63 protein-coding genes (1 of these 63 running past the window's edge) are annotated in these 56,945 nt (G+C 38.7%); 35 read left to right on the top strand and 28 right to left on the bottom strand.

What is annotated here, in order from left to right; all coding sequences use genetic code 11:
- The 7 genes from J2S05_RS15270 to J2S05_RS15240 all read left to right on the top strand — a co-directional run.
- Window positions 1–1,009, top strand: the 3' portion of a protein-coding gene (locus tag J2S05_RS15270) for a catalase (protein WP_306984293.1). 455 nt of this gene lie to the left of the window's left edge; only the last 1,009 of its 1,464 coding nucleotides appear in the window; its start codon lies beyond the left edge, outside the window; its stop codon occupies window positions 1,007–1,009.
- A 143-nt stretch (window positions 1,010–1,152) separates the two neighbouring features.
- On the top strand, window positions 1,153–4,206 hold the full coding sequence (locus J2S05_RS15265; protein WP_306984291.1) for a GNAT family N-acetyltransferase: 3,054 nt from the start codon (window positions 1,153–1,155) through the stop codon (window positions 4,204–4,206).
- The gene (locus J2S05_RS15260) at window positions 4,193–5,047 is read left to right on the top strand and encodes an amidohydrolase family protein (RefSeq protein WP_306984289.1); all 855 of its coding nucleotides are present in this window, start codon (window positions 4,193–4,195) and stop codon (window positions 5,045–5,047) included. Before J2S05_RS15265 ends, J2S05_RS15260 begins: the two co-directional genes overlap by 14 nt.
- Window positions 5,048–5,169: 122 nt before the next feature.
- Entirely contained in the window at window positions 5,170–5,736 is a 567-nt protein-coding gene (locus tag J2S05_RS15255) for a chromate transporter (RefSeq protein WP_306984286.1), read from the top strand.
- 12 nt (window positions 5,737–5,748) lie between these two features.
- The gene (locus J2S05_RS15250) at window positions 5,749–6,279 is read left to right on the top strand and encodes a chromate transporter (protein ID WP_306984284.1); all 531 of its coding nucleotides are present in this window, start codon (window positions 5,749–5,751) and stop codon (window positions 6,277–6,279) included.
- Window positions 6,280–6,354: 75 nt separating this feature from the next.
- The gene (locus J2S05_RS15245; RefSeq protein WP_306984283.1) at window positions 6,355–8,130 is read left to right on the top strand and encodes a M3 family oligoendopeptidase; all 1,776 of its coding nucleotides are present in this window, start codon (window positions 6,355–6,357) and stop codon (window positions 8,128–8,130) included.
- Between the two features lie 486 nt (window positions 8,131–8,616).
- Window positions 8,617–9,588 carry a bile acid:sodium symporter family protein gene (locus tag J2S05_RS15240; RefSeq protein ID WP_306984280.1) on the top strand — a complete coding sequence of 324 codons (972 nt, stop codon included), beginning with the start codon at window positions 8,617–8,619 and terminating at the stop codon, window positions 9,586–9,588.
- Between the two features lie 228 nt (window positions 9,589–9,816).
- On the opposite strand, the gene J2S05_RS15235 is transcribed toward J2S05_RS15240, so the two are convergent.
- The 7 genes from J2S05_RS15235 to J2S05_RS15205 form a co-directional block, all read right to left on the bottom strand.
- Window positions 9,817–10,158: a hypothetical protein gene (locus J2S05_RS15235; RefSeq protein WP_306984279.1), complete on the bottom strand. Its 342-nt coding sequence runs from the start codon at window positions 10,156–10,158 to the stop codon at window positions 9,817–9,819.
- A 1,500-nt stretch (window positions 10,159–11,658) separates the two neighbouring features.
- Window positions 11,659–11,988 (bottom strand): hypothetical protein, encoded by a 330-nt coding sequence (locus J2S05_RS15230; protein WP_306984278.1) that lies wholly within the window; start codon window positions 11,986–11,988, stop codon window positions 11,659–11,661.
- A 636-nt stretch (window positions 11,989–12,624) separates the two neighbouring features.
- Window positions 12,625–13,002: a YwqH-like family protein gene (locus J2S05_RS15225; RefSeq protein WP_306984277.1), complete on the bottom strand. Its 378-nt coding sequence runs from the start codon at window positions 13,000–13,002 to the stop codon at window positions 12,625–12,627.
- Window positions 13,003–13,016: 14 nt separating this feature from the next.
- Complete coding sequence (locus J2S05_RS15220) at window positions 13,017–13,493, bottom strand: PH domain-containing protein (RefSeq protein ID WP_306984276.1); 477 nt, start codon at window positions 13,491–13,493, stop codon at window positions 13,017–13,019.
- A 14-nt stretch (window positions 13,494–13,507) separates the two neighbouring features.
- Window positions 13,508–14,317, bottom strand: coding sequence for a hypothetical protein (locus J2S05_RS15215; RefSeq protein WP_306984275.1), 810 nt, complete (start codon window positions 14,315–14,317; stop codon window positions 13,508–13,510).
- Window positions 14,318–14,783: 466 nt separating this feature from the next.
- The gene (locus J2S05_RS15210) at window positions 14,784–16,865 is read right to left on the bottom strand and encodes a T7SS effector LXG polymorphic toxin (protein ID WP_306984274.1); all 2,082 of its coding nucleotides are present in this window, start codon (window positions 16,863–16,865) and stop codon (window positions 14,784–14,786) included.
- Window positions 16,865–17,140: a TIGR04197 family type VII secretion effector gene (locus J2S05_RS15205; protein WP_306984272.1), complete on the bottom strand. Its 276-nt coding sequence runs from the start codon at window positions 17,138–17,140 to the stop codon at window positions 16,865–16,867. The genes J2S05_RS15210 and J2S05_RS15205 overlap by 1 nt, the downstream gene beginning before the upstream one ends.
- A gap of 906 nt (window positions 17,141–18,046) precedes the next feature.
- On the opposite strand from J2S05_RS15205, the gene J2S05_RS15200 reads away from it, so the two are divergent.
- The 3 genes from J2S05_RS15200 to J2S05_RS15190 all read left to right on the top strand — a co-directional run bounded on the left by J2S05_RS15200 (window position 18,047) and on the right by J2S05_RS15190 (window position 19,852).
- Window positions 18,047–18,244 (top strand): hypothetical protein, encoded by a 198-nt coding sequence (locus J2S05_RS15200; protein WP_306984271.1) that lies wholly within the window; start codon window positions 18,047–18,049, stop codon window positions 18,242–18,244.
- 1,034 nt (window positions 18,245–19,278) lie between these two features.
- Window positions 19,279–19,419, top strand: a complete 141-nt coding sequence (locus tag J2S05_RS15195; RefSeq protein ID WP_306984270.1) for a hypothetical protein — start codon at window positions 19,279–19,281, stop codon at window positions 19,417–19,419.
- Between the two features lie 205 nt (window positions 19,420–19,624).
- Entirely contained in the window at window positions 19,625–19,852 is a 228-nt protein-coding gene (locus J2S05_RS15190) for a hypothetical protein (RefSeq protein WP_306984268.1), read from the top strand.
- 172 nt (window positions 19,853–20,024) lie between these two features.
- Here the strand turns inward: J2S05_RS15190 and J2S05_RS15185 are convergent, their stop codons facing one another.
- From J2S05_RS15185 to J2S05_RS15175, 3 genes are all read right to left on the bottom strand, one after another.
- Complete coding sequence (locus tag J2S05_RS15185) at window positions 20,025–21,056, bottom strand: cytochrome d ubiquinol oxidase subunit II (RefSeq protein WP_306984266.1); 1,032 nt, start codon at window positions 21,054–21,056, stop codon at window positions 20,025–20,027.
- Between the two features lie 17 nt (window positions 21,057–21,073).
- On the bottom strand, window positions 21,074–22,426 hold the full coding sequence (locus J2S05_RS15180; RefSeq protein ID WP_306984264.1) for a cytochrome ubiquinol oxidase subunit I: 1,353 nt from the start codon (window positions 22,424–22,426) through the stop codon (window positions 21,074–21,076).
- A gap of 155 nt (window positions 22,427–22,581) precedes the next feature.
- The gene (locus J2S05_RS15175; RefSeq protein WP_306984262.1) at window positions 22,582–22,737 is read right to left on the bottom strand and encodes an FbpB family small basic protein; all 156 of its coding nucleotides are present in this window, start codon (window positions 22,735–22,737) and stop codon (window positions 22,582–22,584) included.
- 250 nt (window positions 22,738–22,987) lie between these two features.
- On the opposite strand from J2S05_RS15175, the gene J2S05_RS15170 reads away from it, so the two are divergent.
- Window positions 22,988–23,134 carry a hypothetical protein gene (locus J2S05_RS15170; protein WP_306984260.1) on the top strand — a complete coding sequence of 49 codons (147 nt, stop codon included), beginning with the start codon at window positions 22,988–22,990 and terminating at the stop codon, window positions 23,132–23,134.
- A 130-nt stretch (window positions 23,135–23,264) separates the two neighbouring features.
- Window positions 23,265–23,633 (top strand): hypothetical protein, encoded by a 369-nt coding sequence (locus J2S05_RS15165; RefSeq protein WP_306984259.1) that lies wholly within the window; start codon window positions 23,265–23,267, stop codon window positions 23,631–23,633.
- Between the two features lie 307 nt (window positions 23,634–23,940).
- On the opposite strand, the gene J2S05_RS15160 is transcribed toward J2S05_RS15165, so the two are convergent.
- On the bottom strand, window positions 23,941–25,113 hold the full coding sequence (locus J2S05_RS15160) for an MFS transporter (protein ID WP_306984257.1): 1,173 nt from the start codon (window positions 25,111–25,113) through the stop codon (window positions 23,941–23,943).
- A 103-nt stretch (window positions 25,114–25,216) separates the two neighbouring features.
- On the opposite strand from J2S05_RS15160, the gene J2S05_RS15155 reads away from it, so the two are divergent.
- Complete coding sequence (locus J2S05_RS15155) at window positions 25,217–26,014, top strand: YfkD famly protein (RefSeq protein ID WP_306984255.1); 798 nt, start codon at window positions 25,217–25,219, stop codon at window positions 26,012–26,014.
- Window positions 26,015–26,025: 11 nt separating this feature from the next.
- On the opposite strand, the gene yfkAB is transcribed toward J2S05_RS15155, so the two are convergent.
- The gene (gene yfkAB, locus J2S05_RS15150; protein WP_306984254.1) at window positions 26,026–27,147 is read right to left on the bottom strand and encodes a radical SAM/CxCxxxxC motif protein YfkAB; all 1,122 of its coding nucleotides are present in this window, start codon (window positions 27,145–27,147) and stop codon (window positions 26,026–26,028) included.
- 177 nt (window positions 27,148–27,324) lie between these two features.
- Here yfkAB and J2S05_RS15145 point away from each other — a divergent pair, with 177 nt between their 5' ends.
- Entirely contained in the window at window positions 27,325–27,528 is a 204-nt protein-coding gene (locus tag J2S05_RS15145) for an SE1561 family protein (RefSeq protein ID WP_306984252.1), read from the top strand.
- A complete protein-coding gene (locus tag J2S05_RS15140) occupies window positions 27,525–28,169 on the top strand; it encodes a histidine phosphatase family protein (RefSeq protein WP_306984250.1) in 645 nt (214 codons plus the stop codon). The genes J2S05_RS15145 and J2S05_RS15140 overlap by 4 nt, the downstream gene beginning before the upstream one ends.
- Window positions 28,170–28,529: 360 nt before the next feature.
- On the opposite strand, the gene J2S05_RS15135 is transcribed toward J2S05_RS15140, so the two are convergent.
- Window positions 28,530–29,873 (bottom strand): hemolysin family protein, encoded by a 1,344-nt coding sequence (locus J2S05_RS15135; protein WP_306984247.1) that lies wholly within the window; start codon window positions 29,871–29,873, stop codon window positions 28,530–28,532.
- A 350-nt stretch (window positions 29,874–30,223) separates the two neighbouring features.
- Window positions 30,224–31,030, bottom strand: coding sequence for a DUF368 domain-containing protein (locus J2S05_RS15130; protein WP_306984246.1), 807 nt, complete (start codon window positions 31,028–31,030; stop codon window positions 30,224–30,226).
- Window positions 31,031–31,224: 194 nt separating this feature from the next.
- On the opposite strand from J2S05_RS15130, the gene J2S05_RS15125 reads away from it, so the two are divergent.
- Window positions 31,225–31,599: a cupredoxin domain-containing protein gene (locus J2S05_RS15125; RefSeq protein ID WP_306984244.1), complete on the top strand. Its 375-nt coding sequence runs from the start codon at window positions 31,225–31,227 to the stop codon at window positions 31,597–31,599.
- A gap of 117 nt (window positions 31,600–31,716) precedes the next feature.
- Complete coding sequence (gene pdaA / locus J2S05_RS15120) at window positions 31,717–32,505, top strand: delta-lactam-biosynthetic de-N-acetylase (RefSeq protein ID WP_370873654.1); 789 nt, start codon at window positions 31,717–31,719, stop codon at window positions 32,503–32,505.
- 62 nt (window positions 32,506–32,567) lie between these two features.
- Here pdaA and J2S05_RS15115 read toward each other — a convergent pair whose 3' ends face one another.
- Window positions 32,568–32,936 (bottom strand): GAF domain-containing protein, encoded by a 369-nt coding sequence (locus J2S05_RS15115; protein ID WP_306984242.1) that lies wholly within the window; start codon window positions 32,934–32,936, stop codon window positions 32,568–32,570.
- Between the two features lie 128 nt (window positions 32,937–33,064).
- Here J2S05_RS15115 and rlmD point away from each other — a divergent pair, with 128 nt between their 5' ends.
- The 4 genes from rlmD to J2S05_RS15095 all read left to right on the top strand — a co-directional run bounded on the left by rlmD (window position 33,065) and on the right by J2S05_RS15095 (window position 37,932).
- The gene (rlmD, locus tag J2S05_RS15110; RefSeq protein WP_306984240.1) at window positions 33,065–34,489 is read left to right on the top strand and encodes a 23S rRNA (uracil(1939)-C(5))-methyltransferase RlmD; all 1,425 of its coding nucleotides are present in this window, start codon (window positions 33,065–33,067) and stop codon (window positions 34,487–34,489) included.
- A gap of 298 nt (window positions 34,490–34,787) precedes the next feature.
- Window positions 34,788–35,936: a galactonate dehydratase gene (dgoD, locus tag J2S05_RS15105; protein ID WP_306984238.1), complete on the top strand. Its 1,149-nt coding sequence runs from the start codon at window positions 34,788–34,790 to the stop codon at window positions 35,934–35,936.
- Between the two features lie 31 nt (window positions 35,937–35,967).
- Window positions 35,968–37,317 carry a GntP family permease gene (locus J2S05_RS15100; protein ID WP_306984236.1) on the top strand — a complete coding sequence of 450 codons (1,350 nt, stop codon included), beginning with the start codon at window positions 35,968–35,970 and terminating at the stop codon, window positions 37,315–37,317.
- Window positions 37,318–37,635: 318 nt separating this feature from the next.
- The gene (locus tag J2S05_RS15095) at window positions 37,636–37,932 is read left to right on the top strand and encodes a hypothetical protein (RefSeq protein WP_306984234.1); all 297 of its coding nucleotides are present in this window, start codon (window positions 37,636–37,638) and stop codon (window positions 37,930–37,932) included.
- Window positions 37,933–38,089: 157 nt separating this feature from the next.
- Here J2S05_RS15095 and J2S05_RS15090 read toward each other — a convergent pair whose 3' ends face one another.
- The 4 genes from J2S05_RS15090 to J2S05_RS15075 all read right to left on the bottom strand — a co-directional run bounded on the left by J2S05_RS15090 (window position 38,090) and on the right by J2S05_RS15075 (window position 41,502).
- A complete protein-coding gene (locus J2S05_RS15090; protein WP_306984233.1) occupies window positions 38,090–38,488 on the bottom strand; it encodes an ectoine synthase in 399 nt (132 codons plus the stop codon).
- Between the two features lie 23 nt (window positions 38,489–38,511).
- The gene (gene ectB / locus J2S05_RS15085; RefSeq protein WP_306984231.1) at window positions 38,512–39,801 is read right to left on the bottom strand and encodes a diaminobutyrate--2-oxoglutarate transaminase; all 1,290 of its coding nucleotides are present in this window, start codon (window positions 39,799–39,801) and stop codon (window positions 38,512–38,514) included.
- A 39-nt stretch (window positions 39,802–39,840) separates the two neighbouring features.
- Window positions 39,841–40,344: a diaminobutyrate acetyltransferase gene (ectA, locus tag J2S05_RS15080; protein ID WP_306984230.1), complete on the bottom strand. Its 504-nt coding sequence runs from the start codon at window positions 40,342–40,344 to the stop codon at window positions 39,841–39,843.
- Window positions 40,345–40,599: 255 nt separating this feature from the next.
- Complete coding sequence (locus J2S05_RS15075) at window positions 40,600–41,502, bottom strand: TIGR01777 family oxidoreductase (protein ID WP_306984228.1); 903 nt, start codon at window positions 41,500–41,502, stop codon at window positions 40,600–40,602.
- 94 nt (window positions 41,503–41,596) lie between these two features.
- On the opposite strand from J2S05_RS15075, the gene recX reads away from it, so the two are divergent.
- Window positions 41,597–42,418, top strand: a complete 822-nt coding sequence (gene recX / locus J2S05_RS15070; protein WP_306984226.1) for a recombination regulator RecX — start codon at window positions 41,597–41,599, stop codon at window positions 42,416–42,418.
- A complete protein-coding gene (locus J2S05_RS15065; protein ID WP_306984225.1) occupies window positions 42,415–42,723 on the top strand; it encodes a YfhH family protein in 309 nt (102 codons plus the stop codon). Before recX ends, J2S05_RS15065 begins: the two co-directional genes overlap by 4 nt.
- Before the next feature lie 67 nt (window positions 42,724–42,790).
- Here J2S05_RS15065 and J2S05_RS15060 read toward each other — a convergent pair whose 3' ends face one another.
- Together J2S05_RS15060 and sspK are read right to left on the bottom strand one after the other, a co-directional pair.
- Window positions 42,791–42,943 (bottom strand): YpzG family protein, encoded by a 153-nt coding sequence (locus tag J2S05_RS15060; RefSeq protein ID WP_306984223.1) that lies wholly within the window; start codon window positions 42,941–42,943, stop codon window positions 42,791–42,793.
- A gap of 20 nt (window positions 42,944–42,963) precedes the next feature.
- Window positions 42,964–43,119, bottom strand: a complete 156-nt coding sequence (sspK, locus tag J2S05_RS15055; protein WP_306984221.1) for a small, acid-soluble spore protein K — start codon at window positions 43,117–43,119, stop codon at window positions 42,964–42,966.
- Between the two features lie 89 nt (window positions 43,120–43,208).
- Between sspK and J2S05_RS15050 the strand changes: the two genes are divergently transcribed.
- Window positions 43,209–43,457: a YfhJ family protein gene (locus J2S05_RS15050; RefSeq protein WP_306984219.1), complete on the top strand. Its 249-nt coding sequence runs from the start codon at window positions 43,209–43,211 to the stop codon at window positions 43,455–43,457.
- A 50-nt stretch (window positions 43,458–43,507) separates the two neighbouring features.
- Here J2S05_RS15050 and J2S05_RS15045 read toward each other — a convergent pair whose 3' ends face one another.
- On the bottom strand, window positions 43,508–44,491 hold the full coding sequence (locus J2S05_RS15045; RefSeq protein WP_306984217.1) for a metal-dependent hydrolase: 984 nt from the start codon (window positions 44,489–44,491) through the stop codon (window positions 43,508–43,510).
- Between the two features lie 58 nt (window positions 44,492–44,549).
- Here J2S05_RS15045 and J2S05_RS15040 point away from each other — a divergent pair, with 58 nt between their 5' ends.
- Genes J2S05_RS15040 through J2S05_RS15030 form a run of 3 tightly spaced genes read left to right on the top strand, consistent with a single transcriptional unit; the run spans window position 44,550 to window position 46,718 of the window.
- Entirely contained in the window at window positions 44,550–44,858 is a 309-nt protein-coding gene (locus tag J2S05_RS15040) for a hypothetical protein (RefSeq protein ID WP_306984215.1), read from the top strand.
- A 13-nt stretch (window positions 44,859–44,871) separates the two neighbouring features.
- Window positions 44,872–45,963, top strand: coding sequence for an A/G-specific adenine glycosylase (gene mutY / locus J2S05_RS15035; protein WP_306984214.1), 1,092 nt, complete (start codon window positions 44,872–44,874; stop codon window positions 45,961–45,963).
- Window positions 45,963–46,718, top strand: coding sequence for an SDR family NAD(P)-dependent oxidoreductase (locus tag J2S05_RS15030; RefSeq protein ID WP_306984212.1), 756 nt, complete (start codon window positions 45,963–45,965; stop codon window positions 46,716–46,718). Before mutY ends, J2S05_RS15030 begins: the two co-directional genes overlap by 1 nt.
- A 307-nt stretch (window positions 46,719–47,025) precedes the next feature.
- Here the strand turns inward: J2S05_RS15030 and J2S05_RS15025 are convergent, their stop codons facing one another.
- Together J2S05_RS15025 and J2S05_RS15020 are read right to left on the bottom strand one after the other, a co-directional pair.
- A complete protein-coding gene (locus tag J2S05_RS15025; RefSeq protein ID WP_306984210.1) occupies window positions 47,026–47,373 on the bottom strand; it encodes a hypothetical protein in 348 nt (115 codons plus the stop codon).
- Window positions 47,366–47,587 carry a cytosolic protein gene (locus J2S05_RS15020; RefSeq protein WP_306984209.1) on the bottom strand — a complete coding sequence of 74 codons (222 nt, stop codon included), beginning with the start codon at window positions 47,585–47,587 and terminating at the stop codon, window positions 47,366–47,368. Before J2S05_RS15020 ends, J2S05_RS15025 begins: the two co-directional genes overlap by 8 nt.
- 100 nt (window positions 47,588–47,687) lie before the next feature.
- Between J2S05_RS15020 and fabL the strand changes: the two genes are divergently transcribed.
- From fabL to J2S05_RS15000, 4 genes are all read left to right on the top strand, one after another.
- On the top strand, window positions 47,688–48,437 hold the full coding sequence (fabL, locus tag J2S05_RS15015; protein WP_306984207.1) for an enoyl-[acyl-carrier-protein] reductase FabL: 750 nt from the start codon (window positions 47,688–47,690) through the stop codon (window positions 48,435–48,437).
- A gap of 61 nt (window positions 48,438–48,498) precedes the next feature.
- Complete coding sequence (locus tag J2S05_RS15010) at window positions 48,499–48,654, top strand: gamma-type small acid-soluble spore protein (protein WP_306984205.1); 156 nt, start codon at window positions 48,499–48,501, stop codon at window positions 48,652–48,654.
- Between the two features lie 237 nt (window positions 48,655–48,891).
- Window positions 48,892–49,419, top strand: a complete 528-nt coding sequence (gene ntdP, locus J2S05_RS15005) for a nucleoside tri-diphosphate phosphatase (protein ID WP_203090303.1) — start codon at window positions 48,892–48,894, stop codon at window positions 49,417–49,419.
- Between the two features lie 54 nt (window positions 49,420–49,473).
- Window positions 49,474–51,219, top strand: coding sequence for an ABC transporter ATP-binding protein (locus J2S05_RS15000; protein WP_306984203.1), 1,746 nt, complete (start codon window positions 49,474–49,476; stop codon window positions 51,217–51,219).
- Window positions 51,220–51,276: 57 nt separating this feature from the next.
- On the opposite strand, the gene J2S05_RS14995 is transcribed toward J2S05_RS15000, so the two are convergent.
- Complete coding sequence (locus tag J2S05_RS14995) at window positions 51,277–52,332, bottom strand: FUSC family protein (RefSeq protein ID WP_306984200.1); 1,056 nt, start codon at window positions 52,330–52,332, stop codon at window positions 51,277–51,279.
- A gap of 42 nt (window positions 52,333–52,374) precedes the next feature.
- The gene (locus tag J2S05_RS14990; RefSeq protein WP_306984198.1) at window positions 52,375–53,673 is read right to left on the bottom strand and encodes a glutamate-1-semialdehyde 2,1-aminomutase; all 1,299 of its coding nucleotides are present in this window, start codon (window positions 53,671–53,673) and stop codon (window positions 52,375–52,377) included.
- 198 nt (window positions 53,674–53,871) lie between these two features.
- On the opposite strand from J2S05_RS14990, the gene bcp reads away from it, so the two are divergent.
- The 3 genes from bcp to perR all read left to right on the top strand — a co-directional run bounded on the left by bcp (window position 53,872) and on the right by perR (window position 55,191).
- Window positions 53,872–54,345, top strand: a complete 474-nt coding sequence (bcp, locus tag J2S05_RS14985; protein ID WP_306984196.1) for a thioredoxin-dependent thiol peroxidase — start codon at window positions 53,872–53,874, stop codon at window positions 54,343–54,345.
- Between the two features lie 25 nt (window positions 54,346–54,370).
- The gene (locus J2S05_RS14980) at window positions 54,371–54,667 is read left to right on the top strand and encodes a cyclic-di-AMP receptor (RefSeq protein ID WP_306984194.1); all 297 of its coding nucleotides are present in this window, start codon (window positions 54,371–54,373) and stop codon (window positions 54,665–54,667) included.
- An 83-nt stretch (window positions 54,668–54,750) separates the two neighbouring features.
- Window positions 54,751–55,191: a peroxide-responsive transcriptional repressor PerR gene (gene perR, locus J2S05_RS14975; protein ID WP_306984192.1), complete on the top strand. Its 441-nt coding sequence runs from the start codon at window positions 54,751–54,753 to the stop codon at window positions 55,189–55,191.
- A gap of 55 nt (window positions 55,192–55,246) precedes the next feature.
- Here perR and J2S05_RS14970 read toward each other — a convergent pair whose 3' ends face one another.
- Entirely contained in the window at window positions 55,247–55,603 is a 357-nt protein-coding gene (locus J2S05_RS14970; protein ID WP_306984190.1) for a YgzB family protein, read from the bottom strand.
- A 159-nt stretch (window positions 55,604–55,762) separates the two neighbouring features.
- On the opposite strand from J2S05_RS14970, the gene J2S05_RS14965 reads away from it, so the two are divergent.
- Complete coding sequence (locus tag J2S05_RS14965; protein ID WP_306984188.1) at window positions 55,763–56,635, top strand: nucleotidyltransferase-like protein; 873 nt, start codon at window positions 55,763–55,765, stop codon at window positions 56,633–56,635.
- Window positions 56,636–56,673: 38 nt separating this feature from the next.
- Here the strand turns inward: J2S05_RS14965 and J2S05_RS14960 are convergent.
- Window positions 56,674–56,945 (bottom strand): hypothetical protein (locus J2S05_RS14960; RefSeq protein ID WP_306984186.1); only part of this gene is annotated, 272 nt, incomplete at its 5' end.

Raw genomic sequence — 56,945 nt, 5'->3', positions numbered from 1 at the left:
TGTACAAGATCCGAATCGTTATTGGGATTTTATGTCCCTTTCACCAGAATCGACGAATATGATGATGCATTTGTTTACAGATGAAGGAATTCCGGCTAACTATCGTGAAATGCGCGGTTCTAGTGTACATGCCTTCAAATGGATTAATGCCTATGGCAACACCGTCTATGTGAAGTTCCGTTGGGTTCCTAAAATGGGACAACGAAATCTATCGGCTGAAGAAGCAACGGAGGTTCAAGGACAGGACTTTAATCACGCATCGGTTGATCTCTATGAATCTATTGAAAAAGGAGATTATCCGGAATGGGATTTTTATGTTCAAATCCTAGATCCAGCTGATATGGATAACTATGACTTTGATCCGCTTGATGCGACAAAGGATTGGTTTGAGGAAGACTTTCCTTATCATCATGTTGGTACAATGACATTAAATCGTAACCCTGAGAATGTGTTCTCTGAAACAGAGCAAGTTGGATTTAATCCTGGTGTGGTTATTCCTGGTATCGAACCATCTGAGGATAAATTACTTCAAGGTCGTCTGTTTTCATATTCTGATACTCAGCGTTACCGGATTGGTGCTAACTACTTGCAGCTTCCAGTTAACTGTCCATTTGCTCAGGTAAATAATTATCAAAGAGATGGTGCGATGCCATTTAAGCAGCAAACTAGCTCAGTGAATTATGAACCAAATCGCTACGAAACAGAACCAAAAGAGGATGAACTTCACGTAGATTATAAAGCACCTAATGAAGGTGAAACTCGTGGACGTCAAGCGATTGAAAAGAAAAATCATTTCGGTCAAGCCGGCCAGGTTTGGCGCCGCCATAGCAAAGAGATGCAGGATTCTCTTGTGAAGAATCTAGTAGCTGACTGGCAGGACGTTGAACAGAGAACCGTTCTGTTGCTACTATGTAATTTTTATCGTGCAGATGCTGATCTTGGTAAACGACTAGCAAAAGAAATGGGCGTAGATTTGTCTCCGTATCTTGAAAAACTTGAACAGATGTAAGTTTGTTCATTTAGAAGCCTTTCCTCTTTAGAGGAAGGCTTTTTTTGTTAGATATGAAAACTGTTTCTTTTTATTTACAAATGGAAGGAATATTCATACAATTATAAGAGATTGTGTTTTATAGAGAGGGGAAGATGTTCAGCGTGATTACATATGAAATTATTGAATATAAAGAAACGTTTGCAGAGAAAGTTGCACACATGTGGAACGAAAGTCGAGAAGGCTGGGGTGGAGATCAGGAAGTTGAAACAGAAGAGGAGCGAAGACAAGCCGAAGCAACAAATGGCAACATCCTTACACTTTTAGCGTATGACGGAGAAGATGTGATTGGTTATTGTGGATTCTCCGAATTTAAAGGAGATGAAGGGGCTCTTTATATTCCTCTATTAAATGTTCATCCAAACCACCATGGAAAAGGCATAGGAAAAAAACTTGTATTAGAAGCATTAAAACGCACAACAGAACTTGGATGGCCACGTCTCGATTTGTACACATGGCCCGGTAATACAAAAGCTGTCCCGTTATATAAACGGTGTGGGTTCTTCTGGGAAGAGCGAGATGATCGTGTTCATTTACTTAATTTTATCCCTAAAATTATTACACACCCTGTACTCAGTCAATATATAGATGATTCTAATTGGTATGACAGTTTAAAAAGAGAAATCTCAATTAAACCAGACGGCGATAAGGAGAATGGCTTCACCTATTACTCGTATCATTTTGAAACAGAAAAAGGAGTTGTACACGCTCGAATCGAGCAGAGTGGAAGAGGCATTTCTTCGTTCTCGACTGAGCAATATGAAGTGGAGTGGACACTTCCTTCGCAGCAACTTTTATTGTCAGGTCAATATGAAGGCCATGTCCATATCCGAAATAAGCAGACAGCTGCCTTAAAAGTAAATGGTAAGCTTGTGGATCATCCTTACATAGAGGGTTCTTTAGTTATGAACGAAAAGGTTAAAGACACACTAAATGTTAAGGTTCCTTTTACTGTTGTGAAGGCTCCTGACTTTGAACAGTCAAAGTGGAAAACGCATCCACGTCTCTGCATTGAGATGGAGATAGATGGTGAAGAATTTGAATTGGAACTTGGGACAGTCATTCAAAAACCTGTTAAATTAGAACCGTTTCTAATGAATACAAAGAATGTGAAGACAGGGCAGCGCAGTGAATATTATGTACGTGTCAAAAATCAATTAGAAGAAAAACAAACCGTTCACTTAAAGATATGTGGTGTAGAAACACCATATATCGTAGAGCTTTCGCCTGCAGAGAAACAAGTGATAACCGTGCCTTTCACTGTTCAATCAGCTGGTGTGATGAATATAGAGATAGAGGTACATGCTACGTTAGACTGGTTACATTCAACGTATGAAGAACAAGTAGCGGTGGCAGTTCCATCTAGAAATGTTTCATTTGTTATGGAGACACCAATCTATTTATATGTATACCACGGCTCAAAATTGATGAGGTGTAGTAAAGAGGACCATCAAACGATTCTCATGGATGCTTTTACAGGTGAACGGATCCCTCTTGTCTTTTTACATCCATTACTAGGTAAACCCTATTCACACTATCTAGCAAAACAAACATGGACTAGCTATACCTTTGAACAGGATACACAAGGAGTTTCACTCAAGTTATCTTATGGTCTTGAACAGCCTCAATGCACCATTAACCATATGTTTACTTGGACACATGATGGACAGTTAGCATCGGCACTCGAAGTTACAAATACAGGATCATCTGCTTTAACAGATTTGTATGTGGGGCAGTTATTTTATTTAGACGAAGAAAGGGTCATCCTACCTTTAGAGGAGTCTTTATTGGAGGCAGATGAGTCTGTAAGTCTTGATCTGTTACCACTTGATCAAATCAGTGAGCCTTGGCTTTTTATTGAAGGTAGATCTCATACGTTTGCCTTACAATGGCCTGAGGGTGCTACTTTGTATACACCTAGTTGGCAGGCTCTTATAGAGCAGCAAACAGAAGTCATTCAACCTGGGGCCAGTCATCTTTTTGAGCCTTTACGAATTGATATTGACGTCTATGCAAACTGGCAGACATTTCAACAAGACATGAAGCCACAGGCATTACGAAAAATTATTCATCTCGCTTTTTCCAAGCAGCACGGCTTTTATGTGCCTGGTGAAGAACTAGAGCTTGAGTTATCTCAGCAATCGAAGCAAGTGACATCGGGAAAAGTGAAAATGACTGATGCTGATGATGAACAGTTGAAGCTGGAAGGTGTTTCAAATCAGAGAATTAGTCAGACACTATCATTAGACGCTATTACAAGTGTGGACGCATCTATTTTAACTGGAGCAAGCAAAACCAGCTATTCAGCTAAAGCCATCCCAATACAAGAGACAGCCGTCGAACAACAGATTACCCAAGAGCAGGGACATGACGTTTGGACCGTGGATAACGGTGTGTTAACCTTTAAAGTAGCTCCAGGTTATTTTCCATCCATGTACTCTTTGACGACTAAAAAGAAAGAATGGCTGGATCATGTGTTTCCAACTCCAGGCCCAAAATCTTGGTGGAACCCATGGGGAGGCGGCATTCATATCATTCCGTCTGAGATGAATCTATATACGCTTCTTAAGCAGACATCTACGGCTACATTTTGTGCGCGTTTTGACCAATGGGGGCATAAATGGGAAGGGATTCAACTAGATGTGGACTTCACCGATCATGTTGAATGGAAAGGCATGAAACTGCGACAATACTTTCTAACATTACCTGGAAGTCCTATTGTTGCAACCTATTATGAGGTCTGGCATTTGGATCAATTATTAGTAGCCGATGTCTTTAGGTCTGTTTGCTTTTTAAATAAAGAAGCAGGTTTGCTTACTTATTATCCTCATGATGCCAACGATCAATGGAAACTCTCAGGTCAAGAAGGTACAGAGTTATCTGGGAGTCAGCTTAGCTCTATTATTCGTGTGTGGGATGAAAAGGAATCGGAGGGGCTTGTTATTGTGCCTACTGATTTATATTTGGATGCTACGGTTTATTCTAATGCCGAAGCGTGGACTTGGTCTTCAAACCAAACATACACGGCAACACCACAAACCAAATACGTTCGGTCTCATACAACGTTTTTCTGTGTGACAGACAAGCATCAATCTACATCCGGTTGGGAATGGCTAAAACATCTTAGATTCAAGGAGGTTGACCATGAAAGTCATTGATGCACATTTGCATTTTTCAAATATCCAATCCTTTAAAGATACAGCATCAGACTTGGCTGATATCTCTTACAACACAGAAGGTCTGCTGAAAGAATACAAGGATGCAAATGTTGTCTTAGGTATAGGCATGGGTGTGGAAGAAACGGTAGCTGGCGAATTTCCAGACCGTGCAGCACCGGCATTAATGGGTCTTGATCTTGAAACAAGACCCAATCAAATTGTTTGTTGTATTGGAATTAATCCATTTTTATTTACGGAAAATTCGTTGGTACAATTAGAGGCTGAGCTTCAGAAGGATTGGATCGTAGGAATTAAAATCTATCTAGGATACTATCCATATTATGCGTATGATGAGGTCTATCAGCCCATTTATCGACTGGCAAAAGAGTATAGTGTACCCATTGTTTATCATACTGGAGACACGTATGCTGAGAAAGGCTTGCTTAAATACTCTCATCCGTTAACCATTGATGAGGTCGCTGTTGAACACCGGGATGTTCAATTTATGATGGCTCATTTTGGAGATCCTTGGTGCTTAACGGCCGCAGAAGTCATTTATAAGAACCGCAATGTTTTTGCCGATCTTTCTGGCCTTATTGTTGGAACGGGTGAAAGAGTGGGAAGACATTTTGATCGGGACAATCGCTATTTTGATCACTTAAGACAAGCATTAGTATACTGTGATAGCTATGATCGATTATTGTTTGGGACAGACTGGCCACTCGTACAAGTGAAGCCTTATATGGAATGGCTCGCCGATATGATTCCGGAAACTTTCCACGATGACTTTTTCTATCACACCGCAACTCGTGTGTTTCCTAAAATTCAACGCTTTTTATAATCATAGAGTTCAAAGGACGTTTCTCTCCCTTATCATTGGGAAAGGACGTCCTTTGTTTGTCAGAAACTCTTCTTTGCATTAGTATTAGGGAGAATTATGTTAGTAAGGCAGGAGGAAAGAATATGAATTGGAAGATGCAAAAAGATCTGTTTATTGCTTTTTTCAGATCGACGATGCTTGGCTACGGTGGTGGACCTTCAACCATTCCACTGGTTCATGATGAAGTCGTGAAGCGATACAAATGGATGGATGATGAGGAGTTCGGTGATATCTTAGCTATAGGAAATACCTTACCCGGACCCATTGCAACAAAGATGGCTGGTTACATAGGTTATAGACTTGGTGGATGGGCTGGTATGCTTAATGCGTTATTTGCTACAGTCATCCCAACCGTGGTGATCCTAGCTGTATTACTTGGTATTTTATCATCGTTTAGTGAATCGTCTATTGTGCAAGGAATGACTCAAGCTGTGACACCTGTAGTTGGCGTTATGCTTCTTGTGATGACCTACACATTTGTGAAGCAATCTGGAAAAGGTTTAGGGTGGATTGGAACGGTTATTTTAGGGGTTGTTAGTTTTGTAGGAATGCAGTTACTAGGCATTCATCCTGCAATTATTATTGTTGTACTTATTGCGTTTGCATTATTAAAACCGGTTAAGAAACAAAATGAACAGCAAGCAAGCTAGAAGGAGTATCTAATGGTTTATATTCAATTATTTATTGCGTTTTTTATACCTGGAATTGTTGGATATGGGGGAGGACCTCCATCTATTCCTCTTATTCAGAATGAAGTCGTCAACCGGTATGGCTGGATGACGAATCAGGATTTTAGTGAACTTGTCGCATTAGGAAATGCACTCCCGGGTCCAATCGCAACAAAGCTAGCTGGTCAGATCGGCTATGAAGTAGCCGGCATTCCTGGAGCTGCAGTCGCACTCTTTGCTATGGTTGCACCAACGGTCTTATTGATGATTGTTCTATTAAATATTTTATTAAAATATAAAGATTCACCGAAAATTAAATTACTGACTAAATTAATTAAACCAACTATTGCGATCCTGCTTGGAGTCCTTGCTTATGATTTCTTTGCTGAATCATGGGGAGCAGCTGGAGCGATTCAAACGGTTATTCTGATCGTAGCAAGCTTCTTATTATTGGAGAAGTTCAAAGTCCACCCAGCTTTTGTTATTTTAGGATCCCTTTTATATGGTGCAATTTTTCTCGGATAATTAATAGATGCTATCTTCTGAAAAATTTGATAAACTAAGTATTACGTAATCCGAAATACTTAGGAGGAGATACATATGCATTATCCTGAAAATTGGGACCTAGAAACTTTTTTTGAAGGTGGAAGTGATTCTGCTGAATTCCAACATTTCTTAGAAGAAACAAAAGCCCAGCTATCACAGTTAGAAGCTGAGCTGGAAGGGACGTTATCAGAGGACCAGCTAGTCAAAGGCCTTGTGCGCATCCAAGAGATTGGTCTAAGAAACCAACATGCCGGTGGTTTTGTTAGTTGTTTAACCGCACAAAATGTGAAGGATAAACAAGCATTGATGTTGCAAGGGCAGCTTTTAGAAATTAGTGCACAACAACAAAATCTATTAGCAAGTCTTGAGCAGGAACTTGCCGAGTTAAGTGAAGCAGAATTTAAACAAGTGACAGAACGTACTGAACTAAATGAGGTCACGTTTAACCTTGAAGAAAAACGCCAAAAGGCAAAAGATAAGCTTTCACCTGCTGAAGAAAAGCTTGCGGCTGGCCTAGCGATTGATGGATATCATGCGTGGGGTAATTTTTATAATCAAGCCGTTGGACGTCTTGAAATTCCATTTGAAGAAGACGGCGAAACAAAACAATTATCTGCCGGTCAACTCCAAAATCGCATGAACAGCAGTGACCGTTCTGTTCGCGAGAAAGCATTTAAAGCAAACGAAGAAGCATGGCAAAAAGAATCGGATGTGTTCTCACAAACGATTAATCACTTGGCTGGCTTCCGCTTAAAATTATACGAAGCAAGAGGCTGGGAGAACGTCTTAAAAGAACCACTCGCCTATAACCGTATGCAAGAAAAAACACTGAACGCCATGTGGGACACAATTACAGAAAATAAGCCTGCATTTTATAAGTTTATGTCTAAAAAAGCAGAGCTACTTGGTGTGGACACTTTGTCTTTCCATGACGTAACAGCTCCCCTTCCAGTTGAAAACGATAAGAAGATCAGCTATCAAGAAGCGTGTGATCTTATTATTAAGCATTTCCGGACATTCAGTCCCGAGCTTGCTGATTTCACTGAAGGTGCCCTGCGTGATGGCTGGATTGAAGCAGAAGATCGTCCAGGCAAACGTCCAGGAGGATTCTGCACAACATTCCCTCTTAAAAAGCAGTCACGTATCTTCATGACCTATGATGGCTCCATGGCAAACGTAGCCACACTCGCGCACGAACTAGGACATGCCTATCACAGCCATTGCCTAAAAGAAAAGCAGCCATTTGCCCGACAATACGCAATGAACGTAGCTGAAACAGCATCTACATTCGCCGAAACCATTGTAGCAGACGCACTCGTGGCAGAAGCAGAAGACAAACAGCTGAAGCTCTCTTTACTAGAAAATAAAATTTCGCGTGCCCTTGCATTCTTCATGAACATACACGCCCGTTTCCTATTCGAAACAAGATTTTATGAAGCACGTAAAAAGAAAAGCCTATCAGCTGAAGAACTTAACGCACTCATGGAAGAAGCCCAACGAGAAGCCTACGGAAACCAACTCTCTGAGTATTCACCAAGCTTCTGGGCATCGAAGCTTCATTTCCATATCACACACGTGCCATTCTATAACTTCCCATATACCTTTGGCTACCTATTCAGCCTTGGTATCTACAAACAAGCAGTCGACGCAGGAGGCTCCTTCGAAAAAGCCTATATCTCTCTACTAGAAGACACAGCGAGCATGACAGTAGAAGACCTAGCACAAAAACACCTGCAAGCAGACCTAACAGACTCCGCGTTCTGGCAACAAGCCATTGACGTAGTACTAAAGGACGTAGAAGAATTCATACGTTTAAGTGAAGAAAGATAAGTAGGATACGAGAAACGCAGTGATGACTGCGTTTCTTTGTGGTTTTGGGGGAAGAGGGTGTGAGCGATGGGGTCGCGTGCGCGGAACTGTTGATTATGCGCGGAAAAGGGACCGCGGTGCGCGGAAAGTAAGGGCGTGTGCGCGAAAACATTGATTATGCGCGAAAAAGAGACCGCGGTGCGCGGGAACTAAGGCCGCGTGCGCGAACCTGTTGATTATGCGCGAAAAAGGGAGTGCGGTGCTCAAAAAGTTAGGTCGCGTGCGCGAAACCGTTGATTATGCGCGAAAAAGGGATCGCGGTGCTCAAAAAGATAGGGCGCGTGCGCGAAACTGTTGATTATGCGCGAAAAAGAGACCGCGGTGCTCAAAAACTCTACCCAGACACCAATCCCGCGCCTAACCCCACCACAACCAACACGTCTGCACAGAAAAATTAATTCATATGATACACTATAAAAAAAGAGAATCGTTAGTAGGAGAGATTCCATGTTAGTTACGCTAAATCGTATGCTTGAGCGAGCATTGCCTTTTTTGACGCCGATTGCTGTCATCATTGGTGTATGGTTGAGTTCGTTTTATTCAAATTATGTTTTTCTTGTTCCATATATTTTTGCCTTTATTACGTTTGCTAGTAGTTTAGCTATTAGTCCAAAGGATATCCGAAACATCATTCATTACCCAATGCCTATCTTAACAAGTATGATTATCCTCCAGGTGATCATGCCTCTCGTTGCTTTTGGAGTAGGGCATCTATTCTTTTCAGGTAACTTTGAGACGATCACTGGCCTTTTGTTAGCTTTTACAATTCCGACGGGCGTAGTGACCCTCATGTGGGTGTCCATTTATAACGGAAGTCGATCTTTGACACTAGCTATCATTCTTATTAATACATTACTTTCTCCATTTATCGTACCATTCACATTAAATCTACTAATTGGCGGATCGATTTCCATGGATACATGGGGAGTGATGAGTGGATTAATCATGATGGTTATGCTTCCATCAGCTGTAGGCATACTCGTTAATTATTTGAGAAAAGGCAAAATCATGACGATGAGCAAATCACTCGCCCCATTCGCAAAACTAAGTCTATTAACAGTCATTATGTTAAATGGCTCAATTGTTGCGCCGTATTTATCTTCAATTGATTCAAACGTCGTCCGTATCTTCTTAGTTGTTCTACTATTGGCCATATCAGGTTACCTAGTAGGCTTCCTGACCTCAAGAAGACTTGGTTTCTCAGCTGAAACATCAATTAGTATTATGTATAACTGCGGCATGAGAAACATCGGCGCAGGCGCAGCCATCGCCGTTGTATACTTTCCACCAGCCGTTTCACTGCCAGTAATTATGGGAACGCTGTTTCAACAAATCCTCGCTGCCTTATTCGGTAAAGTAATTTCAAAACGATTAAAAAGAGATTTACCCAATATGAATGAATCGATTGAAGCTAAATAAAAAAAGCTCCTGCCAGTGGTAGGAGCTTTTTTTAAAAGCTGTTTCAGGAAGGGCCAGTAAAATTAATTCTCTATGTAACGAAATACGCCCATATATTCCATGAAAGGAATTACTCCACCAGCAAATAAAAGGATACTACTAAAAAGTATAGACCCGTAAATTAATTTCACTTTTATAAACGAATACCTTTTTTCTAACTATTAACAAACAGTCTTAATTAAGTATTGATTATCTTTCTAAAGATTCAAATGCCCCGATATATCCCAGAAAAGGCATGATTACTCCCAAAAAAACTAACATAGAAGCTAAAAGAACAGATCCATAAATCACTTTTACTTTAATAAATGAATATTTTTTTTCTAAATATCGATAAGAAGCATGAGGAACAAACAAAAAACAAAGATAAATTAGATTTAAAAACTTTTCATCCCATTTTTGGGGTTTTGGAAATCGGAAAAGTTTGATAAGGGTTTCTAAATATTTAAAATTTCCTACAAGTAAAAATGTTGCACCGAACCCAAAGTAACAAGCTAAAGTGTAACCTATAAAAGCTAAAAAAAGGAAATACATCGTAACCTCCAATCAAAATATATATATTCGTGTATATTTCTCACTCAAATAAATTCTATTTTGTGTATAATTTCTCGATTTCCTCATCAGCTTAATTATGAGCTAATGAGAAGCTATATCTCACGCAGTACAATAATTCTTATAGCTCTAGCTGTTTAAGGGTGACCGCATAAAGAGAGGATGAGTAGGATGAGTTCTTCTGTCGAGTAAGTTAATATTGGTTTAATGGTCTTAATCCTTTTTTATTTTAGTTTATTTTTGTGTATCCTCAATGAGCTTGAACAAACCTATATGCTCCATTAAAAGGAATAAAACTCCGAAGAATAAAATTATACTTACGAAAAGCACAGCCCATAAATTAATTTCACTTTTATAAACGAATATCTTCCTTCTAAAAATCGGTAGGATATGTGTGGAACACTAAAAAAACAAAGATAAATGGGATGTAACAATTTTTCCTCAAAGGTAGAAGGGTTCGGAAATCGGAAAATATCAATTAATTTTTCTAGTGTTTTAAGGTTTCCAACGAAGAAAAATGTAATTCCGAAAGCAAAATAACAGGATATAGTATAAAGAAAAAATACCCAAAGATAGAAAAGCATACTTTTCTCCGATCTATACATTAATTTAGATATATCAATATATTTAATCTCTCAATTAATTAACAGTACTCTAGCGGATCTGAAAACCCTATGTCCTCCAAAAAAGGAAGGACAACTTCCCTAAATAAGGTGTTATTTAAACAAAATTATGTTTCTCTATACTTCAAATTCACTAATGCCTTTTATCCTGAGATCTTTCTAGGATTGATCATTGATTCACTTACTAATAACACCTAATAACTTTTAAGTAGAGTGATAGTGTTCTCAGTATTATGTATGTGTACTCAAGTTAATTTTTCTATGTTGTTTGACCATCTATCCTTATAGCTACGCCAATAATTTCTCCTTCAGAAATGACCTTTATGAAAGAATATCTCAGCTCAAGATATATATAAGTATTGGATCTTAGTTTTCACCCTTTTTTTAAAACGCAATTTCGAAAAAATATAAGATTAATCCTCTAACGGATTGAATACACCTATATATCCCATGAAAGGAACAACTACGCCGAAAAACAAAATTATACTTACAAAAAGCACAGATCCATATATCAGTTTTACTTTTATGAAAGAAAATCTTTTTTCTAAGAATCTATATGAAACTCGAGGGACACTAAAAAATAAAGGTAGATAAGATTTAAGAATTTCTCATCCAATTTTTTCGGATTTGGAAATCGGAAAATATCAATTAATTTTTCCAATGTTTTAAAGTTACCCACTAAGAAATAGGTAATCCCGAAAGCAAAGTAACAGGCTACTGTATAAAATATAAAAGCTATAAATAAAAAATACATTTGTTCTCCAATCTCAATTGTTAAATTTACTGCTCTCTTCTAATCTTTAATAGTAATTCGATTCTTAGCTGCAATTAATTATTTTTATATTTAAATATTGAAGCTTTAATTCAAATCAAAAAAATTTGCTATGGCTGGTGCTATAAATGCCACAAAGATAAATGTTAAGAGTATAAAAATCGCTCCATAAATTAAACTTGTTTTCCATGGGGAATATCTTTTGAATAAAAACATGTAAGGAGGATAAACAATACTCATGGTTAAAATATAAACAAAATTAAATAGCCATTCATCTATTTTTTTGGGATTGACCGTCCAAAAACCTTCTATATAGCGTCGATATATTGGACCTACTAATGTTAAACTAAATGCATTTATACCTTGAAAAGCAAGTATCATCATAAATATTAGAAATAAAATATCTTTAGATTCCATTATCTACCACCCGATTGAAAATATTATGAATTAATATCTATTCTAATTAAACTAACTAACATTGTTATTTAAATTAATTCATGTTCTATCTATAGAATTTAACGCGCCAATTTCCTCTAAAAAAGGAAGGATGAAGGTTAAAAAACTTACATAGAAGTAAAAAGTATAACCATAGATTAATTTGACTTTAATAAATGAATAACTTTCCTCTAGGAAGCGATAGGAAGCGTGAGGAACATACAAAAAACAAAGATGTATAGAATTTAAGAATTTTTTCTCAAATGTTTTAGGGTTCGGGAATCGAAATATGCCGATTAGTTGCTCTAAAGTTTTTAAGTTTCCTACAAGGAAAAATGTTGCGCCGAATCCAAAGTAACAGGCTATTGTATAAGATATAAAAAACAGAATAAGGAAATCCATGCTTTTCTCCTATCTTAGGGGGCGTTATATTGTAATCACCCTCAATACGTAATTATCTAAACTTCATTATTTTACTCTTGTATTTACATCTGCTAATTCTTTATATCCTGATATTTTCCTTTGATTGAACAACGATACACTTACCTCGAGCAAGTGATAACTTTTTCCGTCTTCATATTTGTGCATCTAACAAAAAAACTCCCATCACCTGGGAGTCTATTTATCTTTAGCTAATTCTCGATCTAAAGAACTTCTTAAAGTCTGAAGTCTACTAGTTTGATCCGTAATTCGATCCTGTGAATTATTTATCGCTTGTTCTACTCGGTCAAGTGCGTCGTCAACTTTATCAAGGAGTGAGTTATACGTATCAACGACTCCACTTTCTCGATTTTCATCAAATTTGTCAGCGTGGGTTCCCCTCCAAGTAGACATGGTTAGTTCAGGCTTGCTAAAATTAGGCTTGGAGCTTTGCATACTCGCTCTTCGTGCCTTAAGGTTGCCTCTGCAGTCTCTTAAACGCTCATTCTCATCGACTGCTGAAGCTAAGAAAAATTCAGAGTTTTTAATCTGGGAACGAAAAAGGGCTTCGGACATTGTTATTACCTCCGTTAAAATGGTTCTTGAGATCTTGTAAGGTTTGGAACTTTTTCCTGTAATTCTTTTATGAATTGTTCCTTATCTTTCGGAGTGATCTGAACAAATGGTCTTTTATCATCTTTTAAGATGATCGTTACACCTTCACTAAAGTTTGTATTAACACGTAAGCCAAAAGAGTTAGCGGACTTTGCGATATTTTTTATGCTAGAACTAGTTGAGTGCACGGTATTCATTGTTTCATATTTAACGATAAAATCCTTAACTCCTGTTTTAATTAAAAGATGATCGTCATTTAGATTATACGAAATTTTAGGGATTTTCCTAATTATCATGGGAACGCCTATACCTACAATAGGTATACCTATTGTTCTAAAGAACAAACCTCTAGGGGAATCGTCAAAAAAAGTATAGATAAACGCAGTAACAGCAGTAAGTAAGAATAATGTTAAAAATATGATGAATTTCTTGTCAAAACTTGTTTTATACAATTCATTCACTACCTTTACAATGTTTCTAGTTGTACAAAGTGTTTTTTAACTAGTTTCATACACTTACTTAACCAGTCACTTGAGCTTTTCAAAGTGAAATGAACCAGTATATCTTCATTTTCTTCAATATATTCCACACACCAAATACCATCATTCGAATTCATGAAAAATAAAATATCGGTCATTTGTAATTCATTTTGATTTTCGCCTAAGTAGAATCGGCTAACATTCTGAAGTTCCCAATTATGTTCTTTTAGTACATGAATGAATTGATCAAACGCTCTTTTTTCATCAGGCTTATCAATTTCACTTTGAATATTTTCTGAATTTGATGATTCGCTCAGTAAGTCAAATTGCTCTGTCGAGAGTGTAAAAGACAATTCTTCTATAGTTGAAGGATCTTTAAAAGCATAAAACGATTTAAGATCTTTGTTAGCATCTGAGACAGTTACTTGGCCAAATTCGTGAATGATATCATGTGAAACCACATGCTCTATCCAATATTCTTCCGTTAATGAATGAAGTAGGAAAGAACGTCCTGCTTGAATATCTACAAATCGTAGTAAATAAGAAGAAGTAGCATAGTCCCGGATGAATTCTTGCAAATCTTCACTTAGAGGAATCTCATCATTAGCCGACTTCTCAAGATCCCAAACTCCTTTTAGAATAAGTTGATGCGAGGCACCATCAATTAATGTATTCCAAGATTCTTCTGATTTCTCTCCAAGCATACTTTCTCCTAAACCTCTAGCTGTTTCTGAAAAACCGCAAAGGGTGAGGAGGAGGATAAGTTCTTCTGTTGTGCAGGTTAGTAATGGTTTCATAATCATCATCCTTTTTTAATTTGAAATTAGATGTTTTCCATAAATCTAAGTAACCCAAAAGATTCAGCTATAGGCATTAAAACTCCAAATAGAAGCAAAAATGATATAAAAAATCCTATACAGTAAAATAATTTTGTTATCCAAAATGAATATCTTTTTTCAAGTGCTTTATATGATAGGTAAGGTAAACTAAACAAACAAACATAAATAATATGAGCAATCCAATCTGATATATTTTGAGGATTCTCATTTCGAAACATATTTATGAAATTTGTAAGTATTTTAAGATTACCTAGAAAAAGAAATGCTAATGCAAAACTAAAATGACTTGTTACTAAACCAAAAAAGACAAGTACTAATAAGTAATTCATTTAATTCTCCAATCTAGAATTCTATAATGCAAAAAGTTAGCCAATCTTAATGAATCTAAAAGTAGATCAAATTTGTTCGAAAATCACATCTACTTTTAGTTCAACCAACTTACTACTGAAGATCCTAAATCTCCAAGTTTATCTTTTGCATCAGACAAGGCTCCTTTTGCATCAGACAAGGCTCCTTTTGCAGCATCTTTAACTTTACTTGCTTTTTCTCCTACGTAATTAACAGCCTTTTCAGCTGCATCTTTAACGTAAGGTGCAGCTTTGCTACCAATCTTTCCTCCTATTAAAGAACCGAAATAAGCCCCCGCCGCAGTACCTAATACTGGAATTGGAATAAATGATCCTACTGCTCCACCTATATATCCTCCAATTACAGCTCCACCAACTTCTGTAACAGCCCCAGCTCCAGCTCTTGTTCCTTTAACGGCAATTGTTTTTCCATCGTTACTAGGGTCGGTTAGTTCGCTTAGATGAGTCATTCCTGTTAAAGTATACCCAGCAGGACCAAGTAATTTTACAAACCTAGAGTTTACTAATTTTCCTCCCTTATCAACTAATTGATCTTTTGTAGTGTTTAAACCTTTTGATAGAGCATTCATTCCTTTATTAATATAAGGAGAAGCGGCAGTTTTAACACTATTAAAACTGTTTTTGGCGTGGTTAATACCTTGGATAGTATTTGTTTTAAGAGAAGATACTTGATTTCTAAAAGCTTGAACCTTATCATTATTTAAAAATCGAGAGACTGCATTATCTGTGAAGGTATTAATCGTATTTTTTAAATAATTTTTTTCTATATCATAAATTCTACCTCCAATATTCTTTGCTGAGTTAAATCTGTCTTTAGCCTCTCCTAATACTGATAATCCCTTGCTTGTAGCACTATTGAAACTGTTTTTAACTGTATTTAATAAAGAAGGAATAGGAGCAAAATTATTCTCTAAAGCATATTCTAACAATTTAGAGCTATTATCAAGATTATTAACCCATTTCTTTGCAACATCAATCGCCCCATACACATCAAAATCATTCGCTTTGTTAGCTAACGCTTGCGCATTAGGATTCAATGCCAGCTGAGCTGCGCCTTGTAATAAATAGCCTGAAGCCACGCCAGAAACGCTATTCATTACATTTTTTGCTAAATTTACTTTATGACTAAATTGTAGGGCAGCACCTGCAGCGTCTTTTGCTTTCTGGCTAAGTATATCCTTCGCTCCTGCCTTAAACACGTCTGCAATTTTATCAGAGTTTTTCATGAGAACTCCGAACGTACCTAGACGACGCATGTACGATTGTCCGAATTCGGTACTAGCCAGAGTAGATGCTTGGTTTATAATAGATGATCTGGCCGAAGAAACGGCACTGTAAAGGATTTTGTCAGTGGTTTTCAAGCCAACACCAGAAGCAGCCAAAAAAGCCTTTGCAACAGGGTGAGAGGAATTAGCCAAAAAATGATTAGCACCCATTAAGGTAAGAGCTTCTTGGTATCTTCTTACTAGGTTTTCTTTACGAACTTCCTTCCATTCGGCGGTATCTTTTACTGAGGAACTATTAAAGTTAGATATAGAGATACTTCCAGATGTTAATTTCGAAGTCATAGTAGTTAGATAGTTTTCTAGGGCTACTATACTATTACTAATATTCTGCTGAGTTTGATTAAAAGACGAATCTTTACTATACAATAATTCAAGAGTAGTATTTGCTTCTTTAATTGAATGGTTTAGACCGTCAATGATAGAGGTGTAGTCAAAGTAAGGCAGACTTATCACGTCACTATACTCACTTGAAAGGCTCATTAATCCTTCACCATGATTCTCCGCAGTACGCTTAAGGTTCTCAAGTTGATTTTGAAGGTCATTTGAAAGAAAGTCTTCTCTAATTGCAGCCATACTAGAGAATTCACCATTCAATTCACTATTCATCGTTTGCAGACTCGTTGCAAATTCATTCATGACACTATCAAGCAACTCAATAAATGGGTAGTGGACTTCTCTCCAAAAAGCAACAACATTTCTAGAGGTTGCCCCTTTTTGGCTACTTAAACCAGTTACATTCGTTTGTAAGGTAGATTTAAATGCAGTAAGTTGTTTGTTCTGGTTGTTGGTTTCTGTTGATATAGACTCTAACATTGGTAATACGTTAGCTGCATCGAGTGATTTTTGGCTCATTATCTTTTAATCCCCTCCGCCACCTGCTCTTCTGCTTGGCTAAATTGTTCTACGAGTGATTCGATTTGCGTGCTATTGGTTTCTACTAAGGACTTATATTGTCTAACGACTCTTTGTAAATCAACTAAGTTTTGTTTGACTAAGGTGATGGAGTCGAGCTCTGTCCATCCCTCGTTATAGACGGTTGCAGTAGGTTCTAGGTTCTGGGAGCTGGTTCGGATGTTGCTTACGTTTAATTTTTGTAGTTGGGGGTCTAATTTAATTTCATCGCTCACCTCGGGGTAACTCCTTCCACTGATATACAGTTACTGTACAGTATTTCCTTCATTGTATTACCTTAATATTCATATCTAAACCTAATTTTTCTATTATTTTTATATTACTGGATAATAATGATGTTTTCTATCGTGCAAATGTCCTTTTTAGACATTATTTGTCATGTTTTAGGGGGGCTTTCATCCCATACAAAAATAAAAAACGACCGAACTTTGGGTGAAAGTTCGGTCGTTTTTCCTATTACTTCGAAAGATACTCTCAGTCTTAACATAATTTTTTGGAATAGGCTTCTGCTTTTAATCGAATTTACCTGTACTTTCTAAGTAAGGAGCCACCACACCAAATAGAAATAATCCCAAAATAAAAAGCAAGCGCTATAAATTAATGAAGTGTTTAAATTAGAGAACCTACTAAATAATAACCTATATGGCGGGTAAACAAGGCTCATAGTAACAATATAAACTCCATTACATATACATAATTATCATCCTCATAAATCAAAGAATATTATTTAAAACAACCAACTACAGTCGAACCATCACTGTTTCTTGGTAACCGCAATGGTTAAGGGGGAGAGTTATTTCTAATGTGTTACAGATTAGTTTACATAAACTGATACTCCCTATAAAATTTAATAGATAAGATTCAGTTAAAAATAAAAATATGTCCTTTGATTTATCAACGATACATTTACAATGAGTATGTGATAACTTTTTTCGTCTTCGTATTTGTGCTTCTAACAAAAAAACTCTCTTCACCTGAAAGTCTATTTATCTTTAGCTAATTCTCGATCTAAAGAACTTCTTAACGTCTGAAGTCTACTAGTTTGATCCGTTATTCGATCCTGTGAGTTTCTTGCAGGAGCCGGTAATCATATAGCCATTAGCGAAAATGCTCAAACCCTTATGAAAAAAGTAAATAGATTTCAGGCATTGATGAGTAACCCGGCCATGATTGCAGATGGGCTTATGGCAAAAGGAAAAAATATTTTAAATAGCAGAGCAGGTAGAATAATTACTGATATGATTGCGTTAGATGAAAGAGTAGAGCACACAAACAGGCAAGGTTTAATGCTGCCAAAGATGCAACAGCTAGCTATATAAATAAAACGCAATCTAACTTATAGTTAAGGATATTGTAGGTGACAAGTCCTCTCAAATTTTAATGTAGGCGATGCTACCAAAAAAGGATTAAATAGTTTTAATAATCAAGTTAAATCAACCTTCAATAACGCAAAAAATGCAGCAGCTCCTTATATTGATAAAGGTAAAAATGCAATAGGGAGAGGATTGAATGCTGCTAAGAATCAAATTGTTGATAAAGGTATTGAAAGATGTCAGGGCGGTAGGTCCGGTTGGTAAAGGACTGTGTTGTCGCACGGATCAGAATTTAAAGAAGATAAATCTTTTGGAGTTAACTTTTCTAGGTTTAGTGCTGGAGCAGTTACTGATTTAGGTGTAACTGGTGTAGGTGCAGCGATTGGAGGCGCCTTGGGTACACAGCTCTCATTCCGATTCCTGGAGTAGGGACTGCAGGAATTGCATTTGTTGGTGGTGCAGTCGGAGGGAAAGTTGCAGACAAAATCGTTCACATGCGAAAGATGCTGCTGAGTATCTAGTTTCTGGAAAAGCTTTTAATGATGCAAAAACTGCTGTGACTGAAACGGCAAGTAAAGCTGGAGAAGCTTTAGGAAATTTAGGTTCAACAGTTACTGGTTGGTTTAATTAAATTAATTTGAGATTGGAGAAATAAATGTACTTTCTATTTTTAGTGTTTATTTTTTATACGATATCTTGTCATTTTGCTTTTGGATTTATTTTTTTCTGTGTAGGTAATCTTAAAACAGTTGAAAAATTTATTGATATTTTTAGATTTCCAAAGCCAGCTACATTAGAAGAAAAGATTTTACACCCTATTTACCTTTGTTTTTTTTGTATTCCACATGTTTCATACCGGTACTTAGAACAAAGATATTCGTTCATAAAGCTAAAGTTAATTTATGGATCTGTACTTTTCATTAGTATAATTGGCTTCTATGGAGGGGTTGTCCCTTTCATGGAATATATCGGTGTATTCAGCCCTCTTGAGGATTAACTTAAAAATATTATAAAGTTCAAATTTATAAAGTACGATAACTATGAAACCAATATTAACCTGCTCGACAGAAGAACTTGTCCTACTCCTCACTTTATGCGGTCACCCTGAAACAGCTAGAGGTATGGGAGAAAGTATGCTTGGTGAAAAATCAGAAGAAGCGTGGAGTATAGTAATTAATTGAGCATCTCATCAGCTCATTATGAAAGGTGTATGGGATCTCGAGTAATCAGCTAAAAATGAAATTCCTTTGAGTGAGGATAGGCAAGAATTTATTAATGATTACGCAACGTCATCTCATTTATTACGCTTTGTAAATCTAGAGACGAGACGTTCGTTCTTACTTCATTCTTTAGCAGAAGACTATTGGTTTGAACATGTGGTGTCTCATGAAATTATTCATGAATTTGGTCAAGGTACCAGAAGCTAAAACAGACCTAAAGGCATTCTATTCTTATCATGAGTCACCCTCACTCAAAGAGTTGTCCTGTACACTCTCAACTGAGCAATTTGATTTACTTAGTGAATCAACGAATTTAGATACTGTTCAAAGAGGATTTGATAATCTTAATGAAAAAAAAGCATTCAAATCAGGTAATATTATTTGTTACTTTTAACCAATTTTAACACAAAGCATACTCGTAAGAAACTCTTGATCTGTGACAGCATCGTCAGAAAGTTTATCAGATACCTGTTTTAACATACTTAACACTTTTTTAGGGGGGCTTTCATCCCACACAAAAATAAAAAACGACCGAACTTTGGGTGAAAGTTCGGTCGTTTTTCCTATTACTTCAACAAGTACCTCTTATCCTTCATAAACAGTCTCCAGAACCAGATGAAAACGGGGATGAGCACAGCCATTCCTCCAGCGTAGCCGAAGAGAAGGAGCCTGAACATAGTTTCATTGGTAAAGGCCTCTTGCACTGTTACATCAGGATAAAGTAAGTAAGGGAGCTGAGCAGAGCTGTAAGCGAAGCTAGCTAGTCCAAATTGGATAATGATAAAAATTACTGCGTAGCGTGGCTGTCCCACTTTTCGTTTGGTTTTGGCGGGCCACCATAGAGCACTATAGCCAATGATGAAGGCAAGGAACGATAAGCCGAGTAACACTAAGCGCCAGTTCTCTGTAATGTTTTCAAACATCCAGGGAGCGTGGGGGATGAGTGTAAAGATGGCCGCTACGGCAAAAGCAAGGGTGATGGGACCGAGAGTCATCGCATTTCGTCTGTAGGTGTGATACGTTTCCATCGAGTTTGCTTCACGTGCATAGTCACTTAATAGAAGAGACGAGAGAAAAAGCTCTGTTGCAAGGCCGAATCCAATATGAGTATAGAAGGTAGAGCTTGAGAATAAACGGTCTACTAAAATATACTGATTGACGCCATCGTCCATAATATAACCGCCGATTGCAGCGGGGAGAATGGTGATTAGCAAGGCTGGAATTAAAAGGCCTGTAGTACCAGAGAAGATTGTAAAGAGTCTCGAATATTTTTTTACACTGTGAGAGTACACCATAAAAGCACTACGAATGGTGAGAAGGATTAACACCAAGCAGAAAGGCACAATCATCAGTGTGCCGAGAGATGAGGCACCACCAGGGAAAAAGCCAACAAAGGCTACAACCAACAAAACAAGAAAAACATTGGTCACTTCCCAAGAAGGGGAGAGGTATCTGTTGGCAATACTTGATGATTCCGTATCGGTTCTATTCTGGTAATACATAGCCCAAAATCCGGCACCAAAGTCAATGGAACCTGCTATGGAATATATAAATAGAAAGGCCCAAATGATGATAAGGGCAATGTACATGGAGTCCATCATTTTCGCTCCTTTTTTTAGCTGTTAAGCTGTTCACCTGAAGAATGGAATTCGTCTGACACGGGATTACGTTTAAAGTAGAAGTACATGACCAAGGCTGTAAGGACTAATAAAAAGATATATAGCACGGAGAAAAGGAAAAATAGAATCCCAAGGTTACCCGAATTGGTTGCAGCATCTGCCGTACGCTGAATGCCATAAATGGTCCAGGGTTGTCTTCCGGTACAGCTATAGATCCAGCCTGTTTCAATGCCGATGACAGCTAAAGGTCCACAAGCAACAAATGCGGCTAATAGCCATTTTGGATAGATGATGCCTTCTTGCTTGCGTCTAACAAACCAAATAAGAAGCCCAATTCCTGATAGTCCGAGAAGGGTGAATCCGATGGCTACCATCACGTTAAAAAGAGTGTGAATGAACAAAGGTGGCCATTCATCTTGTGGAAATTCATTCAGTCCTTGGATGACCCCATCTGTCGAACCAGTTGCAATCCAACTGAGCATACCGGGTATCTCAATTCCGCCAATGACACCTTCTGCTTCTATACTAGGTGTGCCAAATATGGTGAGGGCAGCATTGTCTGTTGTATTAAATAACCCTTCTGATGCAGCAAGTTTAATAGGTAATTCCTCATAAAGCATGACGGCCGTTTCGTGGCCTGATAATGCTGTGTAGGAGGACATGATAAAGGCCACAATGAGGGATAAGAATAGACCTTTTCGATGATAAGATGTTTCTCTTTCAGTAATGTGAGTGTTTAGCAGTCGATAGGCCGCAACAGCAACAAGCACAAAGGCTCCTGTCATAAAAGCTGTGCCGACAACATGGTTCGCTGTAACTAAAAAGCTTGGGGCTTTGATTGCAGCAAGTGGGTCAACATTCACCACCTGGCCATCCACTAAGTCAAAGCCACGTGGGGTATTCATCCAGGCATGTGCGTTTGTAATAAGAATAGCGGAGGCGGATGCACCAAATGCGACAAAAAAGACGGCAATCAAGCGAGTTACTGGTCCAAGTCGATCCGCTGCATAGACATAGATTGAAAGGAATAGGGCCTCTAAGAAAAAGGCAAAGATCTCAATCTGAAAAGGTAACGCAATGACCTCGCCTACGATCTCCATAAAATGTGGCCAAAGTAGTGAGAGCATAACGGCAACAATCGTTCCAGATGGTATCGCCACTCCGAGTAAGACAGCTGCTCCTTTTGTCCAACGCTTGGCAAGCAAAGCATAGTCATCATCCTTCTTAACTAATCTCATGATCTCTGCTAACAAGATCATAAGAGTAATGCCAACCGTTAATGTAGCGAATATAATATGAAAGGCCATGGATGATCCAAAAAGCATTCTTGACAGTAGCACACTATCCAACGTATTCAACCCTCTCAAACGTAGTTGATTTTACCTTGTGTAAAAGAAGGGTAAATATGCACAGAAATAGGAAGTTGATTTAAAAAGGCATCAAATTCTATAAAGAAGCACACAAAAAAAAACGCCTAGATCCAAGGATCTTAAGACGTGTTTGACTATTTTTGTTCTGCTTTTCGAAGTTTTTGCAATTCTTTTTTGGCATTTCGTTCATCTAAACGATCATCCAGGCGATTCAGTGCATCTTCATCATTTAACAGTTCTAAGCGATTCTGATCCATAAGATCCTCAAACCGAACAAATTGTTTTCTCATATCTATCACCTAACCATTATTTTAGTGTATAGATACAGTATAGCACGTAAGATTATCTTTCAAACATAAAATTATGACAATTTTTAAAATTAACTAACAAAGTCGAAAAAGCGCGAAATAACAACGTGATATTTAGGCTTTACAAATTGAGCGAAAATTGGTACTATATTTTTAATAGCAAATGGAAACGGTCTTTTTTTATAAAAATGATCTGAGCGAGTGTTCAGTCAGATGAGGTGGAGGAGATTACATGACCATGTCAGAGAAAAAGCGGATTGAACTAATTGAGAAACAAATTGAGCAGATGTCTTCAGAGTTGAAGGAACTAAAGAACAAGTCACACAATCAATTCGAGACATTAGAAACAGATGAATTGCTTGTTCAAGCTTATAATTAATAAGGATAAGAGCAACGGCTTAAGAGTAAGCTGAGTTGCTCTTTTTTTGTTGCTAAAAGGGACATGCCTTTCTTTTTGTATTGAATTCTTGATATGATAAAGAAAGAATAGGTCTGAGGAGGAATCATAGTTGAAGAAGAAGTCATGTTCATCTGGAGTATGCAAGTCTTTAATTATTGGCGGAGTAGCAGTTATTGGGATTGCAACCGTCTTATCAAAGAAAAAATGGCGTGATCAGCTCTGTGAAGAGGCTCAAAACTTAAAATCAGCCACTTCCGAAACCTTTGTTTTTATTCGAGATAATCGAGAAGAGATCATTGATCAGGTGAAAGAGACAGCTAATGAGGTGTCGGTCATTATATCAGATCTATCCGCCGATTTTAAAAAGCTTTCAGACACAGCTAATCATATTCGTATCAGCTCAAAAGAAGCGATTGGATCGGCTAGGGAAGCTGCATTGGAAGTTAAATACTTAAAAAATCATCAGGATGAAGAATAATAAAATCAAACACGCACATACTATTTTTACGGAAGGCGGTTTAACTGCTTCCGTACCTGATTTCGTTTATGTTGATGTTCAATATGCAATAGGATAGAACCGTTTTGTTAGTACTACTTCTTACGAGGTGATACGAATGTACAGAGACGATGAAGTTCAACATTGTTTTTAACAAACAATGAAGAAGTGAGGTGTCCCTGTGAAGGACAATAATCGATTCGACCCCAAATTGTAAACTGAATAAGTCTTCATACTTTCGATTCAGGAATAAGAAACGGCAGCTATACGCTGCCGTTTTTTTTTTTGATTAAATTGTTTGTTCGACTGATTTCTGACGGAAAAGAAACCCAGACGCCACAAGTAAAAGTAGCATGCTGCCAATTGAATAATAAATACTTCCTTGGTCAAATAAATCAATGAACCAACCACCAATTAGAGGTCCGGTCATGCTTCCAAGTCCAAAGCTAACAGCCATCATAACATTAGCTGTTGGCAAAAGCTGAATCGGTACCAGGTCAGCCATATAAGCGACACCTAAAGAATAGAGTGACCCAACGCAGCCTCCACCTGTTAGAAACAAGACAAACAAAATAGTGGGTGAGTGCTCAACGGCAATCATAAGGAAGAAGCAGACGCTTCCTAAGAGTGCAATCGTAATTATAATGATTCTCCGACCGAATTTATCACTAGCAAGGCCTAAAGGAAGTTGCGTCAGTAGTCCTCCAACAACAAAAGCTGGAAGGAGCAAAGAGACCTGATCTATGCCGAGTCCTGAGCGGAGGGCATACACAGGGAAATTTCCATGGAGTGAGGCTTCTAAATACCCATAAGCAAATCCAGGGAGTAAAGAGAACCAAGCCACTTTCACCACGGCTCGATATCGTTCCCACGTGGTTTTGGGTCCTCGGGTATCTATATCCTCACTTGGGAATTCATTAACCAGTCTGGAGACAAACAACCATGTCACAAACGTTAAAGCAGCAGATATAACAAAGGGTAGCCACTCAGCGATCAGTAACAGGTTGATCATCAAGGGACCGCAACCAAATCCAAGTCCAAAAGCAAGCCCATATATTGAGATATTCCGGCCACGATTTTTGGCTGTGCTTGTTGATGTAATCCAAACTTGTGTCGCAAAATGAACCATATTATCAGCTATACCTATGATTAGACGCAAGACAAACCAGAACCAAAAGAACGTCCATAATGGAAGCAGAAGCAAACTAATTGTCATGACAATTAGTCCGAGGGTAATGACAGGCTTGTATCCAAACGTGCGCACAGGTCGTTCAATAAAAGGGGAAGCAAGAAGTATACCAATGTATAACGCCGTTGCATTTAACCCATTTAATGAAGAAGATACGCCGGCTTCTTCTAACATTATTGATAATAAAGGCAGTAGCATGCCTTGAGCAAAACCCGCAATCGCCACCATAACAATGAGCATAGCAAACCGATAACCGGGATGATTTTTCTTCATCTAAATAAACCTCCATACAGACAATACGGACGATGGATCCATTACATATTTTCTGGTGACTTGGTGAAAACTACTTCCATAAAAAACAGGAGGTAGAGATCGTATGAAACGACTTGCATTGATACCCTTATTACTAACGTTATTGCTTCTCTCTTTTCAACCAATTGCTCATGCAGAGGAAAAGGAAAAAGCAGAAAATCCATACAACATTCCTGATTCAGCTTTATCTATTTCAAAAGAAAACACATACTCAAATGGCACACAAGACCTGCCTTATTTACAGCCAAGTGAGCTTGCACAGGAGTTTCTTGATTCAATTGAAGAAAAAATCACAAATCCAGACCTCATTCGATTACTCAATGAATCTCATGTAGGCAACCCATGGCTTGGACTTGGACTTAGAGTTTCTGTCTATCTTGGAGACTGGCCACTGGCTTATGAGTCAGCGGGTACAGAAGTGAACTGGCAATACCAAAAGGTTAATACGAATTATTTAGATAATCGTGGTGCTAGTGCTCCCGCGCAAATGACCTATGCTCAGGATCAGCAGATGAAAGTATCAGGTGGATTATCCTCTTCCATTCCGAATGCAGAAGCTGTGCGTAAAATGATGATGATTCATGCTGGTGAAACAACGGGATTGCCATTATCTTTTGATACGGTGATTGGTCAAGGCACACGTAAAAACCAGACCTACAATGTATCCACACAGCAGGTCGGTTATTTGCATAGTTACGTCCCAGCTGTTCGAGAAAAAGGAAATGTAACGTATGGCGAGGTTTATGTTGTTGTTAAAGGCGGCAAAAAAAGATTAGAAATTAAAAACATAACCGAACAGGGAATAGGAGCTTGGATTCCAGTACAGGACTATCTTTCATTTACGTATATGGCCAAGAATTAACCACACATCAATTAAAGAGAAAGATTTGAACTGCGTTTTAAGAAATCGACAGTTGGATAATAAGCATCTTTTACTAAGATATTAGGACCAAGACATTGCACAGCAGGACAGTGGCATTGAATAGAGCGACCGATGTCTGAGCTCATCCATGTGTCATAAGCCTGCTGTAATGATGTAGTCTTTACATTTCCAAGTTCAGGTGTATCACCAAAATCAGTGACAATGATAGAGCCATCAAATATATTAATATTTAATCTTGAACGCCCATCAGGGTCATTACGAACGGTCACATTTTTAGCGCGATATAGCTTCTCTTGTAAAGCCAAATCATCAGGGTGATCACTACAAGGATAAAACGGAAGGGTACCAAACAACATCCAAATATCAGGATCTCGTGTATCAAGTAGTGTGTGTATGCCTTTCCGAATATCTTTAAGTGATGCTGCTTCTAATGCGCTAGCAAAGTCAGCAGGGTACATCGGATGCACTTCATGGCGCTGACACCCCATCTCAACAATCTGTTCATGAATTTCCTTTAGATGAGGAATGGTGCGTTTGTTAATCATCGTCTCAGCAGAAACGAGTACACCACGACGAGTTAACTCTTGAGCATTTTCCACCATTCGATAAAAATAAGCCTCACGTTGTTTTAGACTTGGTTTCTTCTCCATCATCGCAAAACCTATTTCAGTGAAATCTTCAACACTACCATAATTATGAGAGATATGCAGAACATCAAGATAAGGGAGAATGGCTTCATACCGTTCCAACTTCATGGTAAGGTTAGAATTTATTTGAGTGCGAATTCCGCGACTATGCGCATATTGAAGCAACGGTACCACATATTCCTTGACTGATTTAGCAGAAAGCATAGGTTCACCGCCTGTAATACTTAGGGCGCGTAAATTTGGAAGCTCTTCTAAACGATCAATAAATACTTGTAAGGGTAATGGATCTGGATCTTTATGACTTAATGTATAGCCAACTGCACAATGTTCGCATCGCATATTACAAAGTGTTGTTGTGGTAAATTCAACATTTGTTAAGGCTAAATGTCCATATTCTTTTATATCTAAATAGGCTTCCCATGGATCGTTCTCGGGAGTAATTGGATTATTTGAGGTCTTTAACACAAAAAGGTCTCCTTTATTAGCCGTTATGATGCGGCTTGTAACAAGATATCTGTTATATCATAACGCAAATTATCGGAAGTTAAAAGTTCTCAATATATTTGAGCTATGTGTATGATTCTGTTAAGCTTCTTAGAAGTAAATAGCTTAAGAGCGTTTAAGTACAAAGGAGTGTCGAGTATGGGTGGAGCGGTACATGATAAGGATCAACAACTTCAATATTTAAAAAACAGACTTCAGCTTATGATCACTTCACTTGATTCAATGGATCCAGAGGCAGCAGAGCCAGGAGAGTTGGAGCGTTTTCTAGAAATGATTGAACAGATTGAAATGAAAGCTGTTCAATTTAAAAAGGAATGGGAGAGGGAAGGGAAGTCTACATGAAATTATATTTAATTCGACACGGAGAATCAGTGGGAAACCTTGAAGGGAAAATTCAAGGATCAATGGATTTTCCGTTGTCCGACCTCGGAAAAAAGCAAGTAGATCTTATTAGTGCGTATTGTAAAGAAATTAAATTAGACTACATATATAGCAGTGATTTGTCCAGAGCTCATGAAACAGCAAAAAAAATCGGTGCAGCAACGAATCTAGAGGTAGAAACGTGGGACAAAATCCGAGAGGTCTATTTAGGGCCTTTACAAGGACTAACTCGAGATGAAATAAAAGAAAAATACCCCATTACGATAAAAAAATCAATCATCACCTCAGGAATTACTGGAACTGAGTCGGAAAAAGAATTAACCGAGCGGTGCCGAGTGGTATTAGAGCAACTGAAGCAAGCTTATTCTAATGAGTCGGTTGCCCTTGTTTCTCATGGAGGCTTTATCAGTATCCTGTTGATGTACATTATGGCAGGAGATAACTGGCCAAGCTTTCACCGTCCATTTGTGATTGGCAATACAAGTGTCACTCTTATTGAATGGCCAAATGGTGAGGAACAACCTTACTTGCATTACACAAATAGAACGGCTCATTTGGACTCATTGGAAGCGGAGCAACACGCCAAAAAAGGCATATTATAAAGAGCAGATGGCAGACTGGACATAACCATACTTACGATATGAAACGACGAACAATTTGAATCGTGCATAGCTAAAACCAGCGTAGGACATACATGTAGACTCCTATGGGAGTAAAGGCCAGGGTGAGACTTCGCAGTGCGTAAGCACAAGGAGGCTCACCTGCACGCCCACGGGTGCGGAGTGTATGTCCGAAGCGGTAGCCCCACTCTCTTATTTTTAAATGACAAAACCCGAATCATTATGTGAGTTAAACAACATAATGATTCGGGTTTTTAGATAGCTAAAACAGTTCTGTCCGAGCCCCTTTTTCTTGATTCATACAAGAAAAAGATCCCTGTCCTAAGACAGAGACCCAGTTCCTTACGTAGAAGCTAATTGTTCAGCTAGATGCTGATCTTTTTCCTTCTTCATAATTTCTACTTGTTTCACTTGATGGCTATCAAATTCAATAACCGTAAACGTGAACTCTTCATAATTCATTTCTTCGTTAACGCCAATGTCATATTTCTCAGTCAGTAACCAGCCACCGATTGTATCAACATCCGTTTCATCCAACTCGACATTCAATAGCTTGTTTACATCGCTGATAAGTGTTTTTCCATCAATGATGTAATGGTCATCATTGATTTTTCGAACGAGCGGATCTTCTTCAATATCAAATTCATCATTAATTTCTCCAACGATCTCTTCAATGATATCCTCTGCAGTAATTAGTCCAGCAGTTCCACCATACTCATCAAACAGAACGGCCATATGAATTTGTTGTTTTTGCATCTCAACAAGCAAATCATTGACTGGAATGGATTCAATGACTGAAATAATTGGTCGGATATAATCGTTTAAGACAACTTCTTTCGTCACATCTGGGGAGACGATGTCTGTTAACACTTCTCGAACATTAATGACACCGAGAATATGATCTTTGTCTCCATCGACAACCGGAAAACGAGTGAAGCGTTCTTTACGCATAAATTCAAGGTTTTTGCTAATTGGATCATCAACCGAGATCGCTGAGATTTCCGTACGTGGTACCATAATCTCTTTAGCAACACGGTTATCAAAATCAAATATTTTACTTACATATTTGAATTCAGACTGATTAATTTCTCCACCCTTGTAGCTATCTGAGAGAATGAGACGTAACTCTTCTTCCGAATGAGTCACATCATGCTCAGACATGGATTTTAAACCTACAGAACGAGTCAAAAGACGCGCAGCTCCATTTAAGAACCAAATAAGAGGGTACATAAGCAAATAGAACGCACGTAATGGTCTTGAAACCAAAAGTGTAATTCTTTCTGCTTTTTGAATAGCCAACGTTTTAGGAGCAAGCTCCCCTACAACAACATGAAGAAATGTCATAATCGCAAACGAAACGACAAAACTAACCGTTGTCACAATGGCTCCGCTGTTAATGGGTAACGTCTCAATAACAGGGTGTAACATCCTTTCAAACGTTGGTTCACCTAAACGACCGATACCTAGTGCGGTAATGGTAATCCCCAATTGACAAGCAGATAAATACTCATCTAAGTTAGTGGTTACTTTTTTAGCTAGAATGGCACTCTTATGACCTTCCTGAATAAGTTGATCAACCTTTGTACTCCTGATCTTGACAATCGCAAACTCAGAGGCCACAAAAAAAGCAGTGAGAGCAATCAATAAAGCCACAAAAAACAAATTTAAGTATATATTATTGTCCAAAAAGATCCCTCTGATATAGAGGGGTCACCTCCTATTTTTTAAAGCAAACTAAATAATTGTTTATTAATCATCATCATTGTCCGTCCTGTTAAGGCTATACGTGACTCGGTTGCGCTGTGTGTGAACCTGAAACTGATTGGCAAACATTCGTCTACTATAAACCGTTATAACATTAAATCCTGCCGCAAGTTTGCATATTCTATTCACTGCCCCATCGAATCACCCCTTTAGCTAGTTAATGTATATATATTTTATTTTATGTACTTCATGCCGTCAATGTTTACATGAGTGAATATGAAAATGAATAGGCAGCGGACATCTTTAAATGTCCGCTGCCTACGTTCAAAAAACTATTTTTTAATACTGCCCAATAAATAGGCAACAAGCAAACCAGCAATAAAGGTAATCCCACAGCCTATGAGAGAACCACCTGGCTCAACATTAGAATAAACAACGATAATAGAACCAGCTACAAGGCCAATCATGACCGCATATGTATAAATCGTATAGTTAGCAAACAAATAACGTACGAGCTTACTTGTCAGAATAAGTCCAATGGCAATTCCTGAACCTACAACTAGTATAACGGAGATCTGAATATTTGCGATTGCAGAAGTAACCGTTGCGTATACACCTAATAAAAGAAAAATTAATGAGCCACTAATGCCAGGAAGAATTAAGGCTGCACTTGCCAACCATCCCGAAACAAATAAAAGAATATAATCTCCAACACTTAGATTAGTCATAAGACCGGTTTCATTTGGTATTAAAGATGTTAAAGAGATTAAAATAAACGCAATAACTAATAAGACATAATGAATAGGTTTAAATGAATTTTTGACGTCAACCTCTTTAATTAAAATGGGGACAATGCCTATAATCAATCCTAAAAATAAAAACATAGTGACAGGTTGATGGTGTTCTAACAGCCATTCAATAACCTTAGAAAATATAAGTAATGCACTTCCAACACCAATGCCAAGAGGAATCAAAAAGCCTAGGCTTTTTTTCCACTCTTTTGTTGTTAATCCATTTAAAGAAGCGATGAATCGTTCATAAACCCCAAGAACCATTAGAATCGTACTGCCGCTAATACCAGGAACTAAATCGGTAATACCCATGGCAATACCTCTAAATATATTTTTATATTCAAACAAATGTATATACCTCCATTTATAGCGTTCATATGTACTTGTTAATCAAAACACACAATAAAAAAAAGGGCAAGCAGCTGTCATAACAAGTTCGTTAACAAAAAGATCAAAAAAAGTTGCTCGTAGGTGATATACGATGAGGTTTTTTGGGCGTATACTGTTATGGGGACAATGTATAGAGTTGGAGGTATTATAAAATGAAATTAAAGCAAATGCTGTTTATTTTAGTAGCCCTTTTTCTCCTAGTGGCGATTACCGCTTGTGGAGCGAGTGGCAATGAGGAGTCAGATACGAACGAGGCTGCAGAAGAAGTATATGACGAGCAGGTCGTTTTAAAAGCAAACAACTGGGATTTTGATCAGGAGACCTATGAGGTTCCGGCAGGAGATGTAACCATTTCACTTGAAAACGTAGAAGGCAATCATGGCATTGCGATCGATGGTACGGATGTAACATTGAATGGCGAAGGGAACTTTAACACAACCCTTGAAGCTGGAGAATACACCATTCGTTGTACGATACCTTGTGGAGCGGGACATGCTCAAATGGTGGCTACACTAGTTGTTGTATAGCAGTAAATAGAAGCTGTCTCATCTGTGAAGATGAACGGCTTTTTTTGTCCAAAAAATGGGTTAATGAAATCTCACCGTTGATGCATCCTAAAGATAAAGTAATGCAGAGGTGATAAGATGAGGGCAAAATGGTGTATTGGAATCTGTATGGCACTTTGTATAGTACTAGCAGGGACGGTAGAGCAGGCACAAGCTTTGACTAATGATGTTCTTCATTGGAGCTTTAAACCCGCGAAGAATCAAGAACCTGTAACAACAGAACCTGAATTTATTAGACTGCTTGATAACGCAGGCGGGTATTTTATTGGAGATACCGAGCAGAAAGTGTTGTATTTAACGTTTGATAACGGGTATGAGAATGGCTATACAGAAAAAGTTCTTGATGTCTTAAGGGATAAGAAAGTACCAGCCGCTTTTTTTGTGACAGGTCACTATCTTGATTCAGCTCCCGATCTCATTAAGCGAATGGTCGCAGAGGGTCATATTGTCGGGAACCATACGTGGTATCACCCTAGTCTACCAGCAATAGATGATGAGCGTTTGGCAAGAGAACTACTTAAAGTAAAAAAACGGTTTACGGAACTTACAGGAATTGATTATATGACCTACTTACGTCCACCTCGAGGAGAGTTTAGCGAGCGAAGCTTAGAGTTGTCTGAAGCAGAAGGGTATATTAATGTATTTTGGTCACTTGCTTATGCGGATTGGGATGTCAATAAACAAAAAGGCGCTGATTATGCCTACAATAAAATAATGGATCGTATCCACCCCGGTGCCATAATGCTGCTTCACTCCGTTTCAAGTGACAACGCAGAGGCCTTGCCTAGAGTCATTGATGAAGCAGTGAAGCAAGGATACACATTTAAAAGCTTAGATGATCTGACAGTAGACAAACTGACTCAATGATGATGAAACATACTAAAGAAGCCCAGGTTATCTACCTGGGCTTCTTTAGATACATGATTGTATTAGTTAACAAGTGTCTCCTGGCCAATTGCTGCTGCAATTGTTTTTAACGTAGATACATCAGTCACATCAAAAGCAATGGATTGATTGCTTCGTACAATCATTACGCCAATTTCTTGCTCTAAAGAATCTTTAATAGGAAACTTTAATTCACCATTACATGTCCATTGTAGGTCATTCTGGAAACATGAAGCTGCTACGAGCTTGTGGTTTAATTGTTCATAAAGGTAGATCCCAACCCAATCAATATAGGGGACTGAGCTAACCAAGCTTTCTACTGTTTTTTCAAATGTAGATTGGGCGCTTTTACGTTTGTATACATGCGCCATAATCTGTAAAGACGCTACATCCGTAGGTATAGACAATTTCATTCACTCCTCCACTAGCCATTACTTTTACTATTCTATCAGAGAATATGACTCAAATGTTTAGTAAGTTTAGGAAGATCCGTGAACATGCTATACTTCATATAAGAAGCTGAAATATTGGAGTGTCGTAAATGAAATCAACAAATCAAACGAATAAAAGTAATCAGGTTGATAAGAAAGCAACAGGTGTATTAATTGAGACGGGTCAGCAATTTCCGTTAACGATAAAAAGATTAGGCATTAATGGGGAAGGGGTCGGGTACTTTAAGCGCCATGTGGTGTTTGTGCCTGGAGCCTTGCCTGGAGAAGAAATTGTCGCTAAGGTGACGAAGGCAGGAGATCGTTTCTCAGAAGCAACCATCAAAAAAATTCGCAAAAAATCTACGGAGAGAATCACAGCCCCTTGTCCAATATATGATCAATGTGGTGGCTGTCAGCTGCAGCATATGGAATATGAGGCTACACTTCGTGAAAAGGCGGATCTTGTTCGCCAAGCATTTGAGAGGTACACACACGTTCCAGAAGGCAAGCTACCGATCCAGGAGACCTTAGGGATGGACAACCCTTGGTATTATCGTAACAAGAGCCAGCTCCAAGTGAACAAATCCAAAGGAGAAGTGAAAGCTGGGTTATACGCTCAAAATTCACATACGCTCATTGATTTGTCTGCCTGTATGGTTCAACACAAATCATCAAATCATGTGACACAAGTGATGAAGGAGATTCTGCAGGATTTAGATATTTCTATCTATAATGAACGAAAGCATCGAGGTGCTGTGCGAACAATCGTAACAAGAGTCAGCTTTAAAACTGGAGAGGTTCAACTTGTCCTTGTCACTGCGGAAGAAACACTGCCTAAACGAAAGCAGATCATTGATGAAGTGAAGAAACGATTACCTGAGGTTACATCGTTTATGCAAAATATTAACGATCAAAAAACATCTCTCATTTTTGGTGATGAAACGAAACTGGTGAATGGCGAAGAAACCATTCAAGAAACACTTGGAGATGTGTCCTTTTCTCTTTCAGCGAGAGCGTTTTTTCAATTAAATCCAAAGCAAACGGTTGTTTTGTATAATGAGGCAAAAAAAGCTGCAAAGTTAAGTGGCATTGAAAAAGTGGTGGATGCTTATTGTGGAGTGGGCACCATTGGTTTATGGTTAGCAAACGAGGCTGCTGAAATTAGAGGCATGGATATCATTGAAGATTCAATTCTTGACGCACGACATAATGCAGCCAAGAACAACGTACGTTCTTATCAATATGAAGTTGGAAAGGCTGAGGAGTGGCTACCAAAATGGAAGAAAGAAGGGTGGATTCCAGATGTGGTAGTTGTCGATCCGCCACGAACTGGTTGTGATGATAAGCTGCTTGATTCGCTGAAACAAACAAAGCCAAAACGTATTGTCTATGTATCCTGTAATCCATCTACCCTTGCTAAAGATGTTGGACAGTTGCAGAAAGCAGGCTATCAAGTAAAGAACATTCAACCCGTTGATATGTTCCCATGGACCGCTCAGGTAGAAAGTGTGACTGAGTTAGAGAAGCTAAGCTAAATTAAACAAATAAAAAAGACACGATCGTTGTGGGAAGAAATATCTCCAATCTCGTGTCTTTTTTTATACTATTTTTTTGCCTCTGACACGGCTTATTTTTCATCAAAGGGTAAATAATAATAGTTTCTGTTTGTTTTTTTGACAATAGAGATGATAGACTGCTTGTGAATAAAAAAGTGAGAAGAGGGTGGTTAAACAGATGTCATGATTGTTTAAATTGTAAGCGTTACCTATTTCAAGTCAGTGGATGTCTTAATAGTAAATAGTCTAGAAAAATACATATAAAGGATGGATATTGATGAAAATTACAAGCTATGAATTATTTCAAGTTCAGCCAAGATGGTTATTTCTAAAAATAGAAACAGATGAAGGGATTACTGGTTGGGGAGAACCTGTCATTGAAGGTCGTGCTGCAACGGTTAAAGCAGCAGTAGATGAGTTAATGGAGTATTTAATAGGTAAAGACCCTCTACAAATTGAAGATCACTGGAATGTCATGTACAGAGGTGGATTCTACCGTGGAGGTCCTATCCTCATGAGTGCAATATCCGGTATTGACCAAGCTCTTTGGGATATCAAAGGAAAATACTTGAATGTTCCGATCCATCAATTACTAGGTGGAAAAGCAAGAGAATCTATTAGGGTTTATTCATGGATTGGTGGAGACAGACCATCCGATGTAGGTGCCGCGGCGAAATCAGTTGTGGATCAAGGATTCACAGCGATCAAAATGAATGCAACGGACGAGCTTCAATATATTGACTCACATGAACAAATTGATCGTGTACTAGAAAATGTCTCAGCCATTCGTGATGCAGTGGGCCCGTATGTTGGCATTGGCATTGATTTTCATGGACGTGTGCATAAACCGATGGCTAAAATGCTGGCAAAGGAACTGGAACAGTTTAGACCGATGTTTATTGAAGAGCCTGTTCTTCCGGAAAATAATGAAGCCTTGCGTGAAATCGCAAATCACACGGTTATACCTATTGCCACAGGAGAACGGATGTATTCGAAATGGGACTTTAAAAACTTACTTACAGATGGATACGTTGACATTATTCAACCAGATTTATCACACGCAGGAGGCATAACAGAGAACAAAAAAATCCTTTCAATGGCTGAAGCGTTTGATGTAGCCGCAGCTCCTCATTGTCCACTTGGACCCATTGCATTGGCGGCTTGTCTTCAAGTTGATGCCACATGCCACAATGCATTTATTCAAGAGCAAAGTCTAGGAATTCATTATAATCAAGGTTCAGATTTACTTGACTACTTAGTAGATGGAAGCGTTTTTAACTATAAAGATGGCTATGTGGACATTCCAAATAAACCTGGATTAGGAATAGAGATTAATGAGGACCATGTACGAAAAATGGCTGAGATTGGCCACAATTGGAGAAATCCAATCTGGCGCCACAAAGATAATAGTGTAGCAGAGTGGTAATTCGCTTACTTTAGGATTTGGGGGAGACATCATGTCAACTTTAGGCTTAATCATTATTACGATACTTGGAATTGCTGTACTGCTTTATCTGATTATGCATTCAAAGATGCAGGCATTTCTTGCGCTTTTGATCGCTAGTATGTTTATAGGACTATTCACAGGAATGGAACCTACCTATTTACTTGAAACTATAGAAGAGGGAATGGGCGGTGCATTAGGCTTTATTGCCATTGTTGTCGGACTCGGGGCAATGTTTGGTGAAATACTAAGGTCTTCAGGAGGGGCAGAGCGCCTAGCCTTCACTTTAGTAGATAAATTTGGTGAAAATCGGGCTCAATGGGCACTTGGTTTAACAGGATTTATCATTGCTATTCCAGTTTTTCTCGATGTAGCACTTGTTATCTTAATTCCTATTGTCTATAGTCTGGCTTTACGTACAGGAAAATCTTTGTTGTATTATGCCATTCCGCTTTTAGCAGGTTTAGCCGTGGCGCATAGCTTTATTCCACCTACTCCAGGTCCAATTGCCGTTGCATCCATACTTAATGTTGATTTAGGATGGATGATGCTATTCGGTGTAATTGCTGGTATTCCAGCTATGATTGTAGCAGGACCCATATTCGGACGTTATATTGGTAATAAAATACATATCAAAGTGCCATCACATGTTATTGAGGCTGCTAATAATGAACCCGACGAGAAAAAGGAACTTCCAAGCTTTGGATTAATTAGTTTTATCATTTTATCTCCATTAGTTCTTATCCTTCTAAATACAATTAGTGGGTTATGGTTAGAGGAAGGGAACTTGTTAAGCTTTTTAACCTTTATTGGACACCCCTTTGTGGCCTTAATTATCGCAACCTTACTTGCTATGTTCTTTCTAGGTAAACGAAGAGGTGCTTCAAAAGAAGACTTGCAAACGATGACAACAAAAGCGCTTGAACCGGCTGGAATTGTTATTTTGATTACTGGTGCAGGTGGAGTTTTTAAAGAAGTACTCATTGAAAGTGGAGTTGGTGATGCTATGGGCGAACTAATGGCATCCTCAGGTTTCCCGCTTGTCTTATTAGCTTTTCTAATCTCCACATTTGTTAGGGTTGCTCAAGGTTCAGCAACGGTTGCCATGATCACGGCGGCAGGATTAATATCGCCTATCCTTGATATGGTAGACTTGTCACAGCCTTCGTTAGCATTAATTGCTATTTCAATTGCGTGTGGTGCAACCGTGCTATCCCATGTGAATGACTCTGGGTTTTGGCTTGTCAATCGCTTCCTTGAGATGTCTGAAAAAGACACACTTAAATCTTGGACCGTGATGGAAACAATCATAGGTTTGGTTGGATTTTTCGTCGTATTTGGTTTAAGCTTCTTCTTTTCTTAAGAACAAATACTCGTTAGGCAAAATCTATATTGTATGAAAAGACTCGATCAATCTCTACTTGATCGAGTCTTTTATGCCTGAACAAAGGTCTCTGCTATATTAAAATCTCCACTTAAGCTTTATACTAGTGGTGCCAGCGTGGTTTAGAAAAGGTTTATTATAAATGAAATGAAGGTATTAGGTCATTAGCTGAGATCATCGAAGAATAAGTAAAAGGTTTAGCACAAAAATACAGGATCATTGTAAACTGTTTAATAACATAATGGTTATTTCAAATGAGCTTCAAGTTATAAGGGCTCATTGAAGGAGGGGAATTCAGTGAACTTATTTAAAGCACATATTATTCATCCACATACAAATGTTCCGCTGATCGTTTACTTTAATCAAAGTGATGGCTTTGTTAGTTTTGAGAAGGATGAAAAGGTACTGCAGGCAATCTATTCTGTGAAAAGTGAATTGGCACTAAGTGAATCGTTTCAAGCTAGTTTGAAACGAACCAGTCACCTGTGTCACACTCAATATCCTTTAGATACGATGGCTGAAGTGACAGAATTTCTCGGCAAAATCGGAGTAGACGCTAAGGATATTGAATTCGAACAGGTCTTTGTTCATTAAATGAAGAGGGTAGCCTCACTCTCAAAAAAACCGAAGCACTATGCTCTTTAAACAGCATAATGCTTCGGTTTTTTATAATGTATAAAATAGTTCTGTCCAAAGCTCTAATTTTTAATATAAAAAAAGAGGGGGAAATCCCCCCTCGAATGTCTACCTATTAATCTTCATCTACAGGATAAACACCGTTCTCATCATGATGTTCTTTTCCTGTTAGCGGTGGATTAAAGACACAAACCATACGCATATCGCCACCTTCATGTGCACGTAGAAGATGCTCGTCATGCTCGTCAAGTGCATAGATATCACCGGCTTGAATTGGCCATACTTTGCCATCTTTAATCGTTTCTACTTCACCAGAGCCTTCGATGCAATAAACCGCTTCAAGGTGATTTTGATACCAGATGTGTGTTTCAGTTCCTGCATGAATAACTGTGTCATTTACTGAGTAACCCATGCCATCTTTTTTAAACAATAGACGACGACTAACCCAGTTTCCGTTTTCTGCTTTTACTTCATTTTCTGATCCGATTACGTCTTTTAGCGATACTACTTTCATCTTCTTGACCCCTCCAGTTTCGTTTATGCGTTTGCTACAAGTTCTTTAGGATTTACTGCTGATTCTACGGCTTCTTCAATGATACGGAATCCTTGCTCAAGACCTTCATCAGTGATGGTTAGAGGAGGGAATAGTTTGAAGACCTCGTCATTTGGTCCAGCTGTTTCCATAATAAGTCCGCGAGCAAATGCTTCTTTTGCTACGCTCTCTGCAAGACCTTCTTTAGCTGAACATACTCCAACCATAAATCCACGACCGCGAACTTGGCCTTCTAGCTGTGGATATTTTGCCACGATCTCTTCTAGGAATGAGTAGATACGCTCAGATTGCTTAGCAATTTTCTTTTCAAAGCTGTCATCTTTCCAGTAAGAAAGAGCAGCCGTTGCTGTAACGAACGCGTGATTGTTTCCACGGAACGTTCCGTTGTGCTCGCCAGGCTCCCAGATATCATATTCTGGTTTGATTAATGTTAATGCAAGTGGAATTCCATAACCGCTGATTGATTTTGAGAGACATACGATATCTGGCTTAATTCCTGCTTTTTCAAAGCTGAAGAATGTACCAGTTCTACCTATACCTGCTTGAACATCATCAACAATCAGAAGGATGTCCCAACGTTTGCAGATGTCCTCCACTTTTTTAAGCCACTCGAATCGGGCAGCGTTAATTCCGCCTTCACCTTGGACTGTCTCGAGAATAATGGCTGCCGGAATGGCTACACCGCTACCTCCATCATCTAGGAAGCGCTCGAGATACTCCAGAGTGTCGAGTTCCTCGCTGACAAAATTGTCATAGGGCATTGTTACTGTATTAGTAAGAGGAATACCTGCACCCTTACGTTTAAATGAATTACCTGTTACTGATAATGCTCCGATTGTCATACCATGAAAACCGTTTGTGAAGCTAATGATATCGGTACGGCCAGTTACTTTTCGAGCAAGCTTTAATGCACTCTCTACCGTATTCGTTCCAGTTGGTCCAGGGAACATTACTTTATAATTCATGTCACGTGGTTTTAGGATCGTATCATTAAACTCTTGTAGAAAAATAGCTTTTTGAGTAGTTCCCATATCAAGAGAGTGAGTAATGCCATCACTCATAATGTAGTCAACTAGCTTCTCTTTCATCAAAGGATCGTTATGACCATAGTTTAGTGCACCGGCACCTGAGAAGAAATCAATATATTCCTTTCCTTCCTCGTCCCACATTTTATGGCCTTTAGCCTTAGTAAAAACGGTCGGAAAGCTACGGCAATAGCTGCGAACCTCGGATTCCATCTGTTCAAATATGTTCATATCCGTTTTTTGAGTCATGTTAGGGTGTACTCCTCCTTTAAAATATAAAACGTATCATTAAATCTTAAATGGACCTACTCTAAACATTTGTTCTTTTTCGTGACTGTCATCAGGAAATAAGGAAGCGGAAAAGTGATCTGAGATCTCACATTCAGTGTCTAGCTCACGTCCAAGCTTATTAAATAATGCACGTGATGCTTGATTAGAAGGTGTAACAGTTGCCTCTAGATATTTAATATCCTTGGCATTCCAGGTAATTAGCTCTGTAATCATCTTAGAAGCTAACCCTTTTCCACGTTGTGATGCGTCTACACCAACTTGCCAAATAAATAAAGTATCTGGACGTTCTGGTTGAATAAAAGCTGTGACAAACCCAACAAGTTCATCATCCTGTTTGGCTACCACACACGTATCGGTAAAGAAATCAGCCATCATCATATACTTGTAAGGTGAGTTCTGATCGAGTGTGGATTCATTCACAAGGTTCCACATTGCGGAACTGTCTTCTTTTTTTGGTTTCTCGAATGTAACTGGAACGATGGTTGCTGTTTGTTTGCTCATTGTCTTCACCCCTTTTTAAACATCCGTATTTTATTATTTAGATGCATTTGGAAAGAAACTCCACTCACAATAGTAACGTGAACCAAACATAGAGGCAAACGAGTTAATAAGCCATTAAACTGTATTAAAGCCTCTTAGTCTGAATGAGCAGACGTAGCCCCCTGCATCATGTTGATTCCTGTATATAAGTACCCGATGTGCTAAGGTTTAAACCACAAAAGTAAGAATTTCTCACATTGCTACGAATACGCTTTATTATCCTAATAAATGCTCTAAAGCAGGCTTCAGCTCGCTATAGGTAAATGTATATCCAGATTCCTTCGCTTTTCTTGGGAATACTTTTTGTCCATCTAGCAATAATGTGCTCATTTCTCCTAGCGCGATGTTGATTGCCATAGAAGGAGCTGGTAGCCAATGAGGTCGTTTCATCACTTTTGCGATGGTATGACCAAATTCAATCATTTGCATCGGATTAGGAGCAGTAATATTAAAGGCTCCTGAAACTGAGTCATTTTCTAAAGCAAACTGATACATAGCAGCAAGATCATTAATGTGAATCCACGATACCCATTGTTTGCCGGTTCCGAGTGTCCCCCCAGCTAATAGCTTATATGGTAGTACCATTTTGGGTAGAGCTCCTTCATTTTTATCAAGAACAATTCCTATACGACCATAAACCACTCTAAGTCCAAGCTCACTTGCTTTAGCAGCTTCAGCTTCCCATCTCTCAGTGACATCAGATAGGAAATTAGCGGTCTCAGGAGTCGATCCTTCTATAAATTCTTTGGTTTCTGATACTCCGTAATAGCCAATAGCTGATGCATTCACTAATACTTTTGGTTTTGCTTCGAGATTTTTGATGATCTCTAATACAGCTTGAGTCGCTTCGATTCGGCTATTCATGATTTGTTGTTTCTTTTTATCTGTCCAACGTCCCATGATCGATTCGCCTGCAAGGTTTACGAATGCATCGATTCCCTCTAATTGCTTTTCTGGCTTCGCGACGTCCGTTAACCATTCTACGTAAGATACGTGTTCGCTTGGGTTTTTCCCATCAATGTTTCTTGTTAAAATGAATACCTCATGGCCAGATGATGCTAATTGTGAGGTCAGCTTTTGACCAATAAATCCGCTTCCGCCTGTAATTGCGATCTTCATATAAACTCTCCTTCAGTGTATGATGTTAAAGTGAGTATACCCGAATTTCTTATAACTAAAGATAATTCTTTTCTAATGAACAAGGAGGTGCGTCATGGCTGTTATTAGTCGCATAACTATGCAAAAACGTAACAAAGACCGTTTAAACATCTATTTGAGTAAGGCAGGTAAAGAAGAGTTTGGTTTTGCTGTCGATCAAGATGTTTTTGTCAAATATAATTTAAGCAAGGGCTTAGAGATTAATGAGAAGGAAATTAAAGAACTCATTGAAGAGGATGAAAAGAAAAAGACGATCAACCTTGGACTTCATTATCTCTCGTACCGAATGCGCACGGTTCATGAAATGACTGATTACCTTGAAAAAAAAGAGAGACAACCTGAGCATATAAAAGCCGCGCTCGAAAAATTTAAGGAGCTTGGCTATTTAGATGATCAAGCGTTTGCTTCTTCCTATGTAAGGAGTAAGTCAGCCACCCAAATTAAAGGACCGATGAAACTTAAGCAGGAGCTGAAGCAAAAAGGGGTAGGTCAACATGTAACGGAAGAAGCCATTGACCAATTCAGTGAAGAGAGTGAGAAGGAATTAATCCAAAAGTGGGTGGACAAGCAAACACGAAAGACTGCTAAGGAGTCCAGATCAAAACAAAAACAAAAATTATATCAGCAGCTTCAGGGAAAAGGCTTTTCATCTGGGCTGATCCAAGAAGTTCTTCAAGACATGGATCCAGCAGAGGAAGCTGATGAACAACAAGCATTACTTTTTCAGGCAGTTAAATTAGAACGAAAATACGCATCAAAGTATACAGGAAAAGAATATAGGCTTAAAATGAAACAGGCATTGTATCAAAAGGGGTTCTCAGTTCAGTTGATTGAAGCCTATTTGGATGAGCATGAAAGAGAGGACGATGAGACATGAGCGACAAACGTTTTAGTGACATGACAAAACCTGAATTAAGACAAGAGATCACGGCACTTAATGAGCGGGCAAGAAAAGCAGAACAGATGGGGATGCTCAATGAGTTTGCTGTGTACGAACGAAGAGTCCTATTAGCGAAGGCTTATCTTCTTGACCCGAATGATTTTAATCCAGGAGAAACGTATCAATTAAAAGATGGAGAAACCACTTTCTCTATTTCATATATGAATGGGCAATTTGCATGGGGCTATAGAAACAACGAGTCCAAACTAGAAGGAATTCCAATTTCTTTGATTGAGCAATAAAGCAATAAAGCAATAAAGCAATAAAAAGCAGGGAAGTATATTCCCTGCTCCAGACGAATGGTGTAGCTTACGTTCGGGTTCTCATTTGCTTCTCTAAAATGATGTTGTGCTGACTCTGCTCGGTTTCGCCATTTACTTGATTAAACGATTTTTTGGCGTTAGCTCGAGGGGATTGGAAAGGATCTTTGTAGTGAGATGTGAAAGATTGTTTCTTACTCATTACACTTGCCACCTCCGTCATCATTTGTTTGAATGATTGGTATTGGAGCTTAACATACGCTCCTGTGGTCGATCCGCAATCGTACCATCAGCACGTTTTGAAGAGAACTCCGGTTTTGCTTTTGGCTCTCCTGATAAGGAGATCCGTCCCGGAAAATGAGATGCTTTGTTCCTCATGCTGCAGCCTCCTCTCCTGGTGGCCTACTTGTATTGTGTGCGGATCACATAGAACTATAAGACGTAATTTTTGTAAGGAGGATTGAATAATGGAAAGCATATTTGAACAGCTGGCAGAACGACTACTTGCCCGTAACTCAGAACTCTCGCATGAACAGGCAAGAACGTGGGTGGAAAGCCTTTGGGAAGACTTTGATGCCACCCGTGCTAAAGCAGGCAGACCTTATAGAGGTCCAGAAACGACAGAAGCTGTCGTTATCAAATGGATTGATCAATATGGTCCGTATTTACACCGCTATAAACCCGGACAGCAGAAGTTTAATCATTTGAACGGATAATTGACCACAAAAAAGGAGGGGACCATGATGGTCAACCTCCTTTTTACCGCTTAAGTCACGACCTTTAATTTTTTTTGTAAAGTTTCTTCACTAAAGACCCAGCCTGTATAGGATGAAACGATGGAGAAGTTTTCATCCATTTGTACAATAGCAACAAAAGGGTAATGTCCTTTGCTTCGATATCGTAAATCATAGAACCGTACTTCTTGGATGCCTTCATTGCTTTCATCTACTTCCCATCTGTACGTTGGTGAGAAGGAAAGGAAGGCAGAGAGGTTCGGATCTTTTCTTGCTGCATTAATAATCGTTGTCTCAGGAATCGGAACAAACTGGTAGCGTTCAAAAAAGTTAATCGTTCTTTGTTTCGATTCGGCTACATGCAGCATGTTCGGTGTTCTAATAACTAAATGCCACTGATTCCAACGAATCGATGGTGACACAAATATATGTGTGGCATCCGGGTGTAGTTCTTTCGCGTTTTGAACGACTCGACGTTTCTCAATTATTCTCCACCCATAATAGAGGATTAACAATCCGTACAAGCCAAGAAAAACAGGCCCTGCTGGCGCCAGCTCACTCCACCAAATAAGAATAGCAATTAAATGAGCTGAAAAAATGAATGGATCAAAGATATTAATAATTCCTAATGCAATCCATCGATTTGAGAAAGGTCGCAAAGCCTGGGTTCCATAGGCATTAAAGATATCAACAAATACATGCAAAAAAACAGCAATAAAAGTCCAAAGAAGTAATGTGGGCCAATTAGACCCATTTACAAACAAAGCAATAATACTTGATATAAGAAAAGACCAGATAACGATGGCTGGTATGGAATGTGTCAGTCCTCGATGATTCCGTATATAAACGGCATTATTTCGCAATTTTAAAATGGTATCAAAGTCAGGAGCCTGAGAGCCAATGATAGCGGCAATCATAACAGCACCTGGCATTACAGGGTTTGTGGCGACGGCTGGATCTATTGTAGCTAGTCCACCAAGGCCAATTCCCATCACTATATGTGTACTTGTATCCATGTAACTAGGGAGCCCCCTTTAATGGTTGTATCTAAAAAAAAGTTAAGGATGTTATGCTATGGATAAATCAATTCGAGTTTTTATTGAATATAAAGTTCAAGGAGAAGCAAAAGAAGCGTATGAGCAACTCATGCCTTCTGTAATCAAAACATTATCTGAAGAAGGTGCTTCTCAGATTGAATGGTTTGAAGCTGCTGATCAACCTTTGTTGTATGTTGAAATGTTTGAGGTTGCATCGTTCTCCCATTATCAGCGTTTAAAAGAGCTGCGTCAAACCAAAAACCATCCTTTATTTTCAGAATTAGACATTTATATAGAAGGTGGCTTAACTAAATTGCATTGTTGGGCCTTTCGTCAAAAAGCATAAGGAGTGAATACAGTTGATATTACACTGTACAGATCAAATAAACATCAATGAATTCCGCTCCAATTTAGTCACTTGGTTTTATCAGAATCAACGTGAATTACCCTGGAGAGAGAATAAAGATCCCTACCGAGTCTGGGTATCTGAAATTATGCTACAACAAACACGAGTTGATACTGTTATTCCATATTATCTGAACTTCATGCGTCAGTTTCCTGAATTAGAGAATCTAGCTGAAGCATCAGAAGATGAAATTCTTAAAGCATGGGAAGGTCTTGGTTATTATTCCCGCGTACGGAATTTGCAAACCGCCGTTCGTGAAGTTGTCTCTCATTATAATGGAGTAGTTCCGGATACAAGAGAGGAAATATCAAATTTAAAAGGAGTTGGCCCATATACAGCAGGAGCCATCTTAAGTATTGCTTATGATAAAGCGGAGCCGGCAGTAGATGGCAATGTGATGAGAGTCTTATCAAGAGTATTAGTCATTGATGAAGATATCGCAAAAGTAAAAACACGTAAAACATTTGAACGTGAGTTGTACGAATTAATTGATCCAGAAGATCCATCTGCTTTTAATCAAGGGTTAATGGAATTAGGTGCTCTTGTCTGTACACCAACATCTCCTGGGTGTTTGCTTTGCCCAGTACAAAGTCATTGTGGAGCGTATCACCAAGGGTTACAAAATCAATTACCTGTTAAAACCAAAAAGAAAAAAGCTATACCAAAAAACATGGCGGCATTTCTGATTAAAAATAATAAAAATGAATACCTCATTGAAAAACGTCCAGAGACAGGCTTGCTTGCTGGTCTTTGGCAATTCCCTAACTTCGAAGTATCTTCCGTTTCTGCCAAAGAGGAGTTAGAGGAGGCTTTAATGAATGGATATGGGATTGAGACTTACACACACGGGGAACCCATCCAGTATATTGAACATGTATTTTCCCATATCATTTGGAACATCTCGGTTTTTGAAGCAAAAGCAAAACAAGCGGAGAGTGCATCGGGTACAAGTTTGAAGTGGGTATCACAGGGTGAGCTTGAACAATACGCCTTTCCGGTTTCACATCAGAAAATTATTACACACACGATAAGAGGTGAAGCGTAATGAATTTACATTTACAAGATAGGGTCGTATTCATAACGGGTGGTTCAAAAGGTATTGGACGAGCCATTGCTGAGGCATTTTTACATGAAGGAGCAAACGTTGCGGTTGCGGCCCGTGGCAAGGAAGAATTAGAGACCTGTCAAAAGGAGCTTGGAGTCTTGGCGATTCAAGCTGATCTTGCGGTAGAAAGCGAACGTGAACGTGCATTTGCTGAGGTTCTAAAGAAATACGGACAGATCGACATCCTAGTAAATAATGTTGGTGGTAGCAATGGAACCACCATTGATCAGACGGAGCTACAAACGTTTCAAGAGGCGTTTGACCTCAATTATTTCTCTGCAGTTCATTTTAGTAAGCTAGCCATTCATGAAATGAAAAAGCAGTCATCAGGCTCCATTATTAATATCTCATCTATTTTTGGGCGAGAGGCTGGTGGCAAGCCAACGTATAACGGGGCAAAAGCTGCCTTAATTAGTTTTACAAAGTCACTAGCTGATGAAGTCATTAAATCGGGCATCCGAGTGAATGGTGTAGCACCCGGATCAATTCTTCATCCCTCAGGTAATTGGCAAAAGCGCATAGATGAGGATCCAGAAAAAATGAAAGCATTTGTGGAAGCCGAAATTCCAGCAGGACGCTTTGGCTCAGCAGAAGAAGTCGCAAACACCGTCGTGTTTCTTGCATCAGAAAAAGCGAGCTGGGTCGTTGGAGCTACACTAAATGTCGACGGAGGACAATCTAAGTCAAATTTTTAATTGAAATGTATCACACTTTGAAAGGAACTTTACGAATCCTCCTTTCTAATATATCCAACTCAAAAGCAAAGACGATAGGTTCTATCTAGAATCCTTCGTCTTTTAATTATTCATATCACGTATCCTATGCTTACTCGAAATCAGTTAATGTATTTTGAAGACTCTCTCTCCAAGCGGACGGGATGGGGAGGCCGACTCCAGTGGGATAAAAAGGCAGGGTTGAAATACACTGGCGCTAGCCAGTTTAGTTCAACGCCTCCCACGGAAAGCGAGCCCCCCATCCCGGGAGCGACGAATCTAAACAAACCTACATCTCATCATTAATCAGATGAATCTCTTTAATCTTTGCTTTGGTTTCTTCCGTACCCAGTCGATACAACGCATCAAAAATATCATTTAGACCACGCTGGTATTCATTTTTATCCGCATCACCCTCCGTATCATCAAAATGACGAAAGCTTATTAAATTACCTAGCTCTACGTCATGTGCCTGAACTTCGTGTAACAAATGCTCAAGATCCTCTCGTTCACTAAGAGAAGCTGCGATTTCATATTCAATGAGTTGCCCATCGTTTACACGCACCGGACTAATGGTATCCATACTAATCGGATTTAAATTCACATAATAAAGCTGTTTTTCCTCCTCGTTAGTCAAAATGAACCTCCGTCCCTTGAGTATAGGTTGCACTCTGATGCAATCCCCCTCTAGATTCAATCTCTTTAATAATTTGAATATGAATGGCGGCACCTTCTTGATTCAAATATGGAGTAATCTGACCCAAACTATGGTGAAAAAAAGCAAGCTCCTTATCCGTCCATTTTTCTTTTTCCATCATCGATAGTTCTGTCATATCGCGTCCTACATACATAAGCAGTCTCCTTTTTACTTTTTATACGATGTAGTGTGGCTTTCATGCTTGGTAGCTATGCGCTATAATAAATGGGCATATTTGATTGGAGGAGAAAGAATTGAGTCAAAAGGTAGCACTTGTTACAGGAAGTAGCCGAGGCATTGGAAAACAAATTGCTTTACGGTTAGCTGAACGTGGATATGATTTAGTTATTAATTACGCAAGAAGTAAGCAGCCAGCATTAGATACAGCGGCTGAAATTGAAGCATTAGGACAAAAAGCCATCGTTGTTAAAGCGAATGTTGGTAAGCCCGAAAAAATAAAAGAACTGTTTAAAGTAGTAGATGAAGAATATGGTCGTTTGGATGTATTTGTGAACAATGCAGCATCTGGCGTTCTCAGACCATTAATGGAGCTTGAAGAAAATCATTGGGATTGGACAATGGATATTAACGCTAAAGCTCTTCTGTTTTGCGCTCAAGAAGCAGCGAAAAGAATGGCTAAAAATGGCGGCGGACGTATTGTCAGCTTAAGCTCACTCGGTTCCATTCGTTATTTGCCTAATTACACTACGGTTGGTGTCTCAAAAGCAGCAGTTGAATCATTAACTCGCTATTTAGCAGTTGAGCTTGCGCCAATGAACATTGCCGTTAATGCGGTTTCGGGTGGTGCCGTTGATACGGATGCACTAACCCATTTCCCGAATCGTGAACAACTATTATCGGATGCTGCAGAGCGCACGCCAGCTGGGCGAGTAGTCGAGCCTGCAGACTTAGCCAATGCAGCTATCTTCTTATTATCTGATGAAGCGAATATGGTTCGTGGTCAAACATTAATTGTCGATGGTGGAATTTCACTTCTAGCCTAAAAAAATGTTGTATAAGACAATCACCTTCCGGACATCTTAATGTTTGTGGAGGTGATAAACCATGGCGAACAAAACAAATACAAACGCTAAGACTGTTAAGAAGCAAAACCAAGCTTCTGAACAAGGTAACTACAACACTGAATTTGCATCTGAAACAGATGTGCAAGAAGTGAAAAAACAAAACCAACAGTCTCAGTCTAAAAAAACACAACAATAATACTCTGGTTTAATTAGCAGAGTAAACGCCCTCTGACCAATCGGTTTAGAGGGCGTTTTTACTACATATAAACTTAATATATTAGCTTGTTTTATGAATTCAGGCGCTTACCGTTTCAAAACGATATATAAAACTGTATAATGAAAGTGGATAAAAGGATGGTTGGTATGTAATTTATTGCAGTAAACAGGAATGATCCTGTTTAAGGCGTCCGCAGCAAAGAGAAAGGAGCCATTTATGAACTTTCCCAAAGTAGGAAGCAACATTCAAATCCATAGCTATAAACACAATGGATCACTTCATCGCATTTGGGAAGACACAATTGTGCTTAAAGGGACGTCAAAAGTCGTAATTGGTGGGAATGATCGAATTATCGTAAAAGAGTCAGACGGACGAAATTGGCGGACAAGAGAACCGGCCATTTGTTATTTTGATTCTGAAACCTGGTTTAATACAATAGGTATGATTCGTTCTGACGGTATTTACTATTATTGCAATCTTGGAACTCCATTTACGTGGGACGATGAGGCAGTAAAGTATATAGATTACGATCTCGACATAAAAGTGTTTCCGGACATGACCTTTAAGCTTTTAGATGAAGACGAGTATGAGCTTCATAGCAAAGCGATGAATTATCCTCCGGAGCTTGATGGTATTCTTAGAAGAAGTGTAGATGAACTAATCTCATGGATTCATCAGAGAAAAGGACCATTTGCTCCACAATTTGTAGAGAGCTGGTACGAGCGTTATCTGCAATATCGATGAGTAAGAGGCCTGGATTCCAGGCTTTCTTTCTTTTATGAAGAAGGTGTAAGAAATTTGGGTAGTATCCGTAGGTATATGGAGTTTGTGAAGCCATATTGGAAACAGATTGTAGCGACAATATTAATTGGTATCTTGAAATTTGGGATACCCTTACTACTGCCACTAGTTATGATGTATATCATAGATGATCTCATTCTTAATGACGCTTTAAGTCAAGCCGACAAGCTTTCCACTCTTTATTGGATTATGGGAGGCATGTTTTTTCTTTTTGTAGTGGTCCGTCCACCAGTAGAGTATTATAGACAGTATTTTGCTCAGTGGATTGGAAACAGAGTCCTTTTTGACATTCGTGATAACTTATTTCATCATATTCAAAAATTGAGTCTGCGCTTTTATTCGAATCGAAAAGTCGGAGAGATTATTTCGAGAGTCATTCATGATGTGGAGCAGACGAAAAACTTTGTTATAACAGGGTTAATGAATATTTGGCTTGATTTATTTACGATTGTGATTGCCATTATTATTATGATGAATATTCATTTTTGGTTGACGATCGTAGCGATTTCGATGTTCCCTCTGTATGGATTCTCCATTAAATATTTTTATGCAAAACTACGCAGCTTAACGAGAGAGAGATCTCAAGCACTCGCAGAAGTTCAGGGGCATTTGCATGAACGTGTTCAAGGGATGAATATTATTCGTAGCTTTGCACTTGAGGAACATGAACAGAAATCATTTGCTAAGAGAAACAATCATTTCTTAGATAAAGCGATTGACCATACGAGATGGAATGCGAAAACGTTTTCAGTTGTTAATACGATTACTGACTTTGCTCCTTTGTTAGTATTAATTGTTTCTGGTTACTTTGTTATTACAGAGTCACTTGAGGTCGGAGCTATGACTGCATTTGTCCTTTATATGGAGAGACTGTATAGCCCGTTACGCAGATTAGTTAACTCATCTACCACATTAACTCAATCTATTGCTTCAATGGATCGAGTGTTTGAATTTATTGATGAGAAATATGATATCAAGGATACGAACGAAGCCGTAGGACTTGATGACGTGCAAGGGGCCGTAGCATTTGAACATGTGTCCTTCTCGTATGAAGAACAAGATAAGCATGTTCTAACAGATATTAATTTAGATGTTAAACGTGGCGAAACCATTGCTTTTGTAGGAATGAGTGGTGGAGGGAAAAGTACATTAATTAGCCTAATCCCGCGTTTTTATGATGTGACGGAAGGTCGTATTCTAGTTGATGGTCAAGATATCCGAGGATTAAAGGTACGAACGTTAAGAGATAAAATAGGCATGGTACTCCAGGATAATATCTTGTTTAGTGATACGATAAAAACAAATATTAAAATGGGAAATCCAGATGCAACAGATGAAGAAGTGACGCGTGCAGCTAAAGCGGCAAATGCTCATGACTTTATTCAAGAGCTCACTCATGGCTATGATACACAGGTTGGGGAGAGAGGCGTTAAGTTATCTGGTGGACAGAAGCAACGAATTGCGATAGCACGTGTCTTCTTAAAAAACCCACCAATCTTAATATTTGATGAAGCAACTTCTGCTCTTGACTTAGAAAGTGAACATTACATTCAAGAGGCTTTAGCAACATTAGCCAAAGATCGGACAACTTTTATTGTCGCGCACCGTTTATCAACGATTACGACAGCAGATCGAATTGTAGTAATCGAAAACGGGCAAATTACAGAGAGCGGTTCGCATCAAGAGTTAATCGAAAAAGAAGGAAGCTACCATAAGTTGTTTCATGTTCAACAGCTTAGTTAAACGAATGACAGTAAAAAAAGGAAAACCCTCTCTGCAATAGAGAGGGTTTTCCTTTTTTTAAGGTGCTATTTCATTATGTGAGGTTAAGTTTTCGACTAATGTATCTAGGTATTCAAGTTCTTCTTGATATTCAATGACCTCTGAAATAGCAGGTAGAAAATGATGCCATTGAGCTAAATCAAACTCAGGCTCTTCATATAAAGTTACAAACAAATCGGTCAGCTTCGCCTGGCCCTTGTCAATATCACTGATCAATTCCTCAGAAGGGTTTTTGTTCACCTTACCTGCATATCTCATCATAATACGACTGTGATAGGTGGTTAAATGCTCCAGTTGAGTTTGAATTATTTCTCTTACTCGAGGAGGAAGCTCATCTAACTCTTGGAGGCGTTTATCAAAGCTGCTTAGAACATCAAGTGCTTTTTTGGATGTGTGCACCATTTGCCTAAATGCGACAACACGTCTTGCTTTTCCAAAGCTTCTTTTTAGGAAATACGTCCGTTCTTCTTTAAATAAATCAAAAAGCGTGTCTAGCTTCTCCATTTCTGAATACAAGCGATCAATATCTTGTTTAAGCATTTTTAAGTCTGCATCCTTATGCACAAATAATATTAACCACTGTATTGTTTCATCCACGGCTTTGGTCATACGCTCGTACAGCTTCAATTCATAGCGCGGAGGTATAAAGATCAGATTGACGATAAAGGCGGCAAGAATCCCAAGTATAATTAAGAAAAACCGTCCAGCTGCAAATTGTAGGAAGTTCTCACTAGGTGTCTCCATTATAATAATAATCGTAACAATGGCGATTGGAATCGTCGCTGATTGTAGATTTAACTTTAAAATAATAGCAATGGATAGTGCCACAACCACACCTACAACAAACGGTTCATTACCAAACGTGATAACAAAGATCACTCCGAGTGCTGCCCCAATTGCATTCGCTTGTGCTTGATCAAGAAGTGTTTTAAATGTCCGATAGATAGAAGGCTGAATGGCGAATGCCGCTGCAATCGCAGCGAAGGTCGGTGGTTCAAAACCTAACCACTCAGCCAAATACAAAGCAAGAATAATGGCCAATCCAGTTTTAAATATTCTAGCTCCTAGTTTCATCTTGGATGAATCCTTTCCACATTAGTAAACGGTCAGAGGATATTAAAATGTCGCAGCCACCTCAGCTAATGCAAGGTCTGCGGCCTCTAATGTTTTTGTGATGTCTTCCTCAGTATGGGCAATGGTTAAAAACCATGCTTCAAACTTAGAAGGGGCTAAATTGATGCCTTGATCTAGCATACTTTTGAAAAAGATAGCGAACTGATTCGTATCTGTTGCATTTGCCTGGTCATAATTTGTGATCGTTTCTGAACCAAAGTATAGGGTCAAAGCTCCTTTTATGCGATTAACTGTACATTGAACATGGTGTTTACGTGCAAGGTGTAATAGTCCAGTCTCAAGTCTTTCCCCTAGATGATCCAAATGCTCGTATACCCCTTGTTCTTCCAACACTTCTAAACAAGCAATACCTGAAGCCATAGAAGCTGGGTTACCTGCCATCGTTCCTGCTTGATAGGCAGGTCCAAGAGGTGCTACTTTTTCCATAATGTCTATTCGACCGCCGTAAGCGCCAATCGGTAGACCGCCACCGATGATTTTTCCGAGTGCAGTCATATCTGGATAGACGCCGAGATAATCCTGTGCACCTCCATACATAAATCGGAAAGCTGTTATGACCTCATCATAGATGACCAACCCACCATATTGATGTGTTAGCTCATTCACTTGCTGCAAGAAACCAGGAGCGGGCTCAACCATCCCGAAGTTACCCACAATTGGTTCAACCAAGACAGCGGCTATTTCGTCTCCCCAACGTTCAAGCGTTTCACGGTAAGCGTCTATATCATTAAAAGGAACAGTAATCACTTCTTTAGCAATACTTTTAGTTACGCCAGCAGAATCAGGTGTTCCAAGTGTTGCAGGGCCAGAACCTGCTGCTACGAGAACTAAGTCAGAATGACCGTGATAGCAGCCGGCAAACTTTACAATTTTGTCTCGCCCTGTATACGCACGTGCGACTCGAATCGTAGTCATAACGGCTTCAGTACCAGAATTCACAAAGCGAACTTTTTCTAATGAAGGAATAGCTGTTTTTAATTTAGAAGCGAACTCATTTTCTAATTTTGTAGGTGTTCCGTATAATACACCATTCTCAGCAGCAGTTTGAATGGCCTTTGTAATAGTGGGGTGGGCATGTCCAGCGATGATTGGACCATAAGCTCCTAGAAAATCAATGTACTGATTATCATCTTCATCCCAGAAGTATGCACCAGACCCTCGTTTCATAAAAACAGGGGTTCCTCCACCTACTCCTTTGTAAGCGCGCGATGGGCTATTTACCCCACCAAGTATATGTTCTTGTGCTTCCGTAAATAATTGTTCTGATCTTTCTCTTTTCATTAAAGGGTTCCCTCCAGCAGTCTAAGTCTCTCATAGCCATTCAACCATATGCATAAGTGAACAGCAAGTTTTTAAAGGATGAGAGGGGTTATCAGTTCTATATTTAGGGTACATACTGAGTAATATGTTCGTGAACATTGATAAAGAGAACGGAATCGGATACGATTTAATAACTAAAATGATAAAGGAATGATTAGCATGACAGCAGAAGTCGGGAATACAGCACCAGATTTTACCCTACCAATTACAACAGGTGAAACCAAAGCTCTCTCAGAATATAAAGGTCAGCATATTGTTCTTTATTTTTATCCTAAGGACAATACACCAGGGTGTACAACGGAAGCGTGTGACTTTCGGGACTTAACGGGTCCTTTAAAAGAACAAGGAGCTGTTGTCTTAGGCGTAAGTCCAGATTCAATAAAAAAACATCAAAATTTCACGGAGAAATATTCGCTACCATTTCCTTTGTTTGCTGATGAGAATGCAGAAGCTGCTGAAGCGTATGGTGTATGGCAATTAAAGAAAAACTTCGGAAAAGAATACATGGGCATCGTTAGGTCGACATTTGTCATTGATAAAGACTTTAAAATAGTGAAGGAATGGCGTAAAGTAAAGGTTAAGGAGCACGCAGATGAAGTGCTTGCTTATTTGAAAGAATTAAATGAAGCATAATAAGCAGTAAAACAAGGAGGCCTTCATGAAATTACTTGTATGTATTTTGGATGATTTCTACAAAGATCAAGTAGAAAAAGAGTTGCGCGAAAAAGGATATAGAATGACTGAACTAGCTAGTTCTGGAGGTTTCTTAAGAAGAGGAAGTACTACGTTTCTATTTGGGGCCAATGAAGACGACTTACCAACGTTGCGTGATTCTCTAAAAGAAGCTTGCCTAAACGTTGAGAAAACAAAACAACGAAAAGATAAGAAGACTCATAGGTATACATCGTTCTTGATTCAGTCAGGTGATTTATCACACTTGTTAACAAATAGGTAACGCTGCCTAATTGACAGGGTGTTTCGTCATAGCTTATAATTATTATAAAGTAATAATAGGTTTCGAAAGCGAGGTGCGTGACGATGTCAACTAATCATCGCCTGCATGATGCAGTTGAGGCTCTGAAAAGTACGCGTGTCCGAATGACTCCTCAACGCCACGCCATTTTAGAGTATCTATATGAATCATTGATCCATCCTACTGCAGACGATATATATAAAGCACTTGAAGGAAGATTTCCAAATATGAGTGTTGCGACTGTTTATAACAATCTACGGGTTTTTAAAGAAGTCGGCATTGTTAAAGAATTGACGTATGGAGATTCCTCCAGTCGGTTCGACAGTGTGACAACAGATCATTATCATGTGATTTGTAACGAGTGTGACAAAATAGTTGATTTCCATTACCCGGGCTTGAATGAAGTCGAGTCACTAGCTGAGCATGTTACTGGATTCAGTGTCAGTGGGCACAGAATGGAAATCCATGGTATCTGTCCAGAGTGTAATGGTAAGGTCGAACATTAATAAATAAAAAACAAAGCCCATCAGTATAATCTGAAGGGCTTTGTTTTTTTTTACTTTACGTTTTGCTAGATTTTCGATTATAATTTTCATCAAAGTCGAGGCCTTCAAGATCTTTGTCTACAGTTAAAGGCTGGTTACAATGCATACAAGCATCTACTCGGCCAAGAACTTTGGTATGCTTATCACAGCTTGGACATTGCACAGGTACTGCGCGGGTGGATAACATCCCAATAAAGAAATAAACAACGGTACTTGAAATGACAGCCAAAAAACCAATAATCATAGAGATGGTCATTATTATGGCATTGCCTCTAAAGAAGATACCGATATACATAATGAGAATTCCGATGAAAACCAAGGAAAGAGCAAAGGTTCTAATTTTATTTATTTTGTTTGAGTACTTAATGGCCATTTCTCCGCCTCCTCGACAAAAAGTATATCATAGAAAGCGTATACAGACATTGATTTTTAAGTTGATGGATTGAGAGGGAGGATGTTGGCTGTTTCGTGTTGAATTATTTTGGTACATCTTTTTATATAAAAGAGTCTTTTCTCTACAGGAGGGTACATCATGGACATGCTGTTAAGGCAACTCTACCAAGATCAAGCGAGCAAGGATCATACATGCGCTATTATGGTATTAAAGAAAGATGATTCATCTTTTTTAAGTACAGATGGTTTTGATGCGATTATTTTATTGATATCTGATGAAGCAAATGAATTACATAGTAAACATTATGAAGCGATGGGAAAGCGAGTCGCATTTCACACGATGAGTCAAGACATGATGCATCATTCATTGATAACAGGTAACCAAAGGCGTTTAATTGATTGGCTTGTAAATGGTAAGATAGTCTATGATAGAAATGAATTCATGCAAGATGTCAAAATACGAATTGATAGCTTCCCTCCAGGTGATCGCTCAAAGAAGCTAACTATGCAATTCGCTAAGCTTCTTCGTAGATTTGAAGAAGGTAAAACTTTGTTTAATCAAGGGTTTGTTCTTGATGGGTTTAGTAATTTATTTCATGCCTTACACCACCTTGCTAGGATTGCTGTTATTAAGGACGGGTTTTATCCAGAGGTGACAGTCTGGGAGCAGGTGAAGAAAATTGAACCTGAGATTCATAAGCTTTATCAAGAAGCGTTAAATAGTGAAGAGGGTCTTGATAAGCGAATCGAGTTACTCATTTTGGCTTTGGAGGTCGCGATTATTTCAAAACTGGAATTAGGAACAACGCATTTTCTTGAGGTGCTTCGTTCTATAGAAGGAGAAGCTTCAATTTCTGACCTATTAGTAATCCCTGAGGTGCAAGAGTATCGAATTGATTTAGAGTTAGTTTTAAACGTATTAATAGAAAAAGGATTCGTTTCTATAGTAAAGAGAGAGACACCTGCTAAAGCTATCTTTCAAACAAAATATAAAATAAATAACTTTCTTTAAGAAAGTTATTGACTCATTTGTTGTGGCGTGTTAAATTATTACTTGTCGCTGCGGAGGAAACATGCAGCTGGCAAGCAAAACTTTTTAAAAAAAGTAATTGACATTAACAGCAACAAAATGTTATTATTTAAAAGTCGCTGATAACGACAAACAAGTTCTTTGAAAACTGAACAAAAGCCAAGCGTACGAAGAGATACACAGTATCTCATAGTAACAAAAAAGTCGCAGTTCATTCTGTGCAATTGGAAAGTTGATGGAGACATCAACGCCAGCAGTTGAGCAATCAACTCACCACTTTTATGGAGAGTTT

Source organism: Alkalicoccobacillus murimartini, assembly GCF_030813245.1.
GTDB classification, from domain to species: domain Bacteria; phylum Bacillota; class Bacilli; order Bacillales; family Bacillaceae_D; genus Alkalicoccobacillus; species Alkalicoccobacillus murimartini.
The sequence above is the reverse complement of the archived record's forward strand: the minus strand, read 5'-3'. Positions and strand labels throughout refer to the sequence as shown.

What these genes read in the sequence shown, in the direction of transcription:
- J2S05_RS15260 (WP_306984289.1), top strand. Translation starts at nt 4,193, where the DNA reads ATGAAAGTCATTGATGCACATTTGCATTTTTCAAATATCCAATCCTTT.
- J2S05_RS15255 (WP_306984286.1), top strand. Translation starts at nt 5,170, where the DNA reads ATGAATTGGAAGATGCAAAAAGATCTGTTTATTGCTTTTTTCAGATCG.
- J2S05_RS15250 (WP_306984284.1), top strand. Translation starts at nt 5,749, where the DNA reads ATGGTTTATATTCAATTATTTATTGCGTTTTTTATACCTGGAATTGTT.
- J2S05_RS15245 (WP_306984283.1), top strand. Translation starts at nt 6,355, where the DNA reads ATGCATTATCCTGAAAATTGGGACCTAGAAACTTTTTTTGAAGGTGGA.
- J2S05_RS15240 (WP_306984280.1), top strand. Translation starts at nt 8,617, where the DNA reads ATGTTAGTTACGCTAAATCGTATGCTTGAGCGAGCATTGCCTTTTTTG.
- J2S05_RS15235 (WP_306984279.1), bottom strand. Translation starts at nt 10,158, where the DNA reads ATGTATTTCCTTTTTTTAGCTTTTATAGGTTACACTTTAGCTTGTTAC.
- J2S05_RS15230 (WP_306984278.1), bottom strand. Translation starts at nt 11,988, where the DNA reads ATGGAATCTAAAGATATTTTATTTCTAATATTTATGATGATACTTGCT.
- J2S05_RS15225 (WP_306984277.1), bottom strand. Translation starts at nt 13,002, where the DNA reads ATGTCCGAAGCCCTTTTTCGTTCCCAGATTAAAAACTCTGAATTTTTC.
- J2S05_RS15215 (WP_306984275.1), bottom strand. Translation starts at nt 14,317, where the DNA reads ATGAAACCATTACTAACCTGCACAACAGAAGAACTTATCCTCCTCCTC.
- J2S05_RS15210 (WP_306984274.1), bottom strand. Translation starts at nt 16,865, where the DNA reads ATGAGCCAAAAATCACTCGATGCAGCTAACGTATTACCAATGTTAGAG.
- J2S05_RS15200 (WP_306984271.1), top strand. Translation starts at nt 18,047, where the DNA reads ATGAAAAAAGTAAATAGATTTCAGGCATTGATGAGTAACCCGGCCATG.
- J2S05_RS15195 (WP_306984270.1), top strand. Translation starts at nt 19,279, where the DNA reads ATGAAACCAATATTAACCTGCTCGACAGAAGAACTTGTCCTACTCCTC.
- J2S05_RS15190 (WP_306984268.1), top strand. Translation starts at nt 19,625, where the DNA reads ATGAAATTATTCATGAATTTGGTCAAGGTACCAGAAGCTAAAACAGAC.
- J2S05_RS15185 (WP_306984266.1), bottom strand. Translation starts at nt 21,056, where the DNA reads ATGGACTCCATGTACATTGCCCTTATCATCATTTGGGCCTTTCTATTT.
- J2S05_RS15175 (WP_306984262.1), bottom strand. Translation starts at nt 22,737, where the DNA reads ATGAGAAAACAATTTGTTCGGTTTGAGGATCTTATGGATCAGAATCGC.
- J2S05_RS15170 (WP_306984260.1), top strand. Translation starts at nt 22,988, where the DNA reads ATGACCATGTCAGAGAAAAAGCGGATTGAACTAATTGAGAAACAAATT.
- J2S05_RS15160 (WP_306984257.1), bottom strand. Translation starts at nt 25,113, where the DNA reads ATGAAGAAAAATCATCCCGGTTATCGGTTTGCTATGCTCATTGTTATG.
- J2S05_RS15155 (WP_306984255.1), top strand. Translation starts at nt 25,217, where the DNA reads ATGAAACGACTTGCATTGATACCCTTATTACTAACGTTATTGCTTCTC.
- J2S05_RS15145 (WP_306984252.1), top strand. Translation starts at nt 27,325, where the DNA reads ATGGGTGGAGCGGTACATGATAAGGATCAACAACTTCAATATTTAAAA.
- J2S05_RS15140 (WP_306984250.1), top strand. Translation starts at nt 27,525, where the DNA reads ATGAAATTATATTTAATTCGACACGGAGAATCAGTGGGAAACCTTGAA.
- J2S05_RS15125 (WP_306984244.1), top strand. Translation starts at nt 31,225, where the DNA reads ATGAAATTAAAGCAAATGCTGTTTATTTTAGTAGCCCTTTTTCTCCTA.
- pdaA (WP_370873654.1), top strand. Translation starts at nt 31,717, where the DNA reads ATGAGGGCAAAATGGTGTATTGGAATCTGTATGGCACTTTGTATAGTA.
- J2S05_RS15115 (WP_306984242.1), bottom strand. Translation starts at nt 32,936, where the DNA reads ATGAAATTGTCTATACCTACGGATGTAGCGTCTTTACAGATTATGGCG.
- rlmD (WP_306984240.1), top strand. Translation starts at nt 33,065, where the DNA reads ATGAAATCAACAAATCAAACGAATAAAAGTAATCAGGTTGATAAGAAA.
- dgoD (WP_306984238.1), top strand. Translation starts at nt 34,788, where the DNA reads ATGAAAATTACAAGCTATGAATTATTTCAAGTTCAGCCAAGATGGTTA.
- J2S05_RS15100 (WP_306984236.1), top strand. Translation starts at nt 35,968, where the DNA reads ATGTCAACTTTAGGCTTAATCATTATTACGATACTTGGAATTGCTGTA.
- J2S05_RS15090 (WP_306984233.1), bottom strand. Translation starts at nt 38,488, where the DNA reads ATGAAAGTAGTATCGCTAAAAGACGTAATCGGATCAGAAAATGAAGTA.
- ectB (WP_306984231.1), bottom strand. Translation starts at nt 39,801, where the DNA reads ATGACTCAAAAAACGGATATGAACATATTTGAACAGATGGAATCCGAG.
- ectA (WP_306984230.1), bottom strand. Translation starts at nt 40,344, where the DNA reads ATGAGCAAACAAACAGCAACCATCGTTCCAGTTACATTCGAGAAACCA.
- J2S05_RS15075 (WP_306984228.1), bottom strand. Translation starts at nt 41,502, where the DNA reads ATGAAGATCGCAATTACAGGCGGAAGCGGATTTATTGGTCAAAAGCTG.
- recX (WP_306984226.1), top strand. Translation starts at nt 41,597, where the DNA reads ATGGCTGTTATTAGTCGCATAACTATGCAAAAACGTAACAAAGACCGT.
- J2S05_RS15065 (WP_306984225.1), top strand. Translation starts at nt 42,415, where the DNA reads ATGAGCGACAAACGTTTTAGTGACATGACAAAACCTGAATTAAGACAA.
- J2S05_RS15060 (WP_306984223.1), bottom strand. Translation starts at nt 42,943, where the DNA reads ATGAGTAAGAAACAATCTTTCACATCTCACTACAAAGATCCTTTCCAA.
- sspK (WP_306984221.1), bottom strand. Translation starts at nt 43,119, where the DNA reads ATGAGGAACAAAGCATCTCATTTTCCGGGACGGATCTCCTTATCAGGA.
- J2S05_RS15050 (WP_306984219.1), top strand. Translation starts at nt 43,209, where the DNA reads ATGGAAAGCATATTTGAACAGCTGGCAGAACGACTACTTGCCCGTAAC.
- J2S05_RS15045 (WP_306984217.1), bottom strand. Translation starts at nt 44,491, where the DNA reads ATGGATACAAGTACACATATAGTGATGGGAATTGGCCTTGGTGGACTA.
- J2S05_RS15040 (WP_306984215.1), top strand. Translation starts at nt 44,550, where the DNA reads ATGGATAAATCAATTCGAGTTTTTATTGAATATAAAGTTCAAGGAGAA.
- J2S05_RS15030 (WP_306984212.1), top strand. Translation starts at nt 45,963, where the DNA reads ATGAATTTACATTTACAAGATAGGGTCGTATTCATAACGGGTGGTTCA.
- J2S05_RS15020 (WP_306984209.1), bottom strand. Translation starts at nt 47,587, where the DNA reads ATGTATGTAGGACGCGATATGACAGAACTATCGATGATGGAAAAAGAA.
- J2S05_RS15010 (WP_306984205.1), top strand. Translation starts at nt 48,499, where the DNA reads ATGGCGAACAAAACAAATACAAACGCTAAGACTGTTAAGAAGCAAAAC.
- ntdP (WP_203090303.1), top strand. Translation starts at nt 48,892, where the DNA reads ATGAACTTTCCCAAAGTAGGAAGCAACATTCAAATCCATAGCTATAAA.
- J2S05_RS14995 (WP_306984200.1), bottom strand. Translation starts at nt 52,332, where the DNA reads ATGAAACTAGGAGCTAGAATATTTAAAACTGGATTGGCCATTATTCTT.
- J2S05_RS14990 (WP_306984198.1), bottom strand. Translation starts at nt 53,673, where the DNA reads ATGAAAAGAGAAAGATCAGAACAATTATTTACGGAAGCACAAGAACAT.
- bcp (WP_306984196.1), top strand. Translation starts at nt 53,872, where the DNA reads ATGACAGCAGAAGTCGGGAATACAGCACCAGATTTTACCCTACCAATT.
- J2S05_RS14980 (WP_306984194.1), top strand. Translation starts at nt 54,371, where the DNA reads ATGAAATTACTTGTATGTATTTTGGATGATTTCTACAAAGATCAAGTA.
- perR (WP_306984192.1), top strand. Translation starts at nt 54,751, where the DNA reads ATGTCAACTAATCATCGCCTGCATGATGCAGTTGAGGCTCTGAAAAGT.
- J2S05_RS14970 (WP_306984190.1), bottom strand. Translation starts at nt 55,603, where the DNA reads ATGGCCATTAAGTACTCAAACAAAATAAATAAAATTAGAACCTTTGCT.
- J2S05_RS14965 (WP_306984188.1), top strand. Translation starts at nt 55,763, where the DNA reads ATGGACATGCTGTTAAGGCAACTCTACCAAGATCAAGCGAGCAAGGAT.